General features: G+C 39.7%; 60 protein-coding genes, 3 pseudogenes and 2 riboswitches (2 of these 65 cut by a window edge). Of the genes and pseudogenes, 18 read left to right on the top strand and 45 right to left on the bottom strand.

Translation table 11 applies throughout. From position 1 onward, the window contains the following. Both pflB and pflA read left to right on the top strand, forming a co-directional pair. Positions 1 to 506 carry the end of a formate C-acetyltransferase gene (pflB, locus tag KHA97_RS23235; protein ID WP_213127187.1) on the top strand. Its footprint begins 1,723 nt before the window's first position, so the window shows 506 of its 2,229 coding nt (coding positions 1,724–2,229); its start codon lies off the left edge, out of view; the stop codon is at positions 504 to 506. Between the two features lie 102 nt (positions 507 to 608). Further along, on the top strand, positions 609 to 1,349 hold the full coding sequence (gene pflA / locus KHA97_RS23230) for a pyruvate formate-lyase-activating protein (protein ID WP_213127186.1): 741 nt from the start codon (positions 609 to 611) through the stop codon (positions 1,347 to 1,349). 174 nt (positions 1,350 to 1,523) lie between these two features. Here the strand turns inward: pflA and KHA97_RS23225 are convergent, their stop codons facing one another. Genes KHA97_RS23225 through KHA97_RS23210 form a run of 4 tightly spaced genes read right to left on the bottom strand, consistent with a single transcriptional unit; the run spans position 1,524 to position 3,960 of the window. Next, positions 1,524 to 2,075 carry a hypothetical protein gene (locus tag KHA97_RS23225; RefSeq protein ID WP_213127185.1) on the bottom strand — a complete coding sequence of 184 codons (552 nt, stop codon included), beginning with the start codon at positions 2,073 to 2,075 and terminating at the stop codon, positions 1,524 to 1,526. After that, positions 2,072 to 2,377, bottom strand: coding sequence for a hypothetical protein (locus KHA97_RS23220; protein WP_213127183.1), 306 nt, complete (start codon positions 2,375 to 2,377; stop codon positions 2,072 to 2,074). Before KHA97_RS23220 ends, KHA97_RS23225 begins: the two co-directional genes overlap by 4 nt. Then, positions 2,352 to 3,581 (bottom strand): M56 family metallopeptidase, encoded by a 1,230-nt coding sequence (locus KHA97_RS23215; RefSeq protein WP_213127181.1) that lies wholly within the window; start codon positions 3,579 to 3,581, stop codon positions 2,352 to 2,354. The genes KHA97_RS23220 and KHA97_RS23215 overlap by 26 nt, the downstream gene beginning before the upstream one ends. A 1-nt stretch (position 3,582) precedes the next feature. After that, entirely contained in the window at positions 3,583 to 3,960 is a 378-nt protein-coding gene (locus KHA97_RS23210; protein WP_325167533.1) for a BlaI/MecI/CopY family transcriptional regulator, read from the bottom strand. 195 nt (positions 3,961 to 4,155) lie between these two features. Here KHA97_RS23210 and KHA97_RS23205 point away from each other — a divergent pair, with 195 nt between their 5' ends. Then, positions 4,156 to 5,544, top strand: coding sequence for a glycoside hydrolase family 18 protein (locus tag KHA97_RS23205; RefSeq protein WP_213127180.1), 1,389 nt, complete (start codon positions 4,156 to 4,158; stop codon positions 5,542 to 5,544). A gap of 28 nt (positions 5,545 to 5,572) precedes the next feature. Here KHA97_RS23205 and mgtE read toward each other — a convergent pair whose 3' ends face one another. Beyond that, on the bottom strand, positions 5,573 to 6,940 hold the full coding sequence (gene mgtE / locus KHA97_RS23200) for a magnesium transporter (protein WP_325167532.1): 1,368 nt from the start codon (positions 6,938 to 6,940) through the stop codon (positions 5,573 to 5,575). A gap of 127 nt (positions 6,941 to 7,067) precedes the next feature. Here mgtE and KHA97_RS23195 point away from each other — a divergent pair, with 127 nt between their 5' ends. From KHA97_RS23195 to KHA97_RS23165, 7 genes are all read left to right on the top strand, one after another. Next, positions 7,068 to 7,538, top strand: coding sequence for a DUF6147 family protein (locus tag KHA97_RS23195; RefSeq protein WP_213127179.1), 471 nt, complete (start codon positions 7,068 to 7,070; stop codon positions 7,536 to 7,538). Between the two features lie 100 nt (positions 7,539 to 7,638). Continuing rightward, positions 7,639 to 8,832 carry a sensor histidine kinase gene (locus KHA97_RS23190; protein WP_213127178.1) on the top strand — a complete coding sequence of 398 codons (1,194 nt, stop codon included), beginning with the start codon at positions 7,639 to 7,641 and terminating at the stop codon, positions 8,830 to 8,832. Continuing rightward, a complete protein-coding gene (locus KHA97_RS23185; RefSeq protein WP_213127177.1) occupies positions 8,832 to 9,488 on the top strand; it encodes a response regulator in 657 nt (218 codons plus the stop codon). Before KHA97_RS23190 ends, KHA97_RS23185 begins: the two co-directional genes overlap by 1 nt. Positions 9,489 to 9,637: 149 nt before the next feature. After that, positions 9,638 to 10,573, top strand: coding sequence for an ABC transporter ATP-binding protein (locus tag KHA97_RS23180; RefSeq protein WP_213127176.1), 936 nt, complete (start codon positions 9,638 to 9,640; stop codon positions 10,571 to 10,573). Positions 10,574 to 10,584: 11 nt separating this feature from the next. Next, entirely contained in the window at positions 10,585 to 11,796 is a 1,212-nt protein-coding gene (locus KHA97_RS23175; protein ID WP_213127175.1) for an ABC transporter permease, read from the top strand. A gap of 13 nt (positions 11,797 to 11,809) precedes the next feature. Then, complete coding sequence (locus tag KHA97_RS23170) at positions 11,810 to 12,964, top strand: ABC transporter permease (RefSeq protein WP_213127174.1); 1,155 nt, start codon at positions 11,810 to 11,812, stop codon at positions 12,962 to 12,964. 12 nt (positions 12,965 to 12,976) lie between these two features. Then, a complete protein-coding gene (locus KHA97_RS23165; protein WP_213127173.1) occupies positions 12,977 to 13,144 on the top strand; it encodes a hypothetical protein in 168 nt (55 codons plus the stop codon). 38 nt (positions 13,145 to 13,182) lie between these two features. On the opposite strand, the gene KHA97_RS23160 is transcribed toward KHA97_RS23165, so the two are convergent. Next, the gene (locus tag KHA97_RS23160; RefSeq protein ID WP_213127172.1) at positions 13,183 to 13,947 is read right to left on the bottom strand and encodes a DUF4367 domain-containing protein; all 765 of its coding nucleotides are present in this window, start codon (positions 13,945 to 13,947) and stop codon (positions 13,183 to 13,185) included. Then, complete coding sequence (locus tag KHA97_RS23155) at positions 13,934 to 14,518, bottom strand: RNA polymerase sigma factor (RefSeq protein ID WP_213127171.1); 585 nt, start codon at positions 14,516 to 14,518, stop codon at positions 13,934 to 13,936. Before KHA97_RS23155 ends, KHA97_RS23160 begins: the two co-directional genes overlap by 14 nt. 171 nt (positions 14,519 to 14,689) lie before the next feature. Here KHA97_RS23155 and KHA97_RS23150 point away from each other — a divergent pair. Continuing rightward, positions 14,690 to 15,631 (top strand): annotated as a pseudogene (locus tag KHA97_RS23150) (L-lactate dehydrogenase). A 77-nt stretch (positions 15,632 to 15,708) separates the two neighbouring features. Here KHA97_RS23150 and KHA97_RS23145 read toward each other — a convergent pair. From KHA97_RS23145 to KHA97_RS23130, 4 genes are all read right to left on the bottom strand, one after another. Beyond that, positions 15,709 to 16,539: a MetQ/NlpA family ABC transporter substrate-binding protein gene (locus KHA97_RS23145; protein WP_213127170.1), complete on the bottom strand. Its 831-nt coding sequence runs from the start codon at positions 16,537 to 16,539 to the stop codon at positions 15,709 to 15,711. A 20-nt stretch (positions 16,540 to 16,559) separates the two neighbouring features. Further along, positions 16,560 to 17,225, bottom strand: a complete 666-nt coding sequence (locus KHA97_RS23140) for a methionine ABC transporter permease (protein WP_213127169.1) — start codon at positions 17,223 to 17,225, stop codon at positions 16,560 to 16,562. After that, positions 17,215 to 18,228, bottom strand: a complete 1,014-nt coding sequence (locus KHA97_RS23135; protein WP_213127168.1) for a methionine ABC transporter ATP-binding protein — start codon at positions 18,226 to 18,228, stop codon at positions 17,215 to 17,217. The genes KHA97_RS23140 and KHA97_RS23135 overlap by 11 nt, the downstream gene beginning before the upstream one ends. 118 nt (positions 18,229 to 18,346) lie before the next feature. Next, a riboswitch (SAM riboswitch) is annotated at positions 18,347 to 18,453 on the bottom strand. A gap of 49 nt (positions 18,454 to 18,502) precedes the next feature. Then, entirely contained in the window at positions 18,503 to 19,285 is a 783-nt protein-coding gene (locus KHA97_RS23130; RefSeq protein ID WP_213127167.1) for a carbon-nitrogen family hydrolase, read from the bottom strand. Positions 19,286 to 19,599: 314 nt separating this feature from the next. Between KHA97_RS23130 and KHA97_RS23125 the strand changes: the two genes are divergently transcribed. Then, positions 19,600 to 20,772 (top strand): pyridoxal phosphate-dependent aminotransferase, encoded by a 1,173-nt coding sequence (locus KHA97_RS23125; protein ID WP_213127166.1) that lies wholly within the window; start codon positions 19,600 to 19,602, stop codon positions 20,770 to 20,772. A gap of 42 nt (positions 20,773 to 20,814) precedes the next feature. On the opposite strand, the gene KHA97_RS23120 is transcribed toward KHA97_RS23125, so the two are convergent. The 8 genes from KHA97_RS23120 to cdaS all read right to left on the bottom strand — a co-directional run bounded on the left by KHA97_RS23120 (position 20,815) and on the right by cdaS (position 28,686). After that, positions 20,815 to 22,734 (bottom strand): alkaline phosphatase family protein, encoded by a 1,920-nt coding sequence (locus KHA97_RS23120; RefSeq protein WP_213127165.1) that lies wholly within the window; start codon positions 22,732 to 22,734, stop codon positions 20,815 to 20,817. A 295-nt stretch (positions 22,735 to 23,029) separates the two neighbouring features. Continuing rightward, positions 23,030 to 23,647, bottom strand: a complete 618-nt coding sequence (locus KHA97_RS23115; RefSeq protein WP_213127164.1) for a nitroreductase family protein — start codon at positions 23,645 to 23,647, stop codon at positions 23,030 to 23,032. Positions 23,648 to 23,671: 24 nt separating this feature from the next. Further along, on the bottom strand, positions 23,672 to 24,238 hold the full coding sequence (locus tag KHA97_RS23110) for an NADPH-dependent FMN reductase (RefSeq protein WP_213127163.1): 567 nt from the start codon (positions 24,236 to 24,238) through the stop codon (positions 23,672 to 23,674). 1 nt (position 24,239) lies between these two features. Further along, positions 24,240 to 25,298, bottom strand: a complete 1,059-nt coding sequence (locus KHA97_RS23105) for an LLM class flavin-dependent oxidoreductase (protein WP_213127162.1) — start codon at positions 25,296 to 25,298, stop codon at positions 24,240 to 24,242. A gap of 16 nt (positions 25,299 to 25,314) precedes the next feature. Then, positions 25,315 to 26,256 (bottom strand): ring-cleaving dioxygenase, encoded by a 942-nt coding sequence (locus KHA97_RS23100; protein ID WP_213127161.1) that lies wholly within the window; start codon positions 26,254 to 26,256, stop codon positions 25,315 to 25,317. Positions 26,257 to 26,307: 51 nt separating this feature from the next. Further along, on the bottom strand, positions 26,308 to 26,751 hold the full coding sequence (locus KHA97_RS23095; RefSeq protein ID WP_213127160.1) for a MarR family winged helix-turn-helix transcriptional regulator: 444 nt from the start codon (positions 26,749 to 26,751) through the stop codon (positions 26,308 to 26,310). A gap of 94 nt (positions 26,752 to 26,845) precedes the next feature. Continuing rightward, positions 26,846 to 27,898: a C45 family autoproteolytic acyltransferase/hydolase gene (locus KHA97_RS23090; RefSeq protein ID WP_213127159.1), complete on the bottom strand. Its 1,053-nt coding sequence runs from the start codon at positions 27,896 to 27,898 to the stop codon at positions 26,846 to 26,848. 167 nt (positions 27,899 to 28,065) lie between these two features. Continuing rightward, complete coding sequence (cdaS, locus tag KHA97_RS23085) at positions 28,066 to 28,686, bottom strand: sporulation-specific diadenylate cyclase CdaS (RefSeq protein WP_213127158.1); 621 nt, start codon at positions 28,684 to 28,686, stop codon at positions 28,066 to 28,068. A gap of 181 nt (positions 28,687 to 28,867) precedes the next feature. Between cdaS and KHA97_RS23080 the strand changes: the two genes are divergently transcribed. The 3 genes from KHA97_RS23080 (at position 28,868) to KHA97_RS23070 (ending at position 31,136) form a co-directional block, all read left to right on the top strand. After that, complete coding sequence (locus KHA97_RS23080) at positions 28,868 to 29,203, top strand: 2Fe-2S iron-sulfur cluster-binding protein (RefSeq protein ID WP_213127157.1); 336 nt, start codon at positions 28,868 to 28,870, stop codon at positions 29,201 to 29,203. A 140-nt stretch (positions 29,204 to 29,343) separates the two neighbouring features. After that, positions 29,344 to 30,603 (top strand): glycosyl hydrolase family 18 protein, encoded by a 1,260-nt coding sequence (locus KHA97_RS23075; RefSeq protein ID WP_213127156.1) that lies wholly within the window; start codon positions 29,344 to 29,346, stop codon positions 30,601 to 30,603. A gap of 62 nt (positions 30,604 to 30,665) precedes the next feature. Next, a complete protein-coding gene (locus tag KHA97_RS23070) occupies positions 30,666 to 31,136 on the top strand; it encodes a staygreen family protein (protein WP_213127155.1) in 471 nt (156 codons plus the stop codon). Positions 31,137 to 31,521: 385 nt separating this feature from the next. Here the strand turns inward: KHA97_RS23070 and KHA97_RS23065 are convergent, their stop codons facing one another. Continuing rightward, a complete protein-coding gene (locus KHA97_RS23065) occupies positions 31,522 to 32,976 on the bottom strand; it encodes a DHA2 family efflux MFS transporter permease subunit (RefSeq protein WP_213127154.1) in 1,455 nt (484 codons plus the stop codon). Between the two features lie 243 nt (positions 32,977 to 33,219). Here KHA97_RS23065 and KHA97_RS23060 point away from each other — a divergent pair, with 243 nt between their 5' ends. Then, on the top strand, positions 33,220 to 33,723 hold the full coding sequence (locus tag KHA97_RS23060) for a CarD family transcriptional regulator (protein ID WP_213127153.1): 504 nt from the start codon (positions 33,220 to 33,222) through the stop codon (positions 33,721 to 33,723). A 79-nt stretch (positions 33,724 to 33,802) separates the two neighbouring features. Here KHA97_RS23060 and KHA97_RS23055 read toward each other — a convergent pair whose 3' ends face one another. From KHA97_RS23055 to KHA97_RS22950, 22 genes and pseudogenes are all read right to left on the bottom strand, one after another. Then, positions 33,803 to 34,270: a MarR family winged helix-turn-helix transcriptional regulator gene (locus KHA97_RS23055; protein WP_213127152.1), complete on the bottom strand. Its 468-nt coding sequence runs from the start codon at positions 34,268 to 34,270 to the stop codon at positions 33,803 to 33,805. A 313-nt stretch (positions 34,271 to 34,583) separates the two neighbouring features. Further along, positions 34,584 to 35,237 (bottom strand): response regulator transcription factor, encoded by a 654-nt coding sequence (locus KHA97_RS23050; RefSeq protein WP_213127151.1) that lies wholly within the window; start codon positions 35,235 to 35,237, stop codon positions 34,584 to 34,586. Between the two features lie 20 nt (positions 35,238 to 35,257). Beyond that, positions 35,258 to 37,393, bottom strand: coding sequence for a GAF domain-containing sensor histidine kinase (locus KHA97_RS23045; protein WP_213127150.1), 2,136 nt, complete (start codon positions 37,391 to 37,393; stop codon positions 35,258 to 35,260). Positions 37,394 to 37,433: 40 nt separating this feature from the next. Continuing rightward, on the bottom strand, positions 37,434 to 38,039 hold the full coding sequence (locus tag KHA97_RS23040) for a hypothetical protein (RefSeq protein ID WP_213127149.1): 606 nt from the start codon (positions 38,037 to 38,039) through the stop codon (positions 37,434 to 37,436). Continuing rightward, a complete protein-coding gene (locus tag KHA97_RS23035) occupies positions 38,020 to 38,622 on the bottom strand; it encodes a hypothetical protein (RefSeq protein WP_213127148.1) in 603 nt (200 codons plus the stop codon). Before KHA97_RS23035 ends, KHA97_RS23040 begins: the two co-directional genes overlap by 20 nt. Positions 38,623 to 39,324: 702 nt before the next feature. After that, positions 39,325 to 40,503 carry an MFS transporter gene (locus tag KHA97_RS23030; protein WP_213127147.1) on the bottom strand — a complete coding sequence of 393 codons (1,179 nt, stop codon included), beginning with the start codon at positions 40,501 to 40,503 and terminating at the stop codon, positions 39,325 to 39,327. 775 nt (positions 40,504 to 41,278) lie between these two features. Further along, positions 41,279 to 41,818 carry a sugar O-acetyltransferase gene (locus KHA97_RS23025; protein WP_213127146.1) on the bottom strand — a complete coding sequence of 180 codons (540 nt, stop codon included), beginning with the start codon at positions 41,816 to 41,818 and terminating at the stop codon, positions 41,279 to 41,281. 172 nt (positions 41,819 to 41,990) lie between these two features. Beyond that, entirely contained in the window at positions 41,991 to 42,371 is a 381-nt protein-coding gene (locus KHA97_RS23020) for a VOC family protein (protein WP_213127145.1), read from the bottom strand. A gap of 611 nt (positions 42,372 to 42,982) precedes the next feature. After that, positions 42,983 to 43,903 carry a type II secretion system F family protein gene (locus KHA97_RS23015; RefSeq protein WP_213127144.1) on the bottom strand — a complete coding sequence of 307 codons (921 nt, stop codon included), beginning with the start codon at positions 43,901 to 43,903 and terminating at the stop codon, positions 42,983 to 42,985. Between the two features lie 4 nt (positions 43,904 to 43,907). Next, the gene (locus KHA97_RS23010; protein ID WP_213127143.1) at positions 43,908 to 44,882 is read right to left on the bottom strand and encodes a type II secretion system F family protein; all 975 of its coding nucleotides are present in this window, start codon (positions 44,880 to 44,882) and stop codon (positions 43,908 to 43,910) included. Next, on the bottom strand, positions 44,879 to 46,162 hold the full coding sequence (locus tag KHA97_RS23005; protein ID WP_233713746.1) for a CpaF family protein: 1,284 nt from the start codon (positions 46,160 to 46,162) through the stop codon (positions 44,879 to 44,881). The genes KHA97_RS23010 and KHA97_RS23005 overlap by 4 nt, the downstream gene beginning before the upstream one ends. A 128-nt stretch (positions 46,163 to 46,290) precedes the next feature. Continuing rightward, positions 46,291 to 47,148, bottom strand: coding sequence for an AAA family ATPase (locus tag KHA97_RS23000; protein WP_213127141.1), 858 nt, complete (start codon positions 47,146 to 47,148; stop codon positions 46,291 to 46,293). A gap of 37 nt (positions 47,149 to 47,185) precedes the next feature. After that, the gene (gene cpaB, locus KHA97_RS22995; protein WP_213127140.1) at positions 47,186 to 47,872 is read right to left on the bottom strand and encodes a Flp pilus assembly protein CpaB; all 687 of its coding nucleotides are present in this window, start codon (positions 47,870 to 47,872) and stop codon (positions 47,186 to 47,188) included. 8 nt (positions 47,873 to 47,880) lie between these two features. Continuing rightward, on the bottom strand, positions 47,881 to 48,786 hold the full coding sequence (locus KHA97_RS22990; protein WP_233713745.1) for a TadE/TadG family type IV pilus assembly protein: 906 nt from the start codon (positions 48,784 to 48,786) through the stop codon (positions 47,881 to 47,883). A gap of 9 nt (positions 48,787 to 48,795) precedes the next feature. Next, positions 48,796 to 49,149 (bottom strand): TadE/TadG family type IV pilus assembly protein, encoded by a 354-nt coding sequence (locus tag KHA97_RS22985; protein ID WP_325167531.1) that lies wholly within the window; start codon positions 49,147 to 49,149, stop codon positions 48,796 to 48,798. Between the two features lie 26 nt (positions 49,150 to 49,175). Beyond that, entirely contained in the window at positions 49,176 to 49,697 is a 522-nt protein-coding gene (locus tag KHA97_RS22980; RefSeq protein ID WP_213127137.1) for an A24 family peptidase, read from the bottom strand. A gap of 82 nt (positions 49,698 to 49,779) precedes the next feature. After that, a complete protein-coding gene (locus KHA97_RS22975) occupies positions 49,780 to 49,977 on the bottom strand; it encodes a Flp family type IVb pilin (RefSeq protein ID WP_213127136.1) in 198 nt (65 codons plus the stop codon). 14 nt (positions 49,978 to 49,991) lie between these two features. Next, entirely contained in the window at positions 49,992 to 50,327 is a 336-nt protein-coding gene (locus tag KHA97_RS22970; protein ID WP_213127135.1) for a DUF192 domain-containing protein, read from the bottom strand. Between the two features lie 107 nt (positions 50,328 to 50,434). Continuing rightward, a riboswitch (cyclic di-GMP riboswitch) is annotated at positions 50,435 to 50,521 on the bottom strand. A gap of 332 nt (positions 50,522 to 50,853) precedes the next feature. Next, positions 50,854 to 50,919: pseudogene (gene rpsI / locus KHA97_RS22965) on the bottom strand (30S ribosomal protein S9); the annotation flags it as partial. A 498-nt stretch (positions 50,920 to 51,417) separates the two neighbouring features. Beyond that, positions 51,418 to 52,185, bottom strand: coding sequence for an SDR family NAD(P)-dependent oxidoreductase (locus tag KHA97_RS22960; protein WP_213127134.1), 768 nt, complete (start codon positions 52,183 to 52,185; stop codon positions 51,418 to 51,420). Between the two features lie 526 nt (positions 52,186 to 52,711). Next, entirely contained in the window at positions 52,712 to 54,097 is a 1,386-nt protein-coding gene (locus KHA97_RS22955; protein ID WP_213127133.1) for an MATE family efflux transporter, read from the bottom strand. A gap of 10 nt (positions 54,098 to 54,107) precedes the next feature. Next, on the bottom strand, positions 54,108 to 54,926 hold the full coding sequence (locus KHA97_RS22950; RefSeq protein WP_213127132.1) for an SDR family oxidoreductase: 819 nt from the start codon (positions 54,924 to 54,926) through the stop codon (positions 54,108 to 54,110). A 123-nt stretch (positions 54,927 to 55,049) separates the two neighbouring features. On the opposite strand from KHA97_RS22950, the gene KHA97_RS22945 reads away from it, so the two are divergent. Then, on the top strand, positions 55,050 to 55,940 hold the full coding sequence (locus KHA97_RS22945; RefSeq protein WP_213127131.1) for a LysR family transcriptional regulator: 891 nt from the start codon (positions 55,050 to 55,052) through the stop codon (positions 55,938 to 55,940). A gap of 18 nt (positions 55,941 to 55,958) precedes the next feature. Further along, positions 55,959 to 56,159, top strand: a pseudogene (locus KHA97_RS22940) (nitronate monooxygenase); the annotation flags it as partial. 82 nt (positions 56,160 to 56,241) lie between these two features. Here KHA97_RS22940 and rpsI (KHA97_RS22935) read toward each other — a convergent pair. The 3 genes from rpsI (KHA97_RS22935) to truA all read right to left on the bottom strand — a co-directional run. After that, entirely contained in the window at positions 56,242 to 56,634 is a 393-nt protein-coding gene (rpsI, locus tag KHA97_RS22935; protein ID WP_213127129.1) for a 30S ribosomal protein S9, read from the bottom strand. A 20-nt stretch (positions 56,635 to 56,654) separates the two neighbouring features. Continuing rightward, positions 56,655 to 57,092, bottom strand: a complete 438-nt coding sequence (gene rplM, locus KHA97_RS22930) for a 50S ribosomal protein L13 (protein WP_213112040.1) — start codon at positions 57,090 to 57,092, stop codon at positions 56,655 to 56,657. Between the two features lie 507 nt (positions 57,093 to 57,599). After that, on the bottom strand, positions 57,600 to 57,671 hold the 3' end of the coding sequence (truA, locus tag KHA97_RS22925; protein WP_213127128.1) for a tRNA pseudouridine(38-40) synthase TruA. Its footprint extends 666 nt past the window's final position; only the last 72 of its 738 coding nucleotides appear in the window; its start codon lies off the right edge, out of view; the stop codon is at positions 57,600 to 57,602.

Below are 57,671 nucleotides of genomic sequence, written 5' to 3'. Positions count from 1 at the left end.
AGTTCCAAAAACATAAAGCTTATCGCGGCGCTACACCAACATTATCTGTTTTGACAATTACATCTAATGTTGTCTACGGTAAAAAGACAGGTAATACACCAGATGGAAGACGAAAAGGCGAACCATTTGCACCAGGGGCGAACCCACTTCACGGACGCGATCAAAAAGGAGCAATTGCATCTTTAAGTTCTGTCGCAAAGCTTCCATATGAATATGCGTTGGACGGAATTTCTAACACTTTCTCTATCGTGCCTAAAGCACTGGGACGAGAAGAAGACACAAGAATTTCTAACTTAGCGGCTATTCTTGATGGATATATGACTAAGTATGGACACCACTTGAACATTAACGTATTCAATCGAGAAACGCTGCTTGATGCAATGGAACATCCCGAAGAATATCCACAACTTACAATCCGAGTTTCTGGATATGCCGTGAACTTTATCAAGTTAACGAGAGAACAACAAATCGATGTTATTAATCGTACGTTCCATGAAACGATGTAAGAAGAAAAACGGAAGGCGCCTGCCTGAAGCTAGACAGCAAAAGCATTAGAAGGTTGGAGCCAGTTATACATTACTGGCTCCCTTATGAAAGGATTTGAAGCTATGAAAATCCAAACTCGCATTCATTCAATTGAATCTTGTGGCACTGTTGATGGCCCAGGTCTAAGGTATGTCATTTTCACACAAGGCTGCCTCCTGCGCTGTCTATATTGTCATAACCCCGATACTTGGGCTTTCGGAAATGGAGAAGGCAAAGAAGTTTCTGTCGAAGAATTGATGAAGGATATAAAAGATTACCTTCCTTTTTTACAAGCTTCTAATGGCGGCGTGACAGTCAGTGGCGGAGAACCTCTCCTTCACGTTGACTTTCTCATCGAATTATTTACAGAATGTAAAAAACTCGGCATCCATACAGCAATTGATAGCTCTGGCGGATGTTTTACACGAAAAGAACGTTTTATGAAATCACTTGGTCGATTAATGGAAGTAACCGACCTTGTTTTACTAGATTTAAAACAAATCGACGAAGTAAAACATAAACACCTAACATCTGTTTCAAATAAACATATTTTAGACTTTGCCCATTATCTTGAGGAACAGAAAATGCCAGTATGGGTGCGGCATGTACTTGTCCCAGGGCTAACAGACAATGAAGAAGATTTAAGAAGACTTGGTGAATTTATTCGCTCTTTATCCAATGTAGAAAAAGTGGAAATTCTCCCTTACCATCAATTAGGAGTTTATAAATATGAAGCTTTAGGCATCGATTATCCGTTAAAGGATGTGCAAACGCCCGAGGATGAAAAAGTAAAATGGGCTTATGCTATTTTAACCAATGGGTAACATTCTTAAATATCGATTTTATATAAAGGAAAAGACTGAATTTGTAAAAACTCGGATACTCCCCCTAAGATTAACCAAGTTCATAGCCAGGTGGACTTTAGGGGGATTTTTACTAGTTAAAAGTAATTTTTTTAGTAGTTTCATAGATATGTCATTCACCCGTAACCAGTGTTACTAATCTTCAATTTGCTCTGGTGAAGGGATTGGAAAATTAAATTCTATTTTTTCATTGTTTATAAAAAGTGGGATATAACATTCTAAATCCTCAAATAGCTTGATGTCTTTTAAAAAGTATGTTGCTTCAAAAGTGGATTCCTTTCTAGCTGAAAAAGAGAAAATAACCGTTTCATCTTCATCTTTTCCTCTTTTTGTTACTTTATCGTCCCAACCATATCCTACCAAGGGAAAGCGCTCTTTCGGATTCCTCAATTGGAGAACGTTTTCCGAGGTATCTTGATTTTCCCTTAATGTTAATACAGCAGGAGAGTTCTCTTGATTTTCAAGTTTGAAGTACACTGTAAGTCGTTGTGCGTTATATTCATAGCTGTAATTGACTTGATATAATATCAATCTAACACCGTTGGTTTCTTGAGTTTCATTTAGCCCAACCGACATATTATATTCCTTTTCATTTTTATTATACCAAAAGTGATTGAAAAGAAGGGAGCATCCAGCTAATAGTACTGCATAAAAGAATAAGATTAACCATAATTGTTTCTTCATCATTTACTGCCTTTCTGTACCTCAGATACCATTTGTTGAAAAATCTTATAAACACCTTCTTGCTTCATAACATCTAAATCAGCATATTTTCCGCCAGCTAATAATGAGACGGCCTGGGGCTGCGATTCATACAAAAACCAAATCATATTAATATGGTCCTCATCTTGCTCGATTAATAATGGTCCTATTTCCGGGTCAGTTGTTTGCTCCAGTTCCATCCCAATATTTTGGTAATAGTCCTTCATCTCCTTTAGCCAGGACTCCAGATTATCAGACTTATTATAAAGTTCTAGTTGGAGTGTCATATCTCCTGTCTCTCTCTAGTTCTTTATAATTCACAACAGTTATGTTCAACGGTCCATATTCGCCGCTCTGTTCTTTCGGAACATAAATCATTTCAGCTTCTGCTTGTTGAAAAACCTCCCATCCAGCAGGGATGCTCACTGTAACAGATTTGGAAAATATTTTTGCGTTTGATAACGATACAGCTGATACTATCGCCACAAGGAACATACCAACTAGAAACCATCTACGCTTTTCTTTACGAAATGAACGTATCATCTTCATTCTCCTCACCATTTGAGATTTGGTGGAAATAAAGTTTGCGGCTCTCGGAAATTGTGGTAAATCCATATTACTTTGAATCACTTTTAAGATTGTGTGCCCGTAGTCTGCGGGGTCATCATTCTCAATTCTTGATAGGGCAAAGGCATCGCTCGAAAGCTCCTGATCTTCACGCATACGGGAATAACAATACCAAAGTAAAGGATTGAACCAGTGAAGCAGCAACATCAGTATCATTAACCAATTGACCCCAATATCACGATGCTTAAAATGTGCCAACTCATGATAAAAAATAAAGGATAAATCCTTCTTACTATACTCCTGCAACTGTTTGGATGGCAGAATTAACCTTGGCCGCCACAAGCCGTACAATGCAGGAGAAAATATTGCTGGACTTGTCATAAGTTGAATATCAGAATTAATGTTTGATTTCTGTTTACACATATTGAATAGTTCTAGAATAGAAGTATCAGAAATTGGTATGGCGGAATATAGACATTTACTGAATCGACGATTAGTGCGAAAAAGCTGAATTAGGCCAATTGCCATGCCTGCGAGCCATAAGAACGCGGCGATGATGATTATAGGATGAAGATTACTAGAAGTGGGATTCTCGGAAGCTGTATTTGTATCTAGGTCTGTTCTTGGTTGAAGGGTTACAAATGATGGATCAGAATAAAGGGTATGATTGAATTGAAAGTGTATAAATGCATCGGATTTACTCGGCGTAAATAAGTTAAATAAACTGAAGGAGCTCTCAGGTACCCAAGGGAGCATTAGCCGTATGACAAGGATGAGCCAAAGCCAAACGAACCATCTAGGTTGAAGTTTTTTCTTGAATAAAGCTCGGATTATTAAAATAAATATAGCGATGATACTCGATAATAAGGAAGTAACGATTGTCCATTTAAAACAATGAACGAGTATGGTAAGAAACTGATCCATCTCAATCCCTCCTTTCATCAAGTAAGCGCTTTAATTCTTCGACATCATCTTGGGACAGTTTATTGGTCTTAACTAAATGAACAAGCATAGGTTGAAGTGCTCCGCCGAAAATTCTTTGTAAAAACGATTTTGATTCGTTTTGAATGCTTTCTTCTTCTGAAACAAGCGCAAAATATCGACGCTTCCTTCCTTCTTGCTGATATCCAACTACTTTTTTATTCACTAAACGATTAACTAGGGTCTGTATTGTCTTCGGTTTCCAGTCCGTGCTTTGCGTCAGTTCATGAATAATTTTACTAATAGTTAGTGAATCGGATTTCCAAAGCACCTGCATCACAACCCATTCTGCCTCAGTAATTTTAGGAGATTCTTCCTTCACTTTTTCACCTCCGAAGGATTACAATTGTAAGTTTAAATTTATTTTATGTTATTTTCTAAAAATTAGCAATAGATTATATTTAAAAAATATGCCCCTCCATGGTATGATTCACCATTTTGTTAAAGTTCCTTAGAATCCTTTCACAGCCTTTGGGAAGAATAGTTGCAAATATACTGGTACGAGGAGGATATGTAAATGTCCCGATACTCTGTTTTCATAAATACAATACTTGTTCTATTTCTAATCCTCCCTTCTCTTGTAAAAGCAAATGAACAAAACTACGTCATTATTGGTTATTATGGAGGCTGGTCTCCACTTAAAAATTTCAATCCTCAATCCATTACACACATCAACTATGCGTTTGCAGATGTGTGTTGGGACGGAAAACATGGAAATCCGGAAGCGGGCAATGGCGGATTACTGCCTTGTACGGATTTGAATGGCGAACAACAACATGATATTCCCAATGGAACTGTCGTTTTAGGGGCCCCTGCTTCCGACATTCCAAACTTGGAAAACTTGAAAGCCTTTAAGCATGTAAATCCTCAATTAAAAACACTGATTTCTATAGGCGGCTGGTCGTGGTCTATGAATTTGTCGCTTGTCGCGAGAACGGAGAAAACTCGGAAACAGTTTGCGGAATCCGCTGTTTCCTATATTCAAACATATAATATGGATGGCATTGACCTTGATTGGGAATACCCTGTTAGTGGCGGAATGCCTAATAATCAACATGATCCTTCAGATAAGAAAAACTTTACCCTTCTACTGCAAGAAATCCGAAACGCTCTCAATAAAGCTGAACAAAAAGATGGAAAGAAATACTACCTTACGATTGCGTCAAGCGTAGGCTTTTCCTATTTAGAAAACACAGAATTAGACAAAATCTCCGAGATTGTCGACTATATCAATATTATGACGTACGACTTTAATGGAAGCTGGTCATCCATAACTGGCCATAACGCCCCGCTTTTCGAGGATCCGAAAGCATTGGAAAACGATGTCCATCCCCATAATGTCTCCGCTGCTGTCAACGGACATTTAGAACACGGAGTTCCTACGCATAAGCTTGTATTAGGCATTCCTTTTTACGGGCGATCCTGGGGAAATTGCAATCCCAACACAGAAGGAAAAATGATCGAAAATGGCGGCTATCAGCCATGCTCTGGTAATGGGGGCGGCAATCTCGAACCTGGCTCCTATGATTACAATTTTTTAGAAAAAAATATAATCAATCAAAATGGTTTTAAACGTTATTGGAACAATGATGCTAAGGTGCCTTACTTGTATAGCGAGGAAAAAAGGGAGTTCATTTCCTTTGATGATTCGGAATCCATAAAGGAGAAAGTCCATTTTATTACCGAAAATGCTTTAGCGGGAGCCATGGTTTGGGAATTAAGCGAGGATGACGAAACTCAAACATTAATGAAAGCGGTCCGTGATGGTCTTGGTTTTCCTTCGCTAGAAGCTCCTATAGAACCAACGAGGAAAAAAATTGAAAGCGAATCAAAAAATTGGATATATCTTTTCATCATAGGCATCCTGCTCATAATCTTATTGATAGCGAAAAGAAAAAGAAAATAACAGCACACTATCTCAGTGTGCTGTTTCCTTACGTAAGCTTTGATAAGAAAAAAGAAGCGATTGAAAAATACGTAATCAAAGAGAAAATATCATTTACCGTTGTAATCAGCGGCCCTGAAGCAACGGCGGGGTCTAGTTTACATTTATACAAAATAAGTGGTATTACCGTTCCTGCCATCGTTCCTAGTATAAGCGTCAGCAAGAGAGAGCAGCCTACGACAAGCCCCAAATATATATTCCCTTGCCAAATAAAAGCAATGATCGAAATGAGGAGACCGCAAGAAACGCCAATAATAAGGCTTACCCGAAATTCCCTAAAGATTAATTTCATAACTGTTTTTGCATCAATTTCATTTTCCGCCAATCCACGGACGACTACTGCAAGGGATTGGGTTCCCGTATTTCCAGTCATCCCGGCAATTAGCGGCATAAAAAACGCCAAAGCTACTACCTTTTCCAATGTTCCTTCAAACTTTGAAATAATGCTTCCGGATATTAGACCTATAAAAAGTAGAATAACTAACCATGGTAATCGCCGGATAGCTGCATTGAATGGTTTAGTATTAAAATCAATCTCCTTACTAGCTGTTGAAAACTTTCCATAATCATCGCTCGCTTCTTGAATGAGTGCATCTACCATATGATCAAATGTGATAATTCCTACTAGCACTCCATCCTCATTCGTAACAGGTAGTGCCGTAAAATCGTAGCGTTTGAACAACCGAACAATATGATCGCGCTTTGTTGTTGTCGTTACGCAGATGACCTGCTTGAGCATAATATTTTTTAACATTTCATTAGGGTCAGCAAGTAGTAATTCTTTATACGGAACAGTACCGGTCAAAAATCCTTTTTTATCAATAAGATAAACATGGTTATTACCCTCACCGTAAAGCGCAAGGGATCTGATTTTATCAATAGCGTCTTGTACAGTTAAATTGTCCTCAATGGAAATATACCGATTGGACATTAAACTTCCCGCTGTATTATCAGGATAATCAATCATCGATTTGACATAACTGGCGTTCGATTCGTCCATTTCTTCAAGAAATTTTTTTAATTGAACTTGGGGGTATTTTTTTAACAGGCGAGTAAGGATATTCGTATCAAGTAAAGCGAGCACTTTATTTGCTTTTTCAGGGCCAATTTTTCCAAGTACCTCAAGCTTTTGCATCGTGTTTATTTTTTGCATCATACTAGCGATCGTTGTTTCATCCAGGTTGTGGAGAAGCGATATACCATACTTTTCAGGAAGGCTTTGAAAAATTACACTCATATCATAAGGTCGCTTTTTCTCAAACATTTCGTTTAACTCAGCAAATTTTTCATTTTGTAATTTTTCTATGACTTGTAATGTTTCCTCTTCTAATTTTTGTTTTGTAATAATCGCAAGCACTTCCCTTCCTTGTCCACATCCATTAAAATTCTATATCCTCTTTCTTCTTTCTTAAAACTTTTCGGGAACAAAATCGGCCATTCTTTCGTCTGTCTAATGAATAATGTAAAAGGAGAGAGGATTTTCAATGATTCTATTGAAACGATCAGGACTTTTATTGATGGCGATCATGTTATTTACTATTGTTTTGGCAGTGGAAAAGAGCTCTGCGGATGAACTTCCTATTTCTGTTGGAACAGGAAGCACGCTAGATCATAATTCAATTCAAGCTTCAAAATATTTTATGAGCGGAAGCACTCTTATTCAAGCTCTTTCTAGTACACAAGTAAGGGTCTCGGGGAATACGAAAGCGTATAGCCCAGTTGATAATATTAAGGTTGACCTAACGTTGCAGAAGTGGGAATCTTCGAGTGGAAAATGGGTGGATGTACTCTCGATCGGAAGTGCAACAAACTATTCTTCCTCTATTGTATCCCTATCTAAAGAGGCGAAGGTTTTAAAAAATGCCTATTACAGGGTATGGGGGCTTCATCGGGTCATGCATGGAGGAGTCATAGAACAGAATACAAGTATTTCAACGTATGTATACGTAGATTAGGAGGTTCTCTTTAGGGAACCTCTTTTATTTTTATATATTCCCTTTCAACTAAATCGGTTTATAATTATAGTATCTAATTCCATCTTATAGAGGTGACGTTTTGAGATTATCCCTTTTGAGCAGTATTCGTTTGTTCATGTTTATTCTGATCAGTTTCATTTACTATACTTCTGTTGAAAACCATACAACATTGCAATTAACTTTTGTCATTATAGCTGTATTAGCATTCTGTATGAATCACTTTTTGTTAGTTACCTCTCTTGTAAAAAAGTTTTTTATTTTTGCTCTTACACTAGATGTTATTTTCATTCTAGGTTTTGTTTTTTTCTTTCCTGGGCCAACACTCTATTTGCTCCTGTTCGGAGTTGATGCCGTAACTCTCTTTTTAATTGCCGAAAACAAGCGCATTATTTGGGGATTTTCTCTTGCCTTTTTCTTCTTGTGGGCGCTTTGTATTTCTTACACGTATCGAATCACGGGAAGCCTCGATATAATGGAAAACTTAACCAACTTTGCGTTTATTATGTTTGAAGCTGTTGTTGGCCGCCTCATACATAAGCTTGTGTATGCACAAGAAAAAATTGGAACTCAATATGAAGAGCTTCAAGAGACGCATCATGCATTAAAAGATGCCCACGAACAATTACAGCATTACTCCAACCAAGTAGAGGAATTAACACTTATTCAGGAGCGAAATCGAATTTCCGGTGAGATTCACGATACCGTAGGCCATAAAATGACTGCATTACTCGTTCAGCTGCAAGTAGCAAAAGAGCTATACAATATTCAACCCGAAAAGAGCAAGCAAACGATACTTCTTTGCGAGGAACTGGCAAGAAATGCTCTTCAAGAACTACGGTTATCTGTGCGAACACTAAAAGATGAAAACAGGTCCTTTGTGGCAACGATTAGAAAAATTCTCGAAGACTATCAGAATATGACTGGCTTGAAATCTAGTTTTCAATTAAAGGGAAATGCTTCGCAAATTCCAACTGCCATTCAATTAGACTTAACACGCATCATACAAGAATCGGTTACGAATGCAGTTCGGCATGGACAAGCGACAGAATGTAATGTCACGATTGAAGTATCCGATTCTACCTTGGAGGCTTTTATAAGAGATAACGGAACAGGATCGACAAATGTTAGCCCTGGATTTGGCTTGAAGAATATGAGAGATAGAGTTCAAGAGCACGGTGGTCAAATCGTGTTTGAAAGCAATCCACAGCAAGGGTTTATCATAAGGATGAGTGTGCCATTGAAGGAGATTCAATGGCAGATGGGGGGAGCGTAATGATAAAGGTTTTAATCGTGGATGATCAAGAGTTAATGAGGGATGGACTTGCTACCATTTTGAATCTTAGACCAGAAATCGAGGTAGTCGGTGTCGCATCGAACGGAAAAGAAGCGTTTGAAAAAGCGAGTCATCTTCTCCCTGATATCGTATTAATGGATATTCGCATGCCAATCGCCAATGGAGTTGAAGGAACGAAGCTTATAACCTCTTCCTTACCAGATACAAAAGTATTAATGCTAACAACTTTTAACGATAGTGCGATAATTTTCGAGGCACTCGAAGAAGGTGCTAGCGGCTATTTATTAAAAGATATGCCTACTGATGCGATCGTTCAAGCAATCATGACGGTTCAGTCCGGTGGAATGGTTTTACCAAAAGAATTAACAGCTGAAATTGTAAAAGAAATGAGGAGAAGCCAACCAGCTGATCATCATACTGATGTTCCGCAAATCATAAAGGACTTAACAGAACGCGAACTTGAAGTATTAAGCAAACTCGGCTTAGGCTTAAACAATAAAGAAATCGCCAATGAACTATTCATCTCAGAAGGAACCGTTAAAAATCACGTATCTAATTTAATAAGTAAACTCGAGCTAAGAGACCGGACTCAAGCAGCTATTTTCGCGGTGAGATATCATATCACTTCCTTTTGATAGATGACTTTTGGCATAGTGCCCTATGACATACAGCTAACATAGCTGTATTTTTTTTTGAAAAAATCTATCTGGAGAGAGATTTGCTTGGAAAGGATACACGATATACTGTGTTTAGTTAATAACCGTTATTAAAAGGATGTGGAGTCATGTTAGAGGTTAAAGAGCTTAAAAAAAGCTACGGAAAAAAAGAAGTCGTAAAAAATGTTTCTTTTACCATTGAAAAAGGCGAGTCATTTGGTCTTCTCGGCCCTAATGGTGCAGGAAAATCTACTACCATCTCGATGATATGCGGTCTTATTCCATACGATCAAGGAGAAGTGTTGGTTGATGATCTATCTGTTAAGAAATCACCAATGCTCATTAAGAAAAAAATAGGTGTCGTTCCGCAGGAGATCGCCCTTTACCCAACGATGTCAGCTAAGGATAATTTGCTTTTTTGGGGAGCGATGTATGGATTAAAAGGCTCTCAAGCCAAAAAACGTGCGGACGAAGTGCTGGAGTTCGTTGGTTTAAAGGACCGAGCCAATGATCGAATCGAAACGTTCTCCGGCGGGATGAAACGGAGAATCAATATCGGTGCCGCCTTAATGCACGAACCGGAATTACTGATTATGGATGAGCCAACAGTCGGGATTGACCCTCAATCAAGGAATCATATTCTAGAGACAGTTAAAAAGCTAAATGAAAAAGGAATGACGATCATTTATACGAGCCATTACATGGAAGAGGTTGAGTTTTTATGCAACCGTGTCGGAATCATTGATCACGGAGAAGTCATTGCAATAGGAACACAATCTGAGCTGTGCAGCCGTTTAGTTGGCGGGTCAGTCATTCAATTAAATGTTGAAAATGAAACTATTGAAGCGCTTAATGCCATAAGAAAACTGGAAAATGTCAAAAAAGTTGTGGCGAAGGAAGATTCGAATATAATCGAAATTTTTGCAGAGCAGCCGTATGAAACACTAGGTTCAATTATGACCGCAGCTGTAAATGATGGCATGAAAATTGGAGCAGTGGAAATAAAAGAACCTAATCTTGAGACCCTTTTCTTGCAGTTAACAGGGCGCTCATTACGGGACTAGGGGGTTTATCAATGAGAGCTTTTACAATTGCCTGGAAAGATATGAAAATACGTTTACGAGATCGAAAAGGGTTTATAAGTATGCTGCTAATGCCCATTGTACTGACAGCCATTCTTGGTTCAGCTCTTAGCGGCATTTTTGGAGAAAGTAGTTCGATTCCAGCTACAACGGTCGGGATTGTCGTTTCTTCTGCGGATGATTTAACCGATCAGTTTGTAGATAAGGTTTTACAAGGGGATGAATTAAAAGAAAGCATTACACTTAAAAAGTATAAAAGTGAAGCTAGCTTAAGATCAGCTATGGAGAAGCAACAGGTCGATGTAGGAATGATCCTCCCTTCTGGTTGGGGAGACGGTTTAATGAAGGGTGACCAAAAAGAAGTAACGATGTTTAGTGACCCTGAAAAAGACATTCAATTTATGATTGTAAATTCGATCACGACGTCTTTCATTAACCGAGTAACGTCCGTTTCAAAAGCGACTGAGGTCGTTTCAAAAGAGTTAATGGCTGTGCCTGTGTCTAGTGAAAATATCGATATTGCTACTGTCGCGGGCGGCCTTGCAAATGAACTTTCAGAACTTGCAGGTTCAAGTGTGAATGTTGTTACGTCAGAAAAAGATGGGAAGGAACCGATTTCTGGCATGCAATACTATGCAGCAGCCATGTGTGCCATGTTCGTTTTGTTTAATACAACAATTGGGGCTAAATCGATTATCCAAGAGCGAAAAACGGAAACATTAGCTCGTTTAATAAGCAGTCCTACCCAACGTTCTTCTATTATATTCGGAAAATTTTTAGGTACCTTATATTTTTCCTTCCTGCAATTAATCGTGTTTGTCAATGCCACCCACTTTTTATTTGGGGTCGATTGGGGAAGTAATCTTTTGCAAGTCCTTGCTATTGGGTTGGCCTTTTCTATATCTGTATCTGGCTTTTCAATGATTATTGCTGGAATTATTACAGAAGAAAAAACAGCTGATACGATCGGTGGCGTTGGGGTTCAAATTTTAGCGCTATTAGGCGGATCCATGATTCCAGCTGCGGCGTTTCCAAATGCTCTGCAGCTTTTGGGGAATATTGCACCTAATAAATGGGCGCTTGAAAGCTTCGTAGAGATTATGAACGGAACAGATTGGAACACACTTATCCTACCAATGACCGTTCTCCTATTTAGTGGATTAGTAGCATTATTGATCGGATCGTTAAAGTTAAAGCCAAGATAAGGAGTGAAAAAATGTGAGAAGAATAACAGCTATTATGATATTTGAATTAAAAAGAATGTTTAAAAAGCCACAATCATACCTCCTTATGTTTGGTATGCCTCTTTTGTTCACCTTTATATTTGGAGCGCTTTTTTCTAGCGAGGGGGAATCCAAACCTAGTATTGCTGTAGTAGATGAGGATCACACCACCTTATCGGAAGCGTTGGTGAACGAGCTGCAAAGTAAAAATATTATGGACATAAGTATTTTGACTGCTAAGGAAGCTAGTGAAAAGTTCAAAGACCAAAAGGTAACTGGATATATTCAAATCAATAAAGAATTTGAAGAACAAATGTTGAATAAAGAAATTCCAGAAGTGGTTTTTGTATACTCTCCTTCATTTAATGGAGCAAAAATGATCGAGCAGGTCATCAATGACAGCATGGTAAAACTAAGAATCGAGGCTACGGCAGCAAGTACTTATCAGAATATTGCAGGAGACAGCTGGAAAGGCGTTCAGGGTAAAATCTCTAACGAACTCGCCACAGATGCTAGCATAAAAAAAGTGGTCATCTCAAAGAGTAAAGAACTGGAAACGATGAACAATATGACCGCTCGTTCTGCTGGATTTACGATTATGTTTGTCATGATTACGATGCTTATTATTACCGGAATCTTTTTAGAGGCTAGGCAGACAGGCGTTTGGTACAGAATGATGTCTACTCCTACATCGAAAAAGGAACTGTTGATTGGATATTTGCTTGCCTTTTTCCTAATCGGGTGGATTCAATTTGGTGTACTAATGCTCGTTTCAACATTCGTATTTGATGTAAACTGGGGAAACGTATTTGGAATCTTCGTTCTTGTTTCAAGTTTACTATTATGCACGATTGGACTAGGACTCTTTATAGCCGGCTTTGTCAGAACATCCGAGCAGCAATCCGTTTTTGGAAATCTGATCATCGTTTCAACATGTATGCTTGGCGGGGTCTATTGGCCGCTCGAAATCATGCCAAATGTAATGCAGCAAATCGCTAAATTTGTTCCACAATATTGGGGGTTGGAAGGCTTTGCGGAATTAACCGTTAGAGGCGGGACGGTCATGGATGTTCTTGCACCTAGTGGGGTCCTACTGGCATTTACGCTCGTGTTTCTCCTTATTGGAATGAATCGAATTAAATTTGAATAGGTAGTGAAAATTATGAAAAAGAAAAAATTCAATTTAGCCTATATGTCTACGACTTCCTCCCCTATCATTCTTTTAGGCTTCATAAATAAAAATTGGGCCGTCATCATTTTAGGTTTCTTACTGTTAGCCACTTTTATCATTGGTGGACAAATGCAAACTAAGCGGCAAAAAGTAGAATAAGAAAAGGTTCTCCCTTTAAAAAATTGGGAGAACCTCTTTTATATAGAATTTGCAATTGTTAATATCTCTTCCTTCGTCAATTTGCCTTCAATAGAAAAATAGTGACTTTGTGTCATCCAGACTAACTGGGCGTGGCCGTTTTTATAAATGATTAAGTTTGCCTTTTGTCCTTTAATTTGCACTTCTTCTATTGATACATCATCGACATCCATAGTGGCTCCAAACGCCATTTGGGTTTCTAGTGGCATTTCCGTCACCATAAAGCCTCTATCCTTACCGACATAATTTAAATAAACAGCCTCTACTTTATCTTCATAGCCATCCATGACTGTTACATCCTCTAATTGAAATTCTTCGATAAGATTTTTAGGGATTAAAATTGGAAAGTGGGCAGCGTTTTTAGCCTCTTCTAGACTCATTTGTTTAGATATTATTTCTGAATCCTCAATAACCTCAAACGTTCCATCGATTATGCCCGACTCCTCGCCGGGACCTCCAGATTTCCCAAGTAAATGGACTACATTCCCTTGTATTGTATGGAATATGTCCGTAAATTGGTTAAAGGCGATACCCGATTTTGGAGTAGTTGCGAAAATAAAGAATAATAATACAGCCGCTGCAATCAAAAAAGGATTTCGCAATATACGAAGTGGGAGTGTTTTTTCTCTTTTTCCACTCATTCGTGTTTCGATTTGCTTCCATGCTTCCGAAGCCTCCAGAAGAGGAGGTGGGCAGCTATTTATTTTTTCATTTAATGCTTCACGAATGATTTCGTCCAAATGATATTGTTTATACTCTGGCATTATGTATCATCTCCCTCATATCGGGTTTTGTTTCTAATGCTTCCCTTAATTTTAACTTAGCGCGGTGGATACGTGTTTTGACCATCGTCACTTTAATATCTAATGCCTCGGCAATTTCTTCATATCTCATATCATGTATATACGCTAATATTAATACTTGCTTATGTTCCGGTTTTAGTTCATCAATTTCTTGGAGGAGTATGTTCTTTAGGAACTTTTTTTCAACAATCGTCTCAACAGTAGATTGATAATCTTCATGTTTAGAAAGGTGTTCGTCGATGATATGGTCTTCCGTAGCAACATCGTTCCACTTTTTGATTTTTCTCAGGTAATCAATGGCTGTGCGGGAGGCAATCGCAGCTAACCATGCTCCTAACTTTTCTCCATCCTTAACCGTGTGCATATTTTGAAAAGCTTTAAGAAACGTTTCCTGTACGATATCCTGCGCTAATTCACGATCTTGGACAATATAGTACGCAGTATAATACACTCGTTGATAAAACATTTCAAAAATGACTCTTTCCGAATCGCGATCTTTTTTTAGAAGTTTTTGTACTAATCTATTAATCATCCCCACATCCTTTCCGAGTGAAGATTTCCTCATTTTTCCTTTTATTATATCTTAAGACGGATGACTTTTGTAAAAGTTTCATTGATTAGGAAAAGTTCATTTTCATTAGACTTATATAGTAGCCCGCTCTATAATTAGTTCAAATTACAATGAGTCATGGAGGTCAAGCGGATGAAAAAAGGAAATTACGTGGCGATTATTGGTACTGGCTTTGTCGGATCAAGCTATGCGTTTGCTCTAATGAATCAAGGGATTGCAGACGAGCTGATTCTGATAGATGTTAATAAAGAAAAAGCATTTGGCGACGTGATGGATCTTAACCACGGCAAGGTGTTTGCTCCCGATTTAACCCATATTAGATATGGACAATATGAAGATTGTACCGATGCCGATCTCGTTGTTATATGCGCTGGTGCAAATCAAAAAGAAGGTGAAACACGGTTAGATTTAGTAGAAAAAAACCTAAAAATATTTAAGTCTATTGTGGAGAGTGTAATGGCGAGCGGGTTTGATGGGATATTTTTAGTCGCCACTAATCCTGTTGATATCTTAACTTACGCTACGTGGAGATTTAGTGGCCTTCCAAAAGAACGTGTCATCGGATCGGGGACCATTCTAGATACTGCTCGTTTTAGATATTTGTTAGGCGATTATTTTAACGTCGCTCCAAACAATGTTCACGCTTATATTATCGGAGAGCATGGTGATAGTGAGTTACCGGTATATAGCTTGGCTGATGTTGGTGGAGTCCCGGTCCTAAATATGATTGAGCGTAATCCAAGGTATAAAAAAGAAGACTTAGATAAAATTTTTATCCAAGTGCGTGATTCAGCATATGAAGTCATTAAAAGTAAAGGTGCCACTTATTACGGAATTGCAATGGGGCTTGTATGATTAACAAAAGCGATTCTTCGAAATGAAAACACCATCCTGACAGTGTCAACACTACTGGAAGGAGAGTATATGGAAAAGGATATTTATATAGGAGTGCCAGCGGTCGTAAATCGAAACGGAATAAGGGAAATCGTTGAATTAGAGATTAGTGAGGAAGAACAACGCTTATTTCATCAAAGTGCTGAGCTTCTAAGAAATATATTAAAACCATATTTTTAAGGATACGTCTTTTTACTATTAAAAAAATGACCCTCGGCCAATAATCCGAGGGTCATAGAATGCTAGTCATTACATTACTATTTTCTTTCTCTCATCCAATCTGGTTTTGTAAAGCCTGGAAAGTCACTGTCAATGACATCTTCGAATTCCTTTGATTCTACTACTTCTTTAATATCTTTTACAAATTGTGCATCTTTATTTTTTCCATCGATGACGACACGGTTACGGTGAACATCTCTCATGTTTTCGATCATAATGCCTTCATTCATATCAAGGCCTGCTGCAAACACAAAGTTCCCAGGTACTGCGGACATATCGGCACTCTCGATTGCACGGGCAAGCTGTCCTGCTTCTAATGGTTGGAACTTAAGATTTTTTGGATTATCTTTAATATCTTTTTCGGAAATCGTCAAATGGCTTACATCATCTTTTAATGTAATGAAGCCTTCTTGCTCCAAAATTAATAATGCTCTACCCATATTTGTAGGATCGTTTGGTAAGGCATACGTTGCACCATCTGTGATTTCATCAATTGATTTAAATTTATTTGAAAATACAACCATTGGAGAAGTCGGCACTGTAATGACTTCCGCTAAGTTTAATTTATTTTGCTCTGCAAATGTTTCCATATAGATTTTATTTTGAAAAACGTTAGCGTCGATATCGCCTGTTCCTAGAGCGTTATTTGGTTGGATATAATCACTGAATTCTACTACCTTTACCTTATAACCTTTCTTTTCAAGGCCAGGTTTGATTGCTTTTGTCACCATATCTGTAAATGGACCCGCAGTTGCACCAATAGCAATTTCTTTCTTATCATTGTTCGATCCTGATGAATCTTTTCCACCACAAGCGGCAAGTGCTCCCATTACTAGAATGAGTGTAAATACAAATAACCATTTTTTCATTTTTGTTTCCTCCTGAAGTTTTATCTTTTATCTGCATGTTTGGCCCAACGATCTCCAACAAGTTGAATGAGTTGTACTAAAACAATTAATACTAATACGGTTGTAAACATAATAACTGTATCGTAGCGGTAATAACCATAACGGATGGCTAAATCTCCGATTCCTCCTCCACCGACAACGCCTGCCATTGCCGAGTATGCAACTAGACTGATTGTTGTCAATGTAACTCCTTGTATAATGCTAGACTTTGCTTCGGGGATGAGCACATCTTTAATGATCATCCATGGAGTAGCGCCTACCGATATTGATGCTTCAATAACTCCTTTATCAATTTCACGAAATGCCGTTTCTACAATTCTTGCGAAAAAAGGAATCGCCGCAACTGATATTGAAACCGAGGCCGCAGTAGGGCCGATTACTTTTCCGACTATCAACATCGTAAAAGGGATGAGTAATACAAGTAAAATGATAAAAGGAATCGATCTAATTAAATTAATTAAAAAGCCAACGATTGTATTGACGTATTTATTTTTCAAAAACATGCCTTCGTCCGTTACGAATAAAATAACTCCTAATGGAAGCCCGAGGAGAACAGCTACGAGAAGCGAGATGCCAACCATGTATATCGTTTCAAAAAATGCTTTATTCAAGTCTGGAAGCATTTCGATAATATGATCAATAACCATCCGTCACCACCTCCGCATTTCCCGTTCTATCTTGCAAGTAAGTTATGGCTTTAGCTACTTCATTTTTCTCACCAATGATTTCTAAAACAAAAATACCCAATGGTTCCTCTTGAATATATTCAATCTTTCCGTGTAGGAAATTCCCTTTTACCTGGTGCAATTGGAGCATATCTGATACAACCGTTTCTCCCGCTTTAGAGCCTTTAAATTGCAATTTTACAATCGTTCCTTGACACTCCCTAATCAACTTTTCAGGAATATCTAATTGAAGGATGTCACCAATAAATTGTTTCGTTAGTTCTGCCTCTGGTGCTGCAAAAATATCGTAAACTGATCCTTCCTCCACGATCTTTCCATCCTGCATGACAGCCATTCGATCACATATTTCTTTCACAACTTCCATTTCATGTGTAATCAGTACAATGGTTAACCCTAATTTTTGGTTAATATCTTTCAATAGAGCTAGAATCGATTTTGTTGTGCTTGGATCAAGAGCGGAGGTTGCCTCGTCACATAATAAAACATCAGGATTGTTGGCAAGTGCCCGTGCAATTCCTACTCTTTGTTTCTGACCACCGCTCAATTGGGCAGGATACACATCTCTTTTATCTGCAAGTCCCACCATTTGAAGGAGTTCTTCCGCCCTTTTTACTCGCTCTGCTTTCGGAAAGTCTGCCGCTTTTAAGGCGAAAATAATGTTTTCGATAATCGTTTTGGAGCTCACTAAATAAAAATGCTGAAAAATCATTCCAATTTTCTGACGCGCTTTACGAAGTTCTTTTGCTGAAAGCTTTGTTAAATCAGTTCCATTAATAATAATGGATCCGGAGGTTGGCATTTCCAGAAGGTTCATACAACGGAGGAGTGAACTTTTCCCAGCACCGGAATAACCGACAATGCCAAAGATCTCTCCTTTTTCAATGGTAAGTGAAACATCATCAACACCGATGACTTCTCCTTTTTTCGTTTTATATTTTTTAGTCACATTATTTATTTTGATCATCGTTTCCACCTCATAAGTTTAGAAAAGAGTGGCATTACCTTGAAAGCTCTTACTCTATAAAAGAAAAACGTCTCTTTCAATTGAAAGAGACATCGAAAAAATTGTTCGTTCTATTTTCGACTTATCTCCCAGAATTGACTCATTCCGCAGGAAGTGGCACCTTTCCATCAATAGGAGGTTGCCGGACGTCATAGGGCCTGATCCCTCAGTCACTCTTGATAAGTTAATCGTATTAAGTTCAATGGAAATATTATCCTAGAATATTAACAACTTGTCAATACTTGTTCGGTCTGCGATCATCGAAAATAGGAATTCTACTACGGATTTCTTCTATTTCTCGAAGGTTTACCTCACTTATTAATAGTTCTTCTTCCGAACCACCTTCCGCAATAACGGTTCCCCACGGATCAATAATCATAGAATGTCCGGCAAACTCATTATTGACATCAGCGCCTGTTCGGTTACAAGCAATGATATAGCATTGATTTTCAATCGCTCGGGCTTGTAAAAGGATTCGCCAATGATCCAGTCGAGGTGTTGGCCACTCTGCAACAACGAATAATGCTTTCGCCCCATCCATCACCGGTTTCCTTAGCCATTCTGGGAATCTTATATCATAACAAATAAAGCTTCCTGCTTTTTCTCCGTCAATGGTAAAAATCGGTTCGTCCTCACCAGCCTGTAAATATACATGTTCGTCCATAAGCTGGAAGAGATGAAGTTTGCTATATTCATGGACAAGCTTACCTTCCTTGTCTATCACATACATCGTATTCTTCACACCGTTATCTACTTTTTTTGCGATTGAACCTCCAACGATGTGAAATTGATGTTTTTTCGCTTGTTCTTGTAAAAACTGCAGGACATCTTTTCCTTCATCATGTGCAATTTCATCTAAGCGCGTTAAATCATATCCCGTCGTCCATAATTCAGGTAATACAACGATGGAGCATTGCTCTTTTGCCGCTTTTTCAAACCATTGCTCTGCCGCAGTGAAATTTTTCTTTGGATCCCCAAAAGCAATATCCATTTGAACACAACCAATTTTCCACTTCATTTTAGGCTCCCCCTTACTATTCTTCACTTTACAAAGGTTATCTTTCGTTATAACATTTAACAGAACAAAAGCGCAAGCGTCTGCTCAGCGACGTACAAACTTTCTAGGGCTCTGACGAGATAAAGGAAACACGGTGGGCCTTGGCGAGCCGATGTTGACTTATCGTAGGAAGAAACCGAAAGTTTGCTAGGCGCTAGGCGCTGGAGCTAGACGGGAACTACCTTCTTAAAAGTCTTCTACAAAGTCCTAATATATAATTTCCTAAGCAACTAGAAATGAAAAGGAAAATTCAATATTTTTATAGAGGTGTCTCGATGAAGAATTTTGAAACTTCGGACGTTTTAAAGCAATTGCCTAAACAATTTTTTGCATCACTTGTGCAAAAAGTGAATCAATACATAGCAAATGGCCACGATGTTATTAATTTGGGTCAAGGAAACCCGGATTTACCAACTCCATCACATATTGTAGACCGATTAAAAAACGCCGCTGAGGAACCAGTCAATCATCGTTACCCGCCGTTTCGCGGAAAGCCTGATCTCAAAAAAGCGGTTGCTGAGTATTATAAACGAGAGTATGATGTGAAGCTTGATCCTGAAACAGAAGTAGCGGTTTTATTCGGAGGAAAAGCTGGTCTTGTAGAATTACCACAATGCCTAATGAACCCTGATGATACAATGCTTGTTCCTGATCCAGGCTATCCAGATTATTGGTCAGGTGCAGCACTTGCAAATGTCAAAATGGAACTGATGCCATTGAAAGCTGAACATCAGTTCCTTCCTCAGTATGATGAAATTCCATTAGAAATTGCAGAAAAGGCAAAAATGATGATCCTGAACTATCCAAATAATCCTACTGGGGCTGTAGCGGATATAAAGTTTTTTAATGAGACAGTGGAATTTGCAGCAAAGCATCATATTTGTGTCGTTCATGATTTTGCGTACGGAGCGATTGGATTTGATGGTAAGAGACCAGTCAGCTTTTTACAGGCTGAAGGTGCGAAAGATGTAGGAATTGAAATTTATACGTTGTCGAAAACCTATAATATGGCTGGGTGGCGTGTAGCTTTTGCAATAGGAAATCCTTCCGTCATCGAAGCTATCAATCTTTTACAAGATCATCTTTACGTTAGTTTATTTGGTGCAGTTCAAGATGCCGCGACAGAAGCGTTATTAGGCTCCCAAGAATGTGCGGTAAAATTAAACGAAACATATGAGAAAAGGCGAAACGCATTTATATCAAGCTTGCACGAGATTGGTTGGAAAGTCCAAGCTCCCCCTGGATCATTTTTCGCCTGGCTAAAAGTTCCTGACGGCTATACATCTGAAGCATTTGCTAATCTATTACTGGAAAAAGCACATGTAGCTGTAGCACCGGGGATTGGATTCGGTGAATACGGCGAAGGCTATATAAGAGTTGGCTTGTTGACGACGGAAGAGAGATTACGTGAAGCTGCAAGAAGAATCGGAGATTTAGATTTATTTTAAGTGGAAAAAATTCAGATAGGGGAGTAGCCCCATCTGAATTTGTTATTTTCTTTCTACCAATTCGGGAATTGATTTACCTTCAACAAAATCGGGCTGATTAATATCCATTATTTTATATAAGGTTGGTGCGATATCTAAAGTAGAAATTTCCGACTGGATTGTTCCTTGAGGGATTCCATTACCGACCGCTAAAAAGATAGGGAGTAGTTCTTTTCTTGTCGGGTCGCCACCGTGGTTGCCGAGAACATCTGCGCTCAGAACCTTTTCACCATCTTCTTGGGTCATATAGTACCCTTTTTTTGCGACCAATAGAACGTCACCTAGATTTTTATCCTTATTTTGATTTTGACTCTTTTTAGGTAAAATGACTTTTTCATAAGGATTAATTTTATGTTTAAAAGGAGAAAAGAGTGCTGTATCTTTAATGGCTTTGAAAGACTGGGACTTATCTCTGTCCGCGCCTATAAAATCTCCTCGGAATTGTCCGTACAGAAAGGAAAAGTATTGCTTAATAGGAGCTTTCTTTGTTTTCACACGTACATTTTTAAAAATAGAAACGATATCGTTTCGAACAGATGGATATTCCTTTTGATCGACTGCACCGTCCTTTTGAGTTCCTTTCAAGTTAATAAATATATTTGCAATCGATCCGCTCGCAATTGCAAAAGCTTTCGATTTTTTTACATCGATTTTACCATCACTGTCCTTTACTAATAAGCCGTGTTTCTCAAGTTCCTCGTTAGGTGATAAGCTAGAATGAACTGGCTCCATTCCATGATCGGAAACAAGAAAAATTCGCTCCCTATCATTTATCTTTGAAAGTGTTTGACCAAGCATACGATCAGACAAGCGGTACGCCCATCGAATATAGCCCATATAACGCTTGGACTTTTCTCTTGAATAACCTGGCTGCCTCGGGTCTGTTAGCAAGTAATTATGCGACTCATGATCGACTTGTGGATAGTAAAAGAATAATAGGTCAGGCTTGTACTGTTCTTTTAAATACAACGAGACATCTGTTGTCCATTGAGCAAAGCGGGTGCTAATCTCCTCGTATTCTTTCCGTGTTATCCATTTTTTCTTCAGTGCCATATCATCATCTTGGACAGGGAAAAAACTAAAATTGTCATTGATAGTCTTTTTGAATCCTGAAGGTCCTTCAATAACAGCTGAAGTCACTGCTGTCCTGTATAATTTAGCATCAGAAAGATCCGGTTTTTTGGCCTTTAGTTTAAAAGAAAACCCAGCTAATCCTTTGTCTTTAACCGGAAAGGAAAGGGATCCCCATTCATTTAGATATACCTTTTCTGCGGATTTCATATTTGGCTCAAAGGACACATAAAAAGTATCATATTTCTTTTGGTTACCAGATCTTTTTGCCTCAATGTAGACCGTACGATTGTCTTGTTTATCAAGCTTTAGCGGAAAACTTACCTTTTTAATGCTTCCTTCCGACTTAAAATCCAAGGACACAAAATCACTTTCAGCCCAAGTATCACCATAGTAAACTGCATAATCAGCCTCATTTCCGTATTCCGGATTTGAGCCTGGAAAAAGAACAGTTGCAGTTGTTTTTCCTGCTTTTCGAGCTATTGACCATACGGGTTCAGCATCAAGCGGAGAAAAAAAGGCGCTATCCCGATTTGTCAGGTTCTTGTTAGGTTTATGAATTTCATTGCTGACCATCCCAGTCACATGTGGTTTAGCGCCAGTTGCAATGGCGGCATGAGAAGCCGAAGTCAAGGATGGAAAAATAGTCCTTATCTTTTTCGCATACAATCCCTTATCTGCCACTTCAGTAAAATACGGCATGTCCCCTTCATTCATATAACCTTCCAAAAAGTCGTGGCGCATGCCATCAAACGAAACTACCATAATTGTCCCTTTTTCCTCTGCACTCAATGTAAAGGATGGCATGACCAAAACACTTATCATAGTAAGTAATAAGATCTGTTTTTTCATGTAGTAACTCACCTAGCCCATACTAAGATAGATTGTATGGTGTTTACCCGTACGCTACAGATTTTAAGCCTTTGTCATCATTCCAAGATAACTCATGCCAAATTAGGAATAGGCTCTCATATTTTTTTATATATAAGGTTGATAAAATGTTCCTAGATTTAAAGGTAAAAGAATTAATGCAAAACATCGGGTAGCTCAAAATCCCACCTTATTACCCCTCTTCTGGTCTTCCTAACAATGAAACTTATAAAAATACCCCTTTCTCATATCCAATGAGAAAGGGGTATTTGTTAAATTATACATAAGTCACAAATTCACCAATTGGTTTGCGGTAACCTCTCAACCTTCGGCTACTTTCCTTTTCTTTTCCAATCGTAATCATTAGTACTACTTCATGTGTATGAGGGATATTTAATAATGCACGTATTTGCTCTTGGTCAAATCCAATCATGGGACAAGTATCCCACCCGCGGTTTTTTGCTGCCAACATGAAGAACATAGCTGACAAGGAACCATTACGGATCGCATCCTCTTTTTTAAAAACATCCCCGCGCTCCTCGTAAAATTGAACATTTTCATCAATCATTTCTTTTAGTTCAAATTCTGTTAGCACTCCTAGATGTAACATACCTTGATGTAATCTTTCAGTTTGTTCATACGCTTGTCTGTCTGCAGTCACCAATATAACAGCAGATGCAGAATGTATTTTATATTGACTATGTGCCGCTTCACGAACCTTCTCCTTCAAATATTTATCCATCACAACGATATATTCTGTATGTTGCAAATTGAATGAAGAGGGTGCAAGCTTAACATCATTGAAAATTAAATTTAAATCCTCTGGAGTGATATGAACGTCCTGTAAAAAATTATTTGCAGAACGCCGTTTCTCAATTAACTTCATAAATTCCATCTGCAGTGCCCCCGTCAAACATACTTAAAAATCATATTCTGCATCTTTTGCTTCGCGAATCTTTACATATGCGTCTACAAGAAGCACAGTGTCTTCTACTAGACGATCCATACGGAATAAAATATCATCATTCACTATTTCGTTCCTATAAAAATCCTTTTCTTCTATAAATACATACGTTGGGACAATATGTGCCTTCATATAAGAAAGTATGGGCTTTAATTGTTGCTCTGCCATCAAATAATGTTTCGCTGTTCCTGCTGTCACAAGTATACTTACTACTTTATCTCGAAAGGCGTTAACGGGTAACAAGTCAAAAATATTTTTTAATGTGGCTGCAATAGATGCTTGAAACACCGGAGTTCCGATAATAATAGCGTCTGCTCCCATGATCGTCTCCGTTACATACTTTGTATCGCCATCATATTCCCAGTAATTGCGTCCATCACTAAAGACCATTTCATATTCAGCTAAATCTAGTAATGTAATCTCTGCATCTGGATACTTTTCACGAGCTTTATTAAGTGTGTATTCCATTGCTATTCTTGTTTTATTTCCCACATTTGAGCCGGAAATTCCTACAATCTTCATGTTAATTACCCCTTGTATATTTCTTAATTGCTGGCATAATTTCTGTAGCAATCAATTCAATATTTTTCATAATGTTATCGAATGGCACGCCGCCAAAATCAATCTGTGCCATAAATCGTTGCTGACCGTAAAGTTCATATTGATAAATCATTTTTTCAATTATTTGCTGCGGACTACCTATCATTAACGCATCTCGATGATCAGTCGATTGCGCAAATTGTTGTTTTGGATAGCCGCCGCCTCGTAACGCGAGCATACCAGAATTAGCGTGTGGGTAGTATTCTCTAAGAGCATCCTGAGTAGTTTCCGCAGTATAAAATAAACTCGTCGTTGCGATTGGCAATGTTGCTGGATCAAAACCACTACGTTCTGCTGCCTCACGATACGCGTCAACTGAAACCTTAAAGTTAATCGCTGGGCCACCAAGTGTTGTCAGCATCATTGGTACTCCTGCATATCCAGCTTTAATCGCACTAGCAGGTGGTCCACCTACTGCGCGCCAAATTGGTAAATGACCATTCAAAGGCTGCGGAAGTATCATTGCATTTTTAAGCGGCGCCCGGAATTGTCCTTCCCACGTTACTTTTTCTTCCTCATTTATTTTCAAAAGAAGCTCCAATTTTTCTTCAAATAATTCCTCATAGTCACGGACATTGTATCCGAGCAAATCATATGCCCCAACACGTGAACCACGTCCAGCAACAATTTCCGCTCTCCCTTTTGAAATTAAATCAATCGTGGCAAAATCTTCATACACTCGGACTGGGTCTGACACACTTAACACTGTAGCCGAGCTGGCAATTTTAATATTTTTTGTCGCTTGTGCAATGGCCCCTAAAATGACCGTATGTGCCTGTGTCGTAAAGTGAATTTGATGGCTTTCTCCGACCGCAAAAACATCAAGTCCTGCCTCATCAGCAAGTTTACTAGCCTCAATTAATTCTCGAATTCGCTGTTCCGCGCTAATCATGTCACCTGTATGCGGGTTAAATAAATGATCCCCAATTGAATATAACCCGAATTCAATCCCTTTACTTGGATCGATACGATATTTTTCCATGTCCATTCACTCCTTCTTAATCTATCGGTGCTAATTTTGCTTCAATTTCCGCACGTCTTTCTTCCAAGAACGGTGGTAAATCTAATGTTTTACCTAATTCTTCGACTGTTGAATCTGCAGTAAATCCAGGTCCATCTGTTGCAATCTCAAATAAAATGCCATTAGATTCACGGAAGTATAGGCTCTTGAAATAAAAACGATCGACAATTCCGGTTGAGTGGAAGCCTCGTTCTTTTACCACACCTTCCCAATAACGCAATTCTTCTTCATTTTTCACACGAATCGCCAGATGATGGATACTTCCTCGACCAGGCTTTTCTCTTTCCCCGTCTTGTTGTTTAATGATAATCTCTCCGAATGATTGCCCTTCAACTGATTGATAAATTACTTCACCATCCGAACGGCTAACTTCTACGTAACCAAACATATCGCGTAATGTTCTGGCTGTTTTTTCTAAATGTCTAACTGTTAGTTCAACTGTTCCCATTCCTAAGATACGGTGTTCTTCTTCGATGACAGAATCCTTCCAAGCTGACCAATATTCAGGAATATCATCACCGTTATTATTTAATAAGACCATTCGCAGTCCTTCCGAATCTTCAAAATGGAGCGCATCTCGTCCAGCATATTTTGTAATGTCACCGTGTTTAACATCCATTGACTCAAAACGATTTTTCCAAAATTCAAGACTTTCAAAAGACGGGACAAGCAAGCCAATTTTCGTGATGGCGTTTGTGCCACGATGTGTCCTCCCTACATAAGGCATTTCAAAAAACGATAGCTCCGTTCCCGCACTGCCTGTTAAATCTCCGTAAAATAGGTGATACATCGAAGGATCGTCTTGATTCACGGTCTTTTTCACTCTGCGTAGTCCTAATACTTTTTGATAAAAATGATTATTTATTTGAGCGTCCTTCGTAATCATCGAAATATGGTGGTGACCAGGTATTTTATACATATTGCTTCCTCCTTTTTTAACTTGACTAATCAAGTGATGGTTTAAAAAAAATTACTCAGATGGTAATTTTCTTTTTTGACTATATTTGTGAACTCTCGTCATGAGTGTATATAATGTCTTCTTTTCTTCTTCACTTAAAACATCATCAAAAAAAGATGATTGAAACGCAAGCTGTGCTGGCATTGCTTCTTTTAATACGGATTCAGCCTTCTCCGTTAGACTTATTGTTTTCGTTTTCCAATCTTGCTTTCGATATATATAGCCTTCTTTTTCAAGTCGGGAAAGCATACGAGAAATACCACCTTGCGTAACCGTTACCTTTTCTGCCAAGTCGCATTGTGTAAGTGGCTGATATGTCTTAACTTGAATAAGTACATCAAATTGGGCAGTAGTTAAACCAAATTGTTTTAGAAATTCATTCGACAACTGGTTGCTTTGGTTTGTAAAACGCATTAAACGTAGCCAAATTAATGATCCAAGTGTATTATTACGCAATGTTCATCCCCTCCTCTTCGCTAGCCTTATTATCACTTTACTACTCAAGTGATAAAAAATCAAGTAGAATATCACAAGTACATACTATACGGTGTTAGTTAATCATACCCATATTGATAAATGGTGTATCATATTTAAGAATACCCTTAATTCGTTTAATATTTATATCTTCCCCTTCTAAAAAACGGTTAAAGTCAAAGATTACCGGCATTCGATCACCGCCAATTGCAAACAATGTTTTTCTTTCTCTTGGTACATAAGCAGATGTGTGGATTGTTCCTGCTGAAGCACCATAGTTGCCAGAAAATATTTCCTTGTCTTCTTCGTTTAATATTCTATATGCCCCGTATAAATTTAAATCATTGCTTTGTTGCTTTTCCAGTTCATTCTGTCTCCTTAAAGAGTCATTCATACGATAACGGTTTTCTTCTGTTAATACTTCAAAATGATTTGTACTTATATTCGATTTTCTTGCTACTACTTTTCTTGGTGAAGCTTCAACGACAAATGTCTCACCACTCGGATCTAATAATACATAACTAAATGAAGTTCGGTGGGGAATTTCCATAATCAATGAAATCGCTTCCTCGACATTAGCACAAGTTTCTAGAATTATGCGACCAATCATATTACATACAAAACCATTTCCAGATCCAATCCGATTAATGAAGTTATAGCCCATAGCAAGACCTTTTTCATTCATTCCATCTGTACGTCCTGTTATTTGCATGGAAGGACCTATAACCGCATAGCCCGTATCAGTTGGCTGGTATATGGTATACCGTCCTTCGTAGTAACCTGGATGGCTATCATAATTTCGAATTAAAAATTCGGAGCCTGTTAAGATGGAGCATCCACTTTTCTCATAGTCTACATAATATCCTCCAAATTCTCTAAGGGCATCCTCCATTCTCCAATTTAAAGCATCCGCTAACCCATGAAGCTCATCCAGCATACCGGGAATAAATTTGGTGAATAGTTGAATGGCCTCTTTTTCATTAATATTAAAATGACGTTTTCTTATAGAAGCCCATTGCTTTTCACGGTTTGACAAGATAGGAGATTCCTTTAACAACTCCCCTTGCATATAGCCAAAGTCGTAATGATTCCCTCTAAATTGAACTATTTCACTATAAACATTACCCATATATTCACCCCCCTTTTTACAAAATATATAGTCAAAAGTTTTTTAGTTATAGTCACTTTACTACTCAATTGATGAGGTTTCAAGTAAAAAACGCAAAAAGGACGATTCTACCCCCTATCAGAAAAAAGAGTATGTCGCCCTTATACGCAAATAAATCCTTATTACCACTAGTGGAACTCACCCGTACTAACAGGATAGAGATTTCCTTTAAACCCGAATGAAACCTTGCCTGTCTCTTCTGAAACTACAAGTACGAGCGCATCACTCTGTTCAGATAATCCTAGGGCCGCGCGGTGTCGTGTACCTAGTTTTTTATCACCTACAAATTTGTCCGACAGCGGAAGAACATTTGACGCAGAAACAATCTGATTAGCATTTATCATTACAGCGCCATCGTGAAGTGGATTACCAGGAAAGAATATAGATTCTATTAATGAATGCGTTAGCTCCGCTCTGATTGGAATACCCGGTCTCATTAAAGGTTCGAGAAAATCTTCACGTTGTATCACAATTAACCCGCCATGTCTACGATGTGACATATTTTGAACACAAATGGACAGTTCTAGATATTTATCTGTAAACGGAGCCAAATAACAATTTAAATAGAAGTTAGCTGCCTTCATATCGATAGAGATAAAATTCTCTTTAATTTTTTCAAAACTTCCAAGAAGACAATAGTCTTCTTGATCCATCACATCTAAATTGGACTGGAGTGCCGCTATGACTTGGCGAATCTCCTCCTTTATCCTTTGTTTCATTGGTGAAAAATCACAATTCGAATGGTTCACGAAAACACACCTCCTATAGCTATGTATTTATTATGTGTGATGATGATAAGGACCATTCAGCAGTCAATTTTTGAATAAAAATTGATAAGTGTATCACCCTAAGAAAAGCTCTCATCCACAAACCGTTTCATATGTGTGTGATAAGGGTGACATTAATTTTATAGATAAGAGGTATAAAAGTATGCCTAACGTAACAGTATTCGGTAGAGAAACATTTCAAGTGGAGAAGGGGAAAAGATTAGTATTAGCTCTCGAAGATAATGGCGTAAATATTCTCCATCGCTGCGGTGGAAATGCAAAATGTACTACTTGTAGGGTAGAAGTATTGGCAGGAAATTTTATGGAGGTAACGAATAAAGAAAAACAAGCTTTTGCTGTTAAGGGCGTCGATGAGGATCTATTTGAAGATTGTTTACGCTTATCTTGTCAAATTCGTGTGAATGGAGACATAACTGTTCGACCAATTATGACTGTTGAAAATACAGGAAAGAAAGCCGGTCCAAGACCTGCGGATTAAATAATTACTATTAGAAAATGAGTTCATACCCAAGTACTCTCTATTCCAGTGTTTTTTTATGCATTATTTCAACTAGTTATGAACAAAAAACAAAGAACATATATATTAGAATAATCATTAACTGGGAATGAGGTAATGGTATGTTTATTTATGTAGTTAAAACGGGCGATTCTCTATTCTCAATTGCATCAAAATATCAAGTGACTATGGATAGCATACGTATCATCAACGGGTTAACAACAGATCGATTAGTTCCCGGGCAAAGTTTACTCGTTCCTACAAATATGTATACTGTTCAACCTGGGGATTCGTTGTATAGCATTTCTAAAATGAGCTTGATTCCTGTTGAAACAATACGTCTTATAAATGGTTTGCATTCTAATATCATTACGGTTGGCATGAAACTATATCTACCTCCTAGAACTAAGTATGAAACGGAAGATTTTAGCTATATAACACCTTCCACATCTGAAATGAATCAATTTATCGTTCAGAGTTTTGCGCCTATAAATACTTTTTTTGGTATTTTTGAGTACCATATTTTTGAAGATGGAAGTCTTAGCACTTTAAATGATCAACAACTTATTCAGCTATCAAGAGAGTATCATGTAGCTCCCCTTGCTGTAATTACGAACTTGACATCTACGGGATTTAGTCCGGATTTAACAGAAAAAGTTTTAGGTTCTCCTGTAATTAGAGACCGGTTAATTAGTAATATTTATAATTTGGTCAAAAGTAAAAATTACGCTGGTGTAAATATTGACTTTGAGCGGATACGTGAAGGACAAAGAGATTTATATAGTGATTTTTTACGTTCCTTAAGAGATCGCTTGAAGCCAGAGGGATATTATACTTCTGCTGCTATTCCAGCAAAAACTAGCGATGAAATTTCATGGCTTAAGGGATATGATTACGGAGGAATTGGAGCAGCTGTTGATTTCGCCTTCATCATGGCCTATGACTGGCATGAAGCAAGCAGCCCACCTGGCCCAGTAGCTCCTATAAATGAGGTAAAACAATCCATTGAGTATGCTCTAAACCATATGGGAGTAAATAAAATAATCCTCGGTGTCCCACGTTACGGATACGACTGGACCATGTCTAATGGAAACGTAGTTAGCGCACATGCCGTTTCTGTAGCTGGAGCAGTAAATACTGCTATGAAGTATCAAGTTCCAATCCAGTATTCTACGGAATATCAGCAGCCTTTTTTTACTTATCGTGATGAAACTGGAAAAAGACATATTGTATGGTATGAAGACGCAACAGCTCGAGCACAAAAATTACAGCTTGTCGTTGATTATCGCTTAAGAGGCGTTGGAGCTTGGCAACTAGGATTGCAGTTTCCTCAGTCTGCTGTTTTAGTAAGGGAATTTTTTATTAGTAAAAAAATAATCTAGTAAATCATTTCTGCTATTTTTCAGTAAGGAGGGTTACTTACTTTCAAGGAGGAATAATAAGTATGTCTTCTTTTAACCCGCAAAAATTATTCGTCAATCTCATTCCTCCGGCCACTTCTTACCAACCAATTGATGGTAGGAGGTACACTCTTACTCATTCCGACCTTACAGGTGACCTTTTTTTAGATATTGGATATGTATACAATTCTGAGGCTATTGAACCAAAAATGCGAGATGAGGTGCTGGCAGAATGGCAAAAAGATAAGCAATCTTCCTTTCTTTTGATAGGAAACGTTCATATTGATAATGGGGAGTTCAGTGAAGAAAAGGCGGGAATGCGTTTTAATATATTTAATAAGGAAATGCCCACTGCTTTAAAAGGAATTGTATATGGAGAACGACCCTTTTTCACTAACTATCCGTCGCTTCTATATGCCCCTATTTACATTCAATTTCATTCTGCTTATTCAAAGTATCGACAAATTCTATACTTTGGTACTCCTATACAGTTTTTACAACAAATATTAAAATAGAAAATTCCCCGCTTACTAGCAAAGCGCATACACTTTCATAAAGCATGCATAGTTTTCCCACATATCGTAAAGAGATTTGCAAGAATAATGATTGTCTAGTTTGTTTAAACCGATATTGAAATCCTAGACCCAATCATTCAAAGTTGCACTTAATTCTATTGACATTTATTTCCCTTTCCAAAGTTTTAGTATGATAAAAAGACCATCCTTTCATTCTCAGATCATTTTGAGTACAAGATGGTCTACTTCTTTTTGAATTAGCTTATTTTTTGGTGTTTCAATTGCCACAAGAACTACCCCAGAAAATACCACAAAGCTATTCCCACATAAAAGACCCCCAAACCAAAAGGGTTCGAGAGCCTTGAAACGTCGATTTAGAATTCTACTACAGGCGTACTGGTTCTGTTGCTTTCATTGGGGTTGGGGATATTTCCTTCACTTCGTTTGATTTTTTTACAAAGAAAGAACATATTAATCCAACTATTGAAATCCCTGTAGTAAAGTAGAAAGCATATTTTACTCCTGCAGCTAATACTTCTTGCTGGGGTGCATCAGGAAAATCAATTAAATAACCGCTTTGGCCAGCTGTAAATACCGTAATTGCAATTGCAGTACCAGCTGCTCCGGCTACTTGATTCAATGTATTCATAGCCGCTGACCCATCAGCATATAACTTACGTGGCAATTGATTGAGTCCATTTGTTTGTGATGGCATCATGACCATCGTTAACCCAAAGAATAGAACTATAAAGGCTACTATTATTTGCCAAGTGGGTGTTGTTGCTGAAATAGTAGACGCAAAAATAAGATTCCCAATTACTATAATTATAGATCCAAGAATCACGAGTATACGTGGGCCTTTTTTATCAAATAAAGATCCAACAATCGGTGACAAAATAACATTCACGGCATTTCCAGGAAGTAATAATAAACCAGCCACCGCAGCGCTAAATAATAGAGCACCTTTTAAATAAAGTGGTAATAAAATTGCCGATGATAAAATGATTATAATGCCAAGAAACATCATCAATGTTCCTAATGTGAACATTGGATACTTAAAGACACGTAAATTAATCATTGGCTGAGCCATTTTCATTTGACGATTGCCAAATAAAACAAGTGCAATCATTCCTACAAGTAAAGGTATCCATACTACAGGGGATGAAAAGGCTTCTTCAGCCATAGTAGCCAGAGAAAAAATTAATCCACCAAAACCTATTGTTGATAGAAGAATCGACATTATATCGATACTAGGTTTCGTAATTTCCGAAACATTTGTTATTTTAGCTACAGCAAAGAGTGTTAATAACACATAGAAAATAGCGCTAATCCAGAAAATAAAGTGCCAGCCTATCGAACTAATAATGACCCCTGAAAGTGTTGGTCCTAGAGCTGGAGCTAATGTAATCACAAGACCCATAAGTCCCATGACAACTCCACGCTTCGATATTGGGAAAATAAGTAAAACAACCGTCATCATGACTGGCAGTATAAGACCGGTCCCTAGTGCTTGTACTATACGACCAAATAATAAAATAACAAAACTTGGAGATAACCCTGCTAAAATGGTTCCCAACAGCGAAATAATGAGTCCCCCAATAACTAATTGCCTTGTGGTAAACCATTTCATTAGAAGTGCCGTAACTGGAACTAAAATTGCTAATACTAATAAATATCCTGTTGTCAACCACTGTGCAGTAGCTGGTTTGACTGAAAATTCCTCCATTATATTTGTTAATGCCATATTTAATGCTGTTTCACCAAATAATCCTATAAAAGCACCTAACATTAAGATAAATGCCATTGTCTTAGGGTTTTTCACTTGAATTTGTGTACTCATAAAAATCTCCTTTTAATGTAATCCTTCTTTTCTGTATTAGTCATCTTAAAGCAAATATCATAATCCTATTTGGAGAAATTTATCGCGATGTTCATTTTCTGCGATTTGTATCCGTTCCGTAGTACACCCCCACACACTAACTTTGCTACTATATCAAATAAATTTTCTATATGTCAACTAAGTTGACAATATATTTTTCTTGCGTTATTATAAACTTAGTTGACATAAAGATTGGAGTATCAAATGTTTAATATAGGAGATTTGGTCGTCTATTCCGCACATGGCATTTGTAAAATTGATGATATTTGTGAAAGAACTGTTTTAGGTATCACAAGACCTTATTATGTATTACATCCCATTGAAAATAATAGTGAATTAACCATCAGTACACCTGTTAATAATGATAAAGTGGTAATGCAAGAGATAATTGATAAAGAAGAAGCAATTAATATTCTTGAATCTTTTAAACATACAGGGATACAATGGATTGACAAACCTAATATGCGGTATAGTACATATTCCGATATTATAAACACAGGTGATCGAAAAGAGATTGCTAACATTGTAAATACTCTGATGAGGAAAGAAATTGGACTTAAACTTCACGAAAGAAAACTTTATGTGCAGGATCGTAAAATATTAAACTCTTCACGAAATATACTATTTAAAGAATTGGCTATCTCATTAGACAGTAGTTTTGAAGAAATTGATGAGTGGGTAACAAAGGTAATAAAGGGAATTAATTAAGACTTAAAAAGTGAATTAAATGTAAAGAAAACCCCCTCTTTGTCAAACCTTTTGACAAAGAGGGGGTTTATCTTCTCTATTATTCTATTCCCCAGTCTAATTTTAATAGATCATTAAGAATAGTTACTCGATCAATTCCTATTTTTTCTGCAATTTTATTTTCAAGCTGGGCTTTAAGTTTCATGTTCCTTTCGTAGCATTCTTCACCTAAAGCGGTTAGCTGAACACACTTCTCTTTTTTGTTGTTTTCTACATTATTAATTTCTACTAAACCTTTTGTAGAAAGAATCTTGATAAACTTATGGATCGCTTGACGTGAGATGTTTACATTTTTTGTTACATACGAAATGGTCGGCCGCTTATTATAAATCCTCGCCATTATATACCATTCGGAATTTGAAATATAAATCTCACTTTGATCATTCCATGCTTTTTCAGCTATTCTTCGAAGCATACTATGGCGCTCGCTCAATAAATCGATGAGATCCAGATTTTGTAATTCAGAGTTTGGAATCAAACCATTCACTCCAATCCTAGTCTTCGCCATTTACTATATAAAACTAGCTATTGAATGTCAATTTGGTTAACATCTTATATCTTCTATAGTTAAGCAATTTTCAAGAATAATTCAATATATAAAACAGGCTACCACATGATAAATGAGATAGCCTGTAAACGTTGATATATCAATGTTTTCACTAAGATTAACGTTTTGAGAACTGTGGTGCTCTACGTGCACCTTTAAGCCCATATTTTTTCTTTAAGGCGGGGTGTCTACATATTAGTATAGAAGTTCATAAACATTGATTTTGCGATGTTTATGGGCAGATCAGCCATTCAAGGTTACTTGTCTTAGGCGATTAATTATCTTCAGACGATAACCGCTTTTGTGCTAATACGACTGCTTGGGCGCGATCGGAGATTTGCAACTTGTTGAAGATATTGGAGACATGGTTTCGCACTGTTTTAAGATTGATCATTAATCGATTAGCAATTTCTTGGTTGGTGAATCCGCGAGATATCATCGCTACTATTTCACGTTCACGTTCGGACAATTCCGGAAACGCAACCGCAATTGGAGATGCGGCCGTTAAAGAAAAATATTGAGCCAATCTGACGGCGATTGCCGGACCGAATATTGCCTCCCCATTGTGAACGGCTCGAATGGCGCGCAGCATCTCCGCCTTGTCGGCTCCTTTAAGCAAGTAGCCGCGGGCACCGGCCCGGATGGCAGCAAATACGGAATCACTATCGTCATACATGGTTAGCATCAGCACCCTAATATGCGGCGAGGTGGCTACAATCTCACGTGTCGAATCAATGCCGTTCAAATCCGGCATTTGCAGATCCATTAGTACAAGATCAGGTTGAAGGTTAGCGGCCATCCGAATTGCCTCCACGCCGGTCAGCGCTTCTCCGATCACTTCGATGTCCGATTCACGGCGAAGCATCATCTTGATGCCTTCCCTAAATTGTTGGTGATCGTCAGCGACCAATACTGTAATTTTCTCCATGGAACAACGCTCCCTTGCGTCTAATCTGATATGGGAAACAAGACTCTTACATGGGTTCCGGCATTAATCCCGGATTCGATAATACATGTTCCTCCCAGTTCGTATGCTCTTTCACGAATGGAAATGATACCAACACCGAGCGGCTTTCCTTCAGGTACCCCGACACCGTTGTCATGAATTTCAAGCTTTATCTGGTCGTCGACTTCTAGAAGGACCGAGGCTTCGGTTGCTTGCGCATGGGTCACGATATTCGTCAGCGACTCGGCGGTAATCCGATAGATGGCAACCTCTACTGCAGCACTTAATTCCGGTAAATCATCCGACGCGTTGAATGTTATTCTTAGGGATGCGCTTTCATATTTGGATATCAGAATGCGCATCGCAGCGGTCAATCCGAGCTCATCAAGTGTTGGTGGTCGGAGTTCATAGACTAATTGGCGAATTTCTGCGACTGCACCTTGGAGATCATGCTTTAACGATATCAGCATCGAAGTAGCAGTTTGGGGATCATCTGGGATTTCTTCCCGCACTGCATCGACTTTTAGCGTAAGTCCGGCAAGCGTCGGACCGAGTCCATCGTGCAAATCCCTCCGCAGTCGCCGCCGTTCCTCTTCCCGAGTGAGGACGAGCTGTTCCCTCGAGCGATGCAGATCCCTGGCCAACTGCAGCGCATTAGTCGTTTGACGGACTGCCAAAACCGCGATACCTGCCTGCCCGGCCAAGTCTTCCAACAGTCGGCGATCTGCAACCGAGAATGGCGAACTCTCATCACGAGGCGCGAGTTGCAACTTCCCGATGATGACACCTTGCGCATTAAGCGGTAGTTCTAGCAACGTAGATGAATCGGAAGGAAAACGTCCGTATGAAGCAGCAACTTCCCATTCGCCCGGTTCTGTACTAATTGTATGCGACATTCCTTTGTCCTTTTTCAGCCGAATCGCTGCATAAGGAAGTTTCAGTGACTGCGCTGTCAGTTCGACAATGGCTGGCATAACCTCAGTCGGATGCATTGTTTCCTCCAGTCTTCTGCCGAACCGCGCCAACAGAGCATTCGGGTCGTCCCTGTCCCCATATATCAAACGATTGACACCCAGTTGCAATCGCTGCCGCACTGGGGCGAACAGAACCGCGACAACCCCAGTGGCTATTAGTGAACTTGTAAAACCTCCATGAATTTGTAAAACGCTGCTTATGTAGCTAATGAGAACAATGTAGCTACCGATTACAAATAGGGTTAACAGAGCATAGACTAGCGTGCGATTAATAATCGGATCGATCTCCCAGAGCCGAAATCGAAGCAGTGAAATGCCGATTCCAAGTGCGATGGGCGTATACAACAGTGTTAATGCCGTACCTGATGTAAGCATAAAGACGGCATCCTGATCATCTGGCAAAGCAACTACCAGCACCAGTTGAAGAAGAAGGATAGTTATGCTGATCGAGAAACCAAATACGAGCCATTTCGTTTGCTGTCGCCGAACCGCATCCTTTTCCTTAAAGTACCGTACCCATTGAACAGCAAGAGTACTGCCCCATGTGATTATAAGTTCCAAGATTAATAGAACGATTGAAAAGTTAATTAGTGCTTCGAAGAAAATGAATTGAAAAAGCCACAAAGGCACAACTGCAATGCCCCATTTAGGAACAAATTTACCATCAGGAAAAGTGACAAGAAACAGACCCAGTAGCGGGAAAACAAAGGGATAGGCATCGAGAAACCAAGTTATTTCGGGATATGCCCATCGAAGGGCCGCAAACAAAACCATAGACACGCCCATCGTCCCGAAAGCAATCAGGAAAAAGGAGGCGGATAGCGTGTACCACCCCCGAAATTTACTTCTAAATAGAAGTACACCGAGAACAAAGTATAGAGTAGATGCCAAAGTATGAAGAATAACCGTATAATGCACATATGCCGAGAACGTAATCCCTATTTTGTCAAGCAAAGACAAACTGGCTTCGTTCAATTGCGCAAAGCTACATCCCTCATTAACTGGGGAGTGGCAAACAGTGCGAATTTGTGCGTAATAAGCTGGGACCGCAGCGACAAGCAAAATGAAGTTTCCTACTGCAAAAAGCGGCCAGATAAAACGAATGATTTGGAAAGAAACGCGACTTCGCACATTTTTAACATGTTCAATGGGGGTATGAACCATGAAACCACCCTTCCAAAAAGTGGAGAATCATATATTTGTATTATGTCACATTAGTTTGTTTCGGGGTACCTGTTTTAAGTAATTTCACACACATCCAGGAAACCGCGATTGGGTAGCCAAGATAACTTATTAATGCCAACTCCTCAGAAACATATTTTAAGATTGATGCTGCACTAACAATTAGCAGCAATACGCCCGGCCAACGCGCCGTTTTGCTAAATAGCATAATTGTTAAACCGTAAAGGCCTGAGCCTGCTATAAACAATATAGAAGAAGTCACTTCCGCTTCCCATATTGGGGAAGGCAACTCACTTTCAGTCACCTTACTTAAATCCATTGACGGATCGATATCATAGATGAATGGGAATGCAAATTCGTGTACTGCAATAGAACCTATTGTCCATGTCATCGCGAAGATGAATATAATAGTGCTGATAAATCCAAGTACTCGCATATTTTCCATTTGGCTTAAATACACAGCAAGAACTCCAAACATAAGAAAAACCCACGCTAAAATGCTGATAAAACTAATGAATGTAACAGGATTATCGCCTTTTGAAACAGCGCCAATAAAACTAGATATGATGAAGAAAAAACCTATAATCCCAAACACCGCGAATATCCGATTAATCTTTGAAAGTGTCATATGGAGCCACCCCTTTATTAATATCATTCGTGAATCTGATTTCCGACGCTTTAGCATTTGAAATAATAGCAAAACCCAAATTGGCCCAAAACAAACCCCACATCATAATTAAGACAAAGTTCGGTTCTTTCGTTACAATGAGTGCGATTAATGGACCTAAGAAGAAATACACACCAATCAGTAAGGGAGCGACTTTACTCCAACCACTCCATACTTTTGCCCTGATCGTCGCGATACCGCACGCCACCATGCCGACAGCGACTAACATCGCACCAATCGGCTTAAATGGCTGATTGACGGTATTGTCCCAATAGTAGAAAATGATCCCATGTGCGATTTCTTGAGAAACAAAGCCAAGTAGCGGAATGACCAGCAGCCATTTGCCTCTTCCGAGCGCTTTCAGCCATAACAATCCGAGTAGTCCACCTGATAACAATAAAACTGAGAGTGAATAGGCAATCTGGCCGTAGGGCATTATGTCCGGATCCATTCCGGTCGAAAGCAATATGCCGAGTACAATCTGGATCAGCCCGCCAGTTATACTAGCAACACCCGCAAGACGAATTTTTTTCGAATTTGCCAAAAGTTTTTTCATCCTTTCTTCGGATAATGGTATTGTAATTTAAGTATAGTGAGGGACAGTCCCATTGTCGCGGGACGGTTTCCCGTTCAAACGGGAATTTAGCAGGGAATTTCATTTCGTAATCGTTCACGTGATTGATGAAATCTAGACGAAAAGAAAAAACCGTTGGGTTAATGGTCATCGAATCCTTTCATTCCAAATTAAAAACGAATGAGTTCCACTTTGTAAAAATGAATTCGCTCAGCATGATAGAAGTGATAGACCGTGTCAACAAATATATGAAGTATTATAATTCAGAGAGGATTCAAGGAAAAAATTAGGCTACCAAACTCCCAAGGAGTGTAGGTGTTTAGCAACCTAGCACAGGTGTTTTATGTGTGTCTCATTTCAATAGGTCAGTTCAATTTCATAATTGGCAACCTTACAAAAAAGCTTTTTCAATGGTCAAATAATGAAATTAAATATCCTTTTTAAGAAGTAATCAAGTTAAGTCAACACTAGTGATTTGTTCCAAAATAAATAATTACATTCAATTTACATTCACTAACTTTTTCACAAACAAAACAGGCTATTTCATCATAAAAGAGATAGCCTGTAAACGTTGATATATCAATATTTTCATTAATGCTAACTTTTTGAGAACTGAGGCGCGCGACATGCACCTTTAAGACCGTATTTTTACGTTCTTAAGACAAACTAATGTTAGGATGCTGTTATTGTTTTCCTTTTGTTCACGAATAAAGATGAAGAATATACAATTAGGAATGCCAACATGATAAAGGCAGAAGCTAGATAGATTGAACTATAATTTAGTTTTGCCGCAACTAAACCCAGTATAGCAGACCCTCCTCCAATTCCTATATCCAGAGAATTATAAAACATGGAGCTTACCTTTAAATAACGATCTGGTGTTGCTTTATTCAATACCCAAGCTTGTAATGCAGGGAATAAAGCTCCTTGCCCCATTCCATATAAACATGCAGCACTTAACAAGCCATATAATGTAGTAGATTGATACAATAAAATAAATCCAATTATCATCGATATTGAGCTTGGAATTATAACCCAAACAGGACCTATTCGGTCAAAGGTTTTCCCTGAAATGAATCGAATCAAAAATGCACTTATTGTGTTAATAAAATAAAACCATGCTACGCCTTCAATGTTTAATTCTTTTGCATAAAGTGCCATAAAGCTCATTACACCGCCCATGCATGCACCCATTAACAGAATTAGAAAAGAAGGAATAATGGCAGATTGATCAAAAATGGGCTGAAATACGGTTCGTTCTTTTTGATTTTCGCTCTTTTGACTTTCCGGAAAAGAAATGAAACTAACACAAACTAAGAATAACAGTACACTAGCACCTGCTGTCGTAAATAAAATTATAGGATGATAAGAATTAATTAACCACATACCGACAAAGGGCGATATCGCCAATGCAATGGTAGTACCATTCCCAATCATCCCTATTCCTTCTCCCCTTCTTTCATTTGGAATGATTTCAGCTGCTAATGTAGTAAGAATGGTAATGGACAAACCTAAACCACAACCGTGAAAAATACGGAGGGAAAGGGCAAGATAAAAACTGTTCGCTATGTAATAACCAAGGGTTGAAATTAAACAAATAATAATAGAACACACTAAAACTTTCTTTCTTCCAAATCGATTTGTAAAAATCTCAGTAAAAAAACGAATAAAGACTGCAGAAAATGTAAAACTTCCGATAATCAATCCTATTTGTGAGGTAGTAAACCCACTTTGGTTTGATAAAAAAAGTGGAAGTGTAGGCAATAATATATCGAATGCAAAAAAAGAAAAAGCATTTGCTAACATGAGTAAAATAAAGATTTTTGTCCAGAGTGATGCCTTAGTCGACATGATACGTACTCCTTTTTCGAAAAAAAATTCAAGGGGAAATGGGTAACCAAATGATTGACTAACTTAACTCATTTGTCTTTGTCTACTTTGACTGCAAATAGCCGATTTATGCTTGAACTTAATTAAAATTAGTGCTGTCGAAACTTCACGCCAGACTTCATACTTGGAGCAACATTTATGAAAATATTGGTTGACAATCCCTGCGAGACCTATACCAGCTAACAATCGAAAGACGGAATTGAATTTATTAATCTTAATGAGACGCAACTGAGTTAATGCTTGATTTTACTCATTCGTTTCTCACTTTACCACTCGACAATGGCTTGTTGTAAATGAATGTTTGCAGACTAATATAATTTATTTTAACAAATGGGAGCCAATTTGGTCATGAAAATATTTCACTTTTTAGAATAATAACTTTCATGGTCAAAAGGCTCTTTTTAAACAAAAAGACCCCCAACTAAATCGGTTGAGAGTCTTTAAGAAACGTCCATGATTAAGGTTTTGAGAACTGTTGCGCGCGACCGTATTTCTTACGTCTAATGTTCCTGTAGAAATTCTATTTCTATACTTTACTACAGATTTAGGAATCAGTTAATTCCAGCTTGTATCATTATCTCTAAACACCTACGATTTTTACAGTCACATTGCATTCAATACCATTCAGTGGGCGTACACCGTTCACTAATCATGATAATCTGATTCACCAGAGAAAAGGAAAGCTTATTTCACTTTTCACGGTAGTTCATCAATACATATTAATTTTAAGCTTCATCTATGCCTCGATTTGTTTAATTATTCTTGCAGGATTTCCACCTACCACCACATTATCAGGTACATCTTTTGTTACAACCGCACCAGAGGCGATAACAACATTGTTACCTATTTTAACTCCAGGATTAATAACCGCTCTCCCGCCAATCCAAACATTGTGACCAATATGGACTGGTTTACCATATTCTGCACCTGATATTCTTTCATTTGCATTTAGTGGATGAGTGGCTGTATATATGTGCACTCCCGGTGCAATAAAGCAATTATCACCTATTCGGATTTCACAAACATCCAAAAATACACAATCAAAATTTGCAAAGAAGTTTTCGCCAACGTGTATGTTGTAGCCATAGTCACAACGGAATGTCGGCTCTATGTGTAAATTCTCTCCAGTGGAACCGAACAGTTCTTTTAATAATTCAATTCTTTTGTTCTCTTCCGTTTCGATTGACTCATTAAAGTATCTCGTTAGCCTTCTAGCGTTCATTCGTTCTCTGTGTAATTCCGGGTCGTCTGCATTATAAAGTTCACCATTTAACATTTTTTCTTTTTCCGTCTCATTTTTACAGTTATCATTTCTTCATATCACCTTATATATAAAATCATATTCTAATCTAGCCTTTTTGAATTATATTTTAAAGAATACTGACATCATACTTCTATTAGTTTTTAAGTAAAGATTAATTAACAGTCTCAGTTAGTAATCTCTTTTATTACACTGTCAATTCTATGGTATTACCTTCAGGATCCTCTATCACACTCTCATAATAACCGTCTCCGGTAACACGAGGAGCACTAACTAGGTGGTAACCATCTTTTTGTAAGCAATCTGTCATTTGATTGACGGCCTCCCTGTTTCCTAAGGAAATTGCGATATGAGCCCAACCAATTCTATCGTCTTGATCCGGATTATCAATGCCTTCCTTACGCATAATCTCTAAACGTGCACCCTCATCAAACGTTAGAAAATAAGATTCAAATTTCTTATCTTTATTATGATATTTCGCATTTGCCTTCGCATTAAAGTACTTTACATAAAACGACTTCATTGCTTCCAAATCTTTTACCCAGATTGCTACATGCTCTATTTTCATCTTGCTTCACTCCCCAAACAAAGTTATATTTCCACACATATACAATTTATTAGCCACTACTAAAACCTTTGTCTTAACTGTTTAACAAAACTTAGCGGTTCCAATGCATATATATATGAATATGACTTTACCTCGATTTTAAGATCCCTGTCTAGTGAACTAACATCTTCAGAATTTGTGCGGACTGAACTCAAATATACGCTTCTCACATAATTTACCATAACTTAGATAACATCATCACTTACCCTGTACAGGCGGTCTTCTTCGGAAAGCCAGACGAGCTCTGTCTCATCTTTCAATCGGTGATCCCATGATTCATATGTAATCCAGGCATCATAAGAATCTGACTTCCAAAGTTCTATTGCTTCGGCACTTCATTTTACCGATATGGAGATATCGCCGCTAATTTCTAAAATAAGCCCCTTCCTACCGGCCAAGTCCTATGGTACGGCGGCCAATAAGTTCGGCAGCACAAGCAAGATTAACAGGATAAAGCAAAAAGAACCGTTTTCTTAAAATTCCGTTCCTCCCTCTTTAAAAAACGTTTGGCATTAAAGGTAACGGAAAATAAACTCAAACGGTTCCAAAGATTAGCTAAAAATATTTTTCCTTTATTTAAACGATGTCATCAGCTGAATGACAGCAGGTCCCAGCAGGACGATAAACAGACTTGGAAAGATGAAAAAGACTAGCGGAAAAAGCATTTTGACGGGTGCTTTCATTGCCGTTTCTTCCGCCCGCTGCTTTCGCATGTCCCTTACCTCCTCCGATCGGACGCGCAGCACCTGCACCATTCCAATTCCAAGCTTTTCAGCCTGAATGATGCTGCCTATCAGGGATTTGACATCATTCAAGTCGAGACGCTCACGAATTCCCGACAGGGCTTCCCTTCTCACCTTTCCAAGCCGCATTTCCTCCAGTGCACGCCGGAATTCACCTGACAGAACTCCCGGCTTTTTTGCCGTTACTTTTGACAGTGCTGAATCAAAGCCCAAGCCGGCTTCCAAACTAACGGTCAGCAAATCCAGAAAGTCCGGAAGCTCCTTTAACGCGAGCCGCGTCCGGGCTTTCCGTTTCATATTCAAGTAAACGCTTGGAAGCAAGAAGGATGCTCCAAGCCCAGCAACAGCAAGAAAAAACAGCACTCCTCCCCCGAAGTCAGCAAGAATACCCCATCCAGCAAAGAGAATGGGAAGCAGAATCGCTAAAATGAACTGTATGCCTTTATATTCCGCAGGGCCCATTCCAAACGGATTTCCCGCCTGCTGCAGCTTTGCCTCCAATTTAAGAACATTTTTGGGTGACAGTTTCTTATCCATTCGCACCCGTGTATGAGTCCAAAGCGTTTGTTTCAATCTCTTCATGATAGGCTCTCGCAATTCTTCCTCACGGACCGAACGAATCATATGTTCTGATGATTCCGGAAAAAGATTCTCCAATCGATCTTGCAAGAGTTGTTTCTTTTGTACACGCCATGAGATTACAGCATAAAAGGATAGGGTGACCGTCAAGAAAAAAAAGAAGACAAGCATCCGGCTACACCTCGATCGATATGATTTTTCGTATCATGAAAAAACCGATGATGCTGGATATGGCTCCGCCAATGATAAGAGCGATGCCGACAGGATGGGTAAATAGTGAGCCGATATAGTCCGGTTCTATCAAATAAAGCAAAATCCCCAGAATCAGAGGCATAAAACCAATGACCATACCGGATAATCGGCCTTGCGCCGTCAGGGTTTTGATATCACGTTGAATCCTCATGCGCTCCCGGATGGTGCTTATAATGGTCTCCAAAACTGTTGCCAGATTTCCGCCGACTTGGCGCTGTATAACGATGGCCTGGATCATTAAATCCAGATCATCACTTGGCATCCTTTCCTTCAGACCGTTCAATGCTTCCTCAAGAGTGCTGCCATATTGCATTTCCTTTAACGTTATTTCAATTTCTTCCTTCAACGGCGATTGGGCTTCGTCCGCCACATTTTTCAGTGCCTGAGGAAAGCTGAACCCTGCCCTCAGGCCGCCAATGATGCTTGTAATCATATCCGGCAAGTCATCATTAAATTTTCTAAGCCTTGTCCGCTGTTTTCTAGATATAAACAGCTTGGGCAGCAGAAATCCTGCAATTGCTCCGAATAATGCCAACAGCAAGCTGCCAGACAGCAGATACATCACTCCGCTCCCCAATGCAATAGAAATCCATTGAAACAGTATAAATTCTTCGGGCCTTATCGGTACGCCGGCACTTCTGAGAGACTGCTCAAGTTTCTGGTTTTTTTCTCTGCTCAACAGCTTCTTCATAATGTTGCCGGTTGCTTTTTGAAGCTGGTTCATCATATTAATTTTTATGGATGGTTTTATCGGCTGTTCCTCCTCCGGCTCAGCGCCATCTAAATAGTAATGCACCCTGTCAGCCACGCTCTGTTTTTTTCGAATTATCAAGGATAAGGCCATATAAATGAGCAACGAGACAAAACAGAAAAACAAAAATATAAGTAAACCTTTCATTCCTTCCTATCCCTCTTTTCAATAAAAACATCTGTTGGGATATGAATGCCGGAGGTTTGCAATTTCTCATAAAACTTGGGAAGAACCCCTGTAGGAACAAGATTACCTTTTATCCGGCCGTCAGGATCTTTCCCTTGCCTTTCGAATGTAAAAATATCCTGGAGGACAATGATATCCCCCTCCATTCCCTGTACTTCTGTGATGCTGACGATTTTCCTTGAACCATCCGACAGCCGGGATTGCTGGATGATCAAGTCGAGCGCACCAGAGATCTGTTCACGGATTGCTTTTACCGGGAGTTCTACCCCCGCTAGAAGGACCATCGTTTCAAGCCTGGCGATCATATCGCGAGGACTGTTGGAATGACCGGTGGCCAATGACCCATCGTGCCCTGTGTTCATCGCCTGGAGCATGTCCAGCGCTTCTGCGCCGCGGACTTCCCCAATGACAATCCGGTCAGGGCGCATGCGCAGGGAGTTTTTCACGAGCTGCCTGATGGTGATGGCCCCTTTTCCTTCAATGTTCGCCGGCCTAGCTTCCAATGAGATGACATGCTCCTGCCCCAGCTGAAGCTCAGCGGCATCCTCGATGGTAATAATCCGCTCATTATGCGGGATAAAGTTAGATAGGACGTTTAATGTTGTCGTTTTTCCTGATCCTGTACCTCCACTGACGAAAATATTGAGTTTCGCTTTAACGCATGCTTCCAAAAAGACGGCCATTTCATTTGTCAGCGTCCCGAACCTGACTAAATCCGAGATAGTAAATGGATCTTTTGCAAATTTCCGTATGGTGATGGTCGGTCCGTTCAAAACAAGCGGGGGAATGATCGCATTTACGCGTGAGCCATCTGGGAGCCTAGCATCCACCATAGGACTGCTTTCATCAATACGCCTTCCAAGCGGGGACACAATTTTATCAATGACATTCAAAACATGCTCGTCATCCCGGAACTTAATATCAGTCAGCGTTAATTTTCCTTTCCGCTCACAGTACACTCGGTCCGGCCCATTTACCATCACTTCACTTACCTCATCATCCAATAGGAGCGGGTTAATAGGTCCGAAGCCAGTTAAATCATTGATGACTTCTTCCACAATACGTTTACCATCCACTGTTCCTCGAAACGCTTCATTTTCTTTTATAATATCAGCCACCATCGATTCCATATTGGAAATAATGCTGTCAAGATCTTCTTCGCCCTTAATCTCGTTTAGAATTCTTTTATGAAGAAGCCTTTTTAGCTCATGGTGCCTTTCTTGACCGGGGTTTCTAGACATAGGCGGAGCTTGTTCCAGACGGGGTTCCTGTTCCTCCTCGTTTTCCGCCTCCGTTTGATTCGGCATTTTTTTCAGCTGTTTCTTCTCTCCATTTGTACCTTCTTGCTTATGAATACGGTCAAACAGGCTCATCCTTGTCCCGCCCTCCCTTTGCCGCGTCTTATCCTTTGAAAACGGGCTGAAGAATTCCTGTGATTAAGACCTGTACGCTCAGCTTCCGGCCAGTTGGAAAGGATCTTATCAGCCAATTGATATACCGCTTTTGACAAATCTGGTTTCGCCCTGCTTAATACAAATGGGAATCCAATGTTTAAGGAACGGTTTGCGGTTGTGAAATCGTTTGGTATGTTAAAAATCTTTCTTTCGCCAAGTATACTTGGGGCTTCCGACACCGGGATGACACTTTCCAACGTAGACCTGTTTAATATGACTTTCACCTTATTTCTATAGCCTAAGAGTCCCAGTGTTTCCAGATACATTTTTGTATTCTTGAGAGAGTTTACCTCTAAAGTTGTCAACGCAAGAACTTGGTTGGCATATTCAATAAATTGAAGAGTTCTTTCATCTAATCCAGCTACTGTATCCACAAAGATATAGTCAAATTGCACTCGAATAAGACCCATGATTTTATCAATGGCTTCCTTTGTAATCAAGTCTGCATATTCAGGACGCCGGGGAGAAGCCAGAACACGGATGCCCGAATAATGCTCGGTCAAATAGTTTGAAAGTGCTGGACCATCCAGATGTTCCAGATTATCTGCAGCATCCTTAATGGTCAGGTCAGGACGCAGGTCCATGGAAGCACTTACGTCCCCGAATTGCAGATTGGCATCTATGATTCCGACCTTATACTTCTTCATAGCAAGTGCAGAGGCAATATTTACTGCGAGCATTGTCCTTCCAACGCCCCCCTTTGCACTGCAAACGGCTATGACCTTTCCTTCCACCTGCTTTTCTTCCATATTATTATTGTTTGAACCTGACATTGTAGCACCACTCTCCTCTTCCTGCCTGTTGTAACAATTATTTCCCCTCGTCGGCAGGAGTTGAAACAAGTGCGGAATCCAGCAAAAACTGTACTTTTCCTCTTTCGGCTGCATTAATCAATGCCAAAGCATCTTGGGGCTTCACCTCTACAGTAAGGGAAGTATACTCGGCATAGTCCTCCTTTGAGGAAGGCGGTGACATTTTCCTTCCAACCGCTAGTACTTTGATTCCGGACAAAATCTGCGATGATTGAACGGTCTTCCCGTCCCCCTCCTTGACTGTTTCTGACAGGATGGCATCTACTCTGTCCCCCGGTTCAATCAGGTTGGATACGGACTGAACGAAATCAACACCAATGGAAACTGCTCTGTATCCTTCATCTATTTTTCTTGATAGAAGCACATTCTCTTCCTTTTGAGATTTGATGCGATGTTGAAGGACCACCTCTCCCGCCTTCATATCAGCTGTAGCAAATTTTCCGACCGCCTCCTGCTTGCTTTTAATGGCATTTTGGTCAACCGCATCTAGGGGGACTTGTATAGTGTCGAGGAGGTCATCTTTTATTCTTTGATTTTCCTGAATATTTTCCTTGGCAACAATGACCTGTGCCCTTTCTGTTTGTTTTTCCTCATTTCCATCCAATTGATGGAGAAATTGAACAAATAACAAGGTCGTTATGGCACCCAAAAACAATGACAAAGGCAAAACCAATTTTTTTCTCATGTTTTCACCTACCTGGAAAGTCGAATGACATAGGTACCATAGTTTTTTGCACCCTTTTCCGTATATCCTGTTCCTGCTCTCTCAATAAACATTCCTGTAACAGATGTATCCTTTGAATTCATCGGGTCCTTAATATAAAAATAAGCAAAGCCTGTAATGATTACTGCTTTCACCTGATTGGATGAAATGTTATACGGCCTATAAACAGGAACCAGAATAATTCGGGAACAATCCCGTTTAAATAGATTATCCAGTGATTCCGGACATCCATTAATCTTTTCCTGGACTGCACTTCTCGTTTTTTCTGTAATATTCCCTGTCTGTGTTGCAATCACATCTCCAACCTTCAACTCTTCATGATAGCCATAGCGCAAGTTTTCTTCATACGTACTTGCGCCAGTGCCTCCCAAGGCAAGAATGCCAAAGTTTCCGGCCGCAGAATCACCTGAGCCCACTTTCAGCTTATACTCCCGATATAGTTCCAAAGGAACCGTTTCATCCACCCCCAAGGGGGAGACCCCGGAAGCCCTTCCCATGACCCCCAGTGAAGCCGTGGCTTCAGCTTTCACTTCCACTGTATTGATCCCAAAGAGACTGGAGAAGGCTAGCTTGACCGGTTTGGAAAGCTGTACCTTCACCTTCTCCCTCGAGTTGATCTCCAATTGATTCATTGCATCAGATTCGCCATGGCTTCGAAGGATATCGCTGACTACCTGACGTACTCTTTCGTCTTGGTTTGTCAGCTCCTGCGCACCAGATAAAGCCGCCGCGTTCGCCGTTTTTTGAAGATGGCTCTTCTGCATATACATTATGCCTCCATCAATAACAAGCCCTGTTATGGCAAGAAGAGCTATCAGTGCGACCGCAGTTAAAATCAGCACATTTCCATTTTCCTTTTTCATGAATGCTTTCATCAATGAACCTCACTCCACCCGGATGGTTGAACTAGTTTTTACCATAAACGACCCAGGAATGATGGAATCAATCAATGGAAGAATCGGATCAAATGGATATGATAGCGTTGTGGTCATATATTGTCCGGGTTTCCGGGCACTTTCTGCAGGAGATATGCTGACGGACAGTTGCGAAGCATTGCCAAGTTGCGCATGCTGACGTGCATATTGGACCATTTCAGCATCTGTCCCGCCCAAGCTTCCGATCCGGACCGTCTCCTGAGTCACAAGCTGAAGCTGGGTATACGAGTAGAGCAACCGGCCAAAATCTATGATGCCAACGAGCAAGAGCAGGAAGAGCGGAATGACCAGGGCAAATTCCACTAGGGACTGGCCTCTCTCGTTTCGAATCACTGGAACTCCAGTCCCTTTAGGAAGAAGCTGCACAGCACTCCTCCGCTGATGGCGATACCATATGGAATGGTGCCCTGCATCGCAGTTCCCTTCATATGCATCGGAATGGATAAACCCTGGCTTCGGCTCAAGATGGAATAAAAGAGATATTTGAGTCTATGAAAGGCTCCTTTTCGGATAACAAGGATGGCGAGAGCAATGAAGCCGCCAATAAGAGCCATATAGACGGCAGCAACGAGGACAAAGACCACACCCTTGATCGCACCTACAACCGCTAGAAGCTTAACATCTCCTGCACCCATGCCGCCCACGAGATATGGAATGATCAAGATGGCGAACCCCGTTCCGAAGCCGGCCAGACTGGCAAGGAATCCATCCAAACCAAATAAAACCGCTTGAAGCAGAAAGGTTAAAATGAGAGCTGGAAAGATTATTTTGTTATAAATCTTTCGATCCCTTACATCCGTTATGGCACATATGGCAATGACCGCAAAAAGCAAGGCATCTAAATAAACCATGGTTTCCCCTCACTTCGAATACTATTCCTCTTAAGAAGAGCCTTGCGGGTACAAGGCTAAAACATGATTAAACGGTGTAACGTTATGTGCCATTGGTGCCGCCAGTCGTACCTGCACCTCTAATGGCGTCAACCGCTCTATTGAACAGAGCTATGATCTGATCGCGCATTATAATCAAAACGGCCACAACCCCAACTGCAATCAATCCAAGTACCAGTCCATATTCCGTCATCCCTTGACCTTCTTCACCAAAGATGAGTGCTTTAATTTTTTCCATCATGCTGATCACTCCTGTTAGAAGATTTTAACTTCGTGTCCTACACTAACCCTGGTTTTTTCGACTGTCCCCGAGGGCAGCTCCACTACTGACTCAACACCTGGGTAATAAGTTCCCAGCTTACCAGGTTTAAGATCTTGGTCAATAGCGGCTATACGATTTTCTTTGTCTAGATAAAGAACATCAATACTATAGTTCATAAAGAAGGTATGAATGGATCTGCATGGTTTTATCCAGATGCTTTTTTTTTCCTTCTTGCTAAACATCAACCCTTTCAATCTTGAGAAAAAGGAATTGGCTTGCGTAATATTTTTAGATATCACCTGATTCAGTGTCACGTTGACAAGCGTCAATGAATCACCTCCTCAAATATAAATGCCCGGCCTGCTGTAGCTTGGCGACATTCAACCTGAAAGCAGAATATGGGGACCCTCCCATTTTCTCATTGATGCCCACTACTTTCGGCGGCTGTCTGGCATGGCGTAATTCCGCTGCAGCCCCTTTAGCTTTGTGTCACTGGTTTTCACCAGTGCTTCCACGATCTCTGTCAGTTCTAGCATCGACAGGTTTCTACAACATTCTATATATACTCTTTACCACCTTGTCTTCCTAATAAAACCAAGCAGAAAAATCAGGCTCAAAGTCACGGCTATTATTTTCCGGATGCTTGTCTATGCCTAGTATTTGGAGGGATGATGATGAAGCAGCAGGCGATATCATTAAAATAGGGTTAAAACAGACCTAAGGCGAAACTCTTAATTATTTCGAAAAAAATTACATTCAAATTACATTCACTATCTTTTTCCAAAACAAAAACAGGCTATCTCAGCATAATTGAGATAACCTGTAAACGTTGATATGTTAATGTTTTTATTAAGATTAACGTTTTGAGAACTGTGGTGCACGACGTGCGCCTTTAAGTCCGTATTTTTTACGCTCTTTCATGTTCTATTATAATAGGAAGAAACGAGAAATAAGATGATTTATCAAGAGCCCGATTTTCAGGGCTTTTTCTATCTTTATAGAAACCAGAGTAAATCTGGTTATATTCCTTTGGTGGTCAAAATGTAGTCAAAGGAAGATTACTGCATACTAGAAAGAGCCTATTAAAACGGGTTTTTATCTTACCAATCGTATCTAATAAATTACCACTCATAAAACAAAATTGGTGAGCTCGTTTTAGATTTCTTCTTCTCTTTACATCTTTAATCTGATTCATGCCTTCTACCTCTTTTTTTATATACGATAAAACCTAGTAATAATAGGGATTTGAATGTACGATTTTTTACCGCATTAGGATAATATAATGAGAAACGGAGAAATACAATAACAAACGGGTTTTTAAATGTAAGAAATAAATAATTTAGTTACTTTCTCTTTTTTCTACCTTAAAGGTAAAAGGTTGCCATTAAGGCAACCTTTCGTCAATCAGTAATTCGATAGTCAAAGACCATTAAAATAGGGGTGCTTCGCATCACTTAATTTTATCCCGAAACTTTCGAAATCGAACTCACCGACGGTCTTGTCTCCTTCATAGAGTTCCAATAGAAAGCCCGCCATCTGAGCCGCCGTATGGTAACGGAAGAATTTTTTATCGTAATCAACGGTTTCAGCTAGCTCGTTGGCCACTTGCTCGAATTCGGTCTCGGTAGCGCCAGGAGCAAGTACTTTCGCCCTCAGTTTATGTCCACCCGCCTTCATCTCGTGATCAATGCCTTCGGTAAGCGCACTGACGAAAAATTTCGTTGCACTATACATCGTGGCTCCGCGAAAGAGTGTATACCCCCCGACGGAGGATACATTTATCAGTTGGGAGCCCTCTGTATCCTTATAATCCCTGATATATAAGGATGAGAGAATTGCGACAGCATCCATATTTAAATGGAGCATATCGAGGTTGCGAGGAAGTTCAGGATTCGTAATGTCTCCGTGATTGCCGCGCCCTGCATTGTTTATCCAGGTCTCAATATCGTAATCTTTTAGGGATTCATAAAGCTTTATCGTCTCGTCATTTGAAGAGAGATCTGCCTCACGGATAACTACGTCGGACTCCGGATTTATCTCTAGAATTTCCTCCTTTAGTTTCATGAGCCTGTCTCTGCGGCGAGCGATAATTATTAAGTTTTTACCCCTTGCAGCAAAAGCTTTTGCAGTTTCATATCCAATACCGGAACTAGATCCAGTTACGACTATGTATTTCTTTGTATTCACAAGTAAGTCCTCCTGTAATTTTGTTCTTTTGTCATGACAGTAAATTCCTCTTTGTTACTATCAGAATTGTTTATCACTTTAAAACTCCGGGTGTAGGATTTTGGTTATGATAGCACAAAGAAAGAATTCACATAATCACTGAAAAGACTGCAATTGGATTATATGAGGTAGAACAGCATATACTTATTATCCATCAAACGAACATGCCACTGTTATCAAGATTAACTTAAATAATTGCCTAATCGTCTCCATATAAATCATAGGTTGTGACGACACCTTTGTATTTAATTATAAACCGGGTTACTTTAACTTGTACCCCTATTAATTCTAAAAAAGCCGATGGGTAACTTAATAACCAAATTCATAAATTCGCTTTTACAAATTTACCAATGATTTTTGGGCACACCATTGATGTTTGGCTTACTTGATTTGTTTTTAATGGTATGTCCACCACGTATTTGATTTTCCAATGTTCCAATTGAAAAAAGTAGTCAGCCAAATCAATTTTTAAATGAAAATAATCCTCTCAAGTTTCTCCGGATAGCACTAAATTCTCAGATTGCATCTCCCGCTCGTTCGCAATACGTTTGGCGGCTCTTCGCATAGCAATAACGAAGGACGGAATGATAAACAAATCCGCTATAACCCATGCAGCGGGTGAAGCGAAACACGCCGCGGTAAACCCAAATATGGGCACAAACACTATGCCAACCGCGCCGCGCGCTACCATCTCCAGTAGACCCGCAATCATTACAATCGTTCCATATCCCAATCCCTGAATCGACAGACGGACAACGTGTATCAGCGCTACGGCCCAGTAGAAAGCCGCACAAGTTACCATGTACTGGTAAGTGAGGTTAATTAAATCCGTGGACTCCGCGTCAATAAAGAGCAATGCCAGCGTCCTGCCAAACAGCATAACGATGAGGAACGCGACGATGCTGTACCCGACAGCTACTACCACGCCTGTCCGAACTCCCTTCTTAATCCTATCTATGTTACCCGCGCCCATATTCTGTGCGCAGAACGTAGTTGCCGCGTTGCCGATGGCTACTGTGACAGATCCACAGATACCGTCGAAACGACTTGCTGCGGTGATAGCCGCGACCGACACCGAACCGAGGGAGTTCACTGAAGATTGGAGAACTGTGCTCCCTATTGCGGTAAGCGACATAAGTAGTCCCATAGGAATACCATTGCCCAGAAGCCTCCTTATATGCGACCATGATGGTTTTAGATCGGATTTTGAAATGTGCACGAGATCAAACCTTTTCGCTATCAGCACGAGACAGCCTATTACCGAGCCAATTTCGGATATAACTGTTGCGAGCGCCGCGCCCATCGTGCCCCAACCGAACGCTAGGATAAACATAAAGGACAATCCGATGTTTAAGAGCGAAGATGCAATCAAAATATAGAGCGGAGAGCGGCTGTCTCCGAGAGAACGCATTATGCCCGATAGCATATTGTACGCAAATGTTGCAGGGATTCCCCAGAAGATGACGATGATATAGTTGTAAGCCATGTCGAAAATATCGGCAGGGGTGTTTGTGATAACAAGAATAGAACGACAAAAAATTACAGCCAATACAGTTACCACCACCGAAAATCCTGCGCAAAGCCAAATAATATTTCCCGTAAAGCGTTTCAATTCCGCAAAATTCTTGGAGCCGAAATTCTGGGCGATATGGACTGCAAAGCCACCGGAAAGTCCCATACAGAAACCAATTATTAAAAAGAAGACGGCGCCTGTAGAGCCGACGGCGGCAAGCGCGCCCTCACCGAGCGTCCAACTGACAACCATCATATCAGCTATACTGTAAAACTGTTGGAATAACATTCCGAAGAACACTGGTATGGCGAAGCTGATGATATGTTTCAGCGGCGAGCCCGTAGTCATGTCTTTTGTCATACGCTTTCTCCTAGACGCCGAAACCAGAATACATTTGTCCTATATGAGCAATCCATTCTTCATCATTCATACTCCTGCGGAAAGCGATAAAATCGTCACAAGCTACAGTATAACGCCACTTTTTCTCCCCATCTGTTACCGCTTCATAAACAACCGCTGCGACATCGTCGGCACTTGCGCGACTGTCGGATACAGGTTGAGCCATTTGGTTCAAATAGCCCGCAGCTTGTTTCCCATAGTCGCTTTCATCAATACCGTCTGCCATAACCAAAGAACGGTTCCAGAAATCTGTTTGAATGCCGCCCGGCTCGACCAATTTACAGTAAACGTTAAACGGATACAATTCATAACTGAGCCCTTCCATCAGACCTTCGACAGCGTACTTAGCCTCATGATATGTAGATGTCAACGGTAACGTCAGCAGCCCGCCGACAGATGACGTACTGATAATCACGCCATCGCGGTTTTTTCTCATGTGCGGGATAAACTTCTTTGTCACAAGAGTAAGACCAATGATCAGCGTGTCATAAGCATTGCGGATTTGCTCTTCATCGGATAATTCGAGCGGGCCAAACAGGCAATATCCGGCGTTGTTGAACAGCGCATCCACCTTACCGAAATCGCCAAGGATTGTGTCATAAGCGGAAGTTATTGTGGCAGAATCGGTAACATCCAGTTCGTAACATTTTACATTTGGAAGTTCACTTAATTCTCTTTCGCTCTCAGGATGACGCATAGTTGCCGCCACGTTCCATCCTTTAGCTGCAAAAAACTTTGCGGACGCTTTTCCGATTCCGGAAGACGCGCCGGTTATAACGATTGTTTTCACTTTAGTTCCCTCCTCAAGTTTGAATAGTCAATTTCTACTGAAATACTAACAAAAAACCACTTGGAGCTGAAGTTCGAATATATTATCATGGTATTAAGTAAAAACTTAACACAGGAGGCCGCTATGTATAACCATCAGCTTGACACGTTCATCAGAATTGCCGACGCCGGCAGCTTCGGAAAAGCCGCCGAGTCTCTATATGTTTCTGCTCCCGCCATCATTCAGCAGATAAATCTACTAGAAGAACGCTGTGGCTTCAAATTGTTTCGTCGCTCCAATCATGGAGTAAAACTTACCCCTGCCGGTAAGTCTCTCTATAAAGACGCGCAGGCCATCATCAAGCTATCTGAGAACGCCTTAGACAAGGCACGGCATTTAGCAAAATCCGCTGAAAGCACTATTCGGATTGGAACTTCCCTGCTGTTCAAATGCAGATTGCTGCCTGACATATGCTCAAAAATTAGCGAGCTTCATCCCGAACTGAAGTTTGAAATTCCTTCACTGTCAGAGCAACTGACCCGGGACAACGATTTTTCCGATATTGGCGTCAAGTTTGACATACTGGAAGGTATAAACTGTACCATCAGTTGGAAAGGGCTATGCAATTTTCTTGAACTCATGCGCACACCTATATGCTGCGCGGTCGCAAAGGAGCACCCCTTGGCCCATCGGGATATACTGAAAATGGATGATTTAAACGGTGAATGTCTGGTTATGCCTATACAGAATGTGTCAAAAGAACTTGATGGGTTTCGGAGGGAGATAAAACGTAATTTTCCTGCTACGCGCATTATAGATTCTCCATATTTCGGGTTAGATACTTTTACCTTTTGTGAGATGAATCCGTATATTTTGATTACGCAACCTGTATATTCCGATATTCATACTAATCTAGTGACAATCCCGCTTAATACGGAATACACTCTGCCATATGGCTTGATTTACGCCAATGAGCCGACTATGGCAACCTCAAAATTTATTGATTTGGTTAAGCGAGTGAAAGAAGCGGAGTAAGTAGTATTTATGCGACCCTTAGGAGCGAAGGGATTACAAATGGGTACGGCTTTCTTGACTTGTATGGAAAGTGGAACGAATAAGGTGCATAAAGAAGTAATTCTTAATGCTAACGAAGACCGATCATTTTCAGGTAAATGGGCAAGAGGAATTAAAAATAAATTTATTTTAGAAATGCAGAAACATGAAACACTTTTACCCAATTTTCCTGTTCAAAATACAAAATGTGGTCAAAAGCTATTTTCGTGCATAAAAAAGACCCCCAAACCGAATGGTCTGAGAGCCTCGAAGTATTGATATATTAACGTTTTGAGAACTGTGGTGCACGACGTGCGCCTTTAAGTCCATATTTTTTACGCTCTTTCATACGTGGGTCACGAGTAAGTAGACCTGCACGCTTAAGTGTTCCACGGTATTCAGGATCTGCTTCAAGCAATGCGCGAGCGATTCCGTGACGGATAGCTCCTGCTTGACCTGTATAACCGCCGCCTTTTACAGAAACAAGTACGTTGTAGTTTCCTACTGTTTCAGTAGCTGTAAGTGGCTGTTTAATAACTTCGCGTAAAGCTGCGAATGGAATATAGTCTTCTACTTCACGATCGTTAATAATGATACGGCCTTCGCCTGGTACTAAACGTACGCGGGCAACAGAGCTTTTACGGCGACCTGTACCATAGTATTGAACTTGTGCCAATATAATGCCCTCCCTTTAATTTACCCGCGAAGCTCGTATACTTCCGGTTTTTGTGCTTGATGTGGATGTTCAGATCCAGCGTATACGTGCAATTTTTTACCCATTTGACGTCCTAAAGATCCTTTAGGAAGCATGCCCTTGATAGCTAGCTCAAGCATTTTTGTTGGATATTTTGCACGCATTTCTCCAGCAGTTCTAGTTTTCAATCCGCCAGCAAATCCTGAGTGGCGGTAGTAGATTTTGTCAGATAATTTCTTACCAGTCAATTCGATTTTATCAGCATTAATAAGGATTACGTGATCGCCAGTATCAACATGTGGCGTGAAAGTTGGTTTATGTTTGCCGCGCAAAATGGACGCTACTTCTGATGCAAGACGACCAAGAGTTTTGCCTTCAGCGTCTACAACGTACCATTTACGTTCGATTTCACTGGCTTTAGCCATATACGTAGTACGCATTTGTTACCCTCCCAAATTTATCAAAATTCCAAGTTCGTATTTATTTCAATCACAATAAGATTCCGGGGCTTATCGTGGGGTTAAAAACAATACCATAGGATATAATACCGTTTTTGACAAGCAAAGTCAAGAAATTTTTGAACACCAGGTGAAGTTGTTTCGTCATAAATAGATAATTTCTGATGTCGTGCAATTTTTTAATGTTCTCATGCAACTCTCTGAATGAGAACTTTTGTGTTTAGGAAATTGTTAGCTTAGGACCTCAATCACGGTATTGAGACCTTTTGATTCGTGGAAATTGCTATCCAAGCACCTCAATATCGCTATTAAGACCTTTCAAGTCGTGGAAATCACTGACCAAGCACCTCAAAATCGCTATTGAGACCTTTAGCGCCGTGGGAATCCCCGGCCAATTACCTCAATCGTGCTATTAAGACCTTTAACGCCGTTGAAACCGCCGCTCAAGTACCTCAATCGCGCTACTATTGTAGAAAAAAAGAACCAAAGTTAATAATAAACTTCCCACAAATACAGACCTTCAGCGGGAGCCGTTTTGCCTGCAAGAGTACGATCGCGACC

This window comes from Lederbergia citri (assembly GCF_018343625.1).
Lineage (GTDB): Bacteria > Bacillota > Bacilli > Bacillales > Bacillaceae_C > Lederbergia > Lederbergia citri.
This window is presented reverse-complemented; position numbering and strand designations above follow the sequence as displayed.

Coding starts and splice junctions, on each gene's coding strand:
- KHA97_RS23005 (WP_233713746.1), bottom strand. CDS start 46,162: ATGTCTAGAAACCCCGGTCAAGAAAGGCACCATGAGCTAAAAAGGCTT.
- KHA97_RS23160 (WP_213127172.1), bottom strand. CDS start 13,947: ATGCCAGAGTATAAACAATATCATTTGGACGAAATCATTCGTGAAGCA.
- KHA97_RS23015 (WP_213127144.1), bottom strand. CDS start 43,903: ATGCTTGTCTTCTTTTTTTTCTTGACGGTCACCCTATCCTTTTATGCT.
- KHA97_RS23060 (WP_213127153.1), top strand. CDS start 33,220: ATGTTTAATATAGGAGATTTGGTCGTCTATTCCGCACATGGCATTTGT.
- pflA (WP_213127186.1), top strand. CDS start 609: ATGAAAATCCAAACTCGCATTCATTCAATTGAATCTTGTGGCACTGTT.
- KHA97_RS23225 (WP_213127185.1), bottom strand. CDS start 2,075: ATGATGAAGAAACAATTATGGTTAATCTTATTCTTTTATGCAGTACTA.
- KHA97_RS22945 (WP_213127131.1), top strand. CDS start 55,050: ATGTATAACCATCAGCTTGACACGTTCATCAGAATTGCCGACGCCGGC.
- KHA97_RS23055 (WP_213127152.1), bottom strand. CDS start 34,270: ATGGCGAAGACTAGGATTGGAGTGAATGGTTTGATTCCAAACTCTGAA.
- KHA97_RS23205 (WP_213127180.1), top strand. CDS start 4,156: ATGTCCCGATACTCTGTTTTCATAAATACAATACTTGTTCTATTTCTA.
- KHA97_RS23185 (WP_213127177.1), top strand. CDS start 8,832: ATGATAAAGGTTTTAATCGTGGATGATCAAGAGTTAATGAGGGATGGA.
- KHA97_RS22975 (WP_213127136.1), bottom strand. CDS start 49,977: ATGATGGAAAAAATTAAAGCACTCATCTTTGGTGAAGAAGGTCAAGGG.
- KHA97_RS23065 (WP_213127154.1), bottom strand. CDS start 32,976: ATGAGTACACAAATTCAAGTGAAAAACCCTAAGACAATGGCATTTATC.
- KHA97_RS23040 (WP_213127149.1), bottom strand. CDS start 38,039: ATGACACTTTCAAAGATTAATCGGATATTCGCGGTGTTTGGGATTATA.
- KHA97_RS23135 (WP_213127168.1), bottom strand. CDS start 18,228: ATGATCAAAATAAATAATGTGACTAAAAAATATAAAACGAAAAAAGGA.
- KHA97_RS23145 (WP_213127170.1), bottom strand. CDS start 16,539: ATGAAAAAATGGTTATTTGTATTTACACTCATTCTAGTAATGGGAGCA.
- KHA97_RS22980 (WP_213127137.1), bottom strand. CDS start 49,697: ATGGTTTATTTAGATGCCTTGCTTTTTGCGGTCATTGCCATATGTGCC.
- KHA97_RS23105 (WP_213127162.1), bottom strand. CDS start 25,298: ATGGAAAAATATCGTATCGATCCAAGTAAAGGGATTGAATTCGGGTTA.
- KHA97_RS23140 (WP_213127169.1), bottom strand. CDS start 17,225: ATGGTTATTGATCATATTATCGAAATGCTTCCAGACTTGAATAAAGCA.
- KHA97_RS23075 (WP_213127156.1), top strand. CDS start 29,344: ATGTTTATTTATGTAGTTAAAACGGGCGATTCTCTATTCTCAATTGCA.
- KHA97_RS23000 (WP_213127141.1), bottom strand. CDS start 47,148: ATGTCAGGTTCAAACAATAATAATATGGAAGAAAAGCAGGTGGAAGGA.
- KHA97_RS23020 (WP_213127145.1), bottom strand. CDS start 42,371: ATGAAAATAGAGCATGTAGCAATCTGGGTAAAAGATTTGGAAGCAATG.
- rplM (WP_213112040.1), bottom strand. CDS start 57,092: ATGCGTACTACGTATATGGCTAAAGCCAGTGAAATCGAACGTAAATGG.
- KHA97_RS23180 (WP_213127176.1), top strand. CDS start 9,638: ATGTTAGAGGTTAAAGAGCTTAAAAAAAGCTACGGAAAAAAAGAAGTC.
- cpaB (WP_213127140.1), bottom strand. CDS start 47,872: ATGAGAAAAAAATTGGTTTTGCCTTTGTCATTGTTTTTGGGTGCCATA.
- KHA97_RS23110 (WP_213127163.1), bottom strand. CDS start 24,238: ATGAAGATTGTAGGAATTTCCGGCTCAAATGTGGGAAATAAAACAAGA.
- KHA97_RS23010 (WP_213127143.1), bottom strand. CDS start 44,882: ATGAAAGGTTTACTTATATTTTTGTTTTTCTGTTTTGTCTCGTTGCTC.
- KHA97_RS23130 (WP_213127167.1), bottom strand. CDS start 19,285: ATGAAGTGGAAAATTGGTTGTGTTCAAATGGATATTGCTTTTGGGGAT.
- KHA97_RS22990 (WP_233713745.1), bottom strand. CDS start 48,786: ATGAAAGCATTCATGAAAAAGGAAAATGGAAATGTGCTGATTTTAACT.
- KHA97_RS23165 (WP_213127173.1), top strand. CDS start 12,977: ATGAAAAAGAAAAAATTCAATTTAGCCTATATGTCTACGACTTCCTCC.
- KHA97_RS23080 (WP_213127157.1), top strand. CDS start 28,868: ATGCCTAACGTAACAGTATTCGGTAGAGAAACATTTCAAGTGGAGAAG.
- KHA97_RS23155 (WP_213127171.1), bottom strand. CDS start 14,518: ATGATTAATAGATTAGTACAAAAACTTCTAAAAAAAGATCGCGATTCG.
- KHA97_RS23115 (WP_213127164.1), bottom strand. CDS start 23,647: ATGGAATTTATGAAGTTAATTGAGAAACGGCGTTCTGCAAATAATTTT.
- KHA97_RS23045 (WP_213127150.1), bottom strand. CDS start 37,393: ATGGTTCATACCCCCATTGAACATGTTAAAAATGTGCGAAGTCGCGTT.
- KHA97_RS23090 (WP_213127159.1), bottom strand. CDS start 27,898: ATGGGTAATGTTTATAGTGAAATAGTTCAATTTAGAGGGAATCATTAC.
- KHA97_RS23195 (WP_213127179.1), top strand. CDS start 7,068: ATGATTCTATTGAAACGATCAGGACTTTTATTGATGGCGATCATGTTA.
- KHA97_RS23125 (WP_213127166.1), top strand. CDS start 19,600: ATGAAGAATTTTGAAACTTCGGACGTTTTAAAGCAATTGCCTAAACAA.
- KHA97_RS23070 (WP_213127155.1), top strand. CDS start 30,666: ATGTCTTCTTTTAACCCGCAAAAATTATTCGTCAATCTCATTCCTCCG.
- KHA97_RS23100 (WP_213127161.1), bottom strand. CDS start 26,256: ATGTATAAAATACCTGGTCACCACCATATTTCGATGATTACGAAGGAC.
- KHA97_RS23120 (WP_213127165.1), bottom strand. CDS start 22,734: ATGAAAAAACAGATCTTATTACTTACTATGATAAGTGTTTTGGTCATG.
- KHA97_RS22955 (WP_213127133.1), bottom strand. CDS start 54,097: ATGACAAAAGACATGACTACGGGCTCGCCGCTGAAACATATCATCAGC.
- KHA97_RS23220 (WP_213127183.1), bottom strand. CDS start 2,377: ATGACACTCCAACTAGAACTTTATAATAAGTCTGATAATCTGGAGTCC.
- KHA97_RS23050 (WP_213127151.1), bottom strand. CDS start 35,237: ATGGAGAAAATTACAGTATTGGTCGCTGACGATCACCAACAATTTAGG.
- KHA97_RS23175 (WP_213127175.1), top strand. CDS start 10,585: ATGAGAGCTTTTACAATTGCCTGGAAAGATATGAAAATACGTTTACGA.
- KHA97_RS23025 (WP_213127146.1), bottom strand. CDS start 41,818: ATGTTAAATGGTGAACTTTATAATGCAGACGACCCGGAATTACACAGA.
- KHA97_RS23030 (WP_213127147.1), bottom strand. CDS start 40,503: ATGTCGACTAAGGCATCACTCTGGACAAAAATCTTTATTTTACTCATG.
- KHA97_RS23215 (WP_213127181.1), bottom strand. CDS start 3,581: ATGGATCAGTTTCTTACCATACTCGTTCATTGTTTTAAATGGACAATC.